Genomic DNA, 56,975 nt, shown 5'->3' on the forward strand with positions numbered 1-56,975 from the left:
GCACGCTGGTCCGGGTGCTGGGCGCCTGGACCTTCACGTAGCCCTCGTCGTCGAGTTCCACCTGCCCCCGGAAGAGCTCGCTGCGCGGGTCGTGACCGATGGCCACGAAGACGCCGGTGACGTCGAGGACCTTGGACTCGCCGGTGTGCGTGTTGCGCACCCGCACCCCGCAGACCTTGCCGTCGTCGCCGAGGATCTCCTCGACCACGGTGTTCCACTCCACCTTGATCTTGTCGTTGCTCAGTGCCCGCTCGGCCATGATCTTGCTGGCCCGGAAGGAGTCCCGGCGGTGGATGATGGTGACCGAGTCGGCGAACCGGGTGAGGAAGCTGGCCTCCTCCATCGCCGAGTCACCGCCGCCCACCACCACGATGTGCTGGTTGCGGAAGAAGAAGCCGTCACAGGTCGCGCAGGACGAGACGCCGTGGCCCAGGTACTCCTGCTCGCCGGGCACGCCGAGCGGACGCCATGCGGAGCCGGTGGTGAGGATGACCGCCCTGGCCCGGTACGCGGTCTGGCCCACCCAGACGGTGCTGACGGCGTCGGAACCCAGGCTGCCGGTGTCCTTCAGCTCGACCCGCGTCACGTCGTCGGTGAGGAACTCCGCGCCGAACCGCTCGGCCTGCTTGCGCATGTTGTCCATCAGCTCGGGGCCGAGAATGCCGTCGGCGAAACCGGGGAAGTTCTCCACCTCGGTCGTCGTCATCAGCGCACCGCCGGACTGCACGCCCTCGATGATGAGCGGCTTGAGGTTGGCGCGCGCCGCGTAGACCGCCGCCGTGTAACCGGCCGGCCCGGAGCCGATGATGATCAGGTTGCGGACCTCGTCCACTGCCGTCTCCCGATTGTGTTGTTCGCCATCGGCGCGCACCGATGCCGATCCGATGCCGACGCCCCTCGGTGCCGGCACTTCGATGTGCAGAACGTCATCGTACGAACCGGGGATTCCCGAGCCGGTCATCCGGTGGGTCAGGTCACGTGGACGGTCAAACGCCCGGTGACCGCGAATTCACCCTACCCGCGTGCGGTAACGGCTGTCCGAGCCGGACCCGGGCACACCGCATTCCGGCCCGCTCGCCCAGGCCCAGTGCGCGCCCGTGGCGTCGGTGAAGCGCACGATCAGCGCCGGACGGCCCTGGAACCGGGCGTAGTCGACCACCTCGACCACCAGCGGGCCCCGGCCGTGCTCGGCCTTGATCTCGCCGATGCAGGCGCCGAGTGCGGCGGGGTCGGTGAGCCGGTCCAGCCCGGTGACGGAGCCGGGCAGCCGCCCGCCCTCCGCCTGGACGCCGGACTGCTCCACGGACGGACCGCCGGTGAACGGTCGTGACTTCGGCGACGGCGGAACGGCGGTCAGGGACTCCGGCGTGTAGTCCGTCCCGCTGCGCACCGACGGCTCGCCGGAGATCCGGAACGGCGTGGCGGCGGGGTCGGCGTCCTCACGGGGCACGGCCCCGGGCAACGCCGAGTCCGCGGCTCCGCCCGTCTGCTGGTCCCCGGTGAGCTGGCTGACGCCGAGGCCGACCGCCGCGATCGACACGGCGGCCAGCGCGACCGGCCCGGCCAGCCGGGTCCAGCGGCGCCGCCGTCGGCCCGGCCCGGTGGCCCCGCCGCGGCCCGGCTCCGATCGGGGTACGCCGGCAGGACGTCTCCCGGACCCGCCGAGCGGCTGTGTCGGCACCGCCCCGATGCCCGTCCTGACCGCCGGCTGTCCCTCGGGCCGCTCCTCGGCGGACGCCGCGTCGTCCTCCGCCCCACGGCCGCCCGGCTCGGACCGGCCCGGCTCGGACGGGTCCAAAGCGGCGGAATCCACGGTGCCGGGGTCGGACGCGGTGGCGTGGGCCAGGGCGGCGACGATCCGGTCGGCGACGTCGGCCGGCATCTCGGGCGCGGACGCGCCCCAGGCGGCCAGGTCCGCGCGGACGTCCGCCACGGCCGGGGCCAGCAGCGCGTGCGCCTGCGCCCAGTCGGCGTCCTCGTCGACCAGTCGGGCGACGAGATTCTCATCCGGGGTGCCGTCCAGCGCCCCGCCGAGGTAGTCGGCGAGCAGGTCGTGGTCGACCTCCCTGTACCCCCCGCCAGTCACGCGTCCTCCTGGTGGAGATCCCGCCGGGACCGTCCCGACCCCGATCGGACGCCCTCGGGCGACCGCGGGTTCCCTCGGGTGACGGCCGGCACGTTCGGATCCGTCGTCGGGGCCGGCTCCGCCCGCTGCGGGGTGGACCGCGGCTCCGTCTGCTGCGTCGTGGGCCGGGGGCGCAGGTGCCCGAGCTGCGTCGCCAGGCGGGCCCGGCCCCGGGCGCACCGGCTCTTGACCGTCCCCTCGGCCACGTTGAGGATCCGGGCCACCTCGGCGACGGGGTAGCCCTGCACGTCGACCAGGATCAGCGCCGCGCGCTGCTCGGGCGGCAGCTCGGCGAGCGCCTGCCGGACCACGAGCGCCGTGTCGTGGTCCTGGACGGGTGCCGCCGGCTCGACGCCACCGGTGCCGGACTCGGTGTCCCGGACCCCGTCCGGCAGCGGCACCGTCGGGTGCGCCTGGCGGCGGCGGATCCGGTCCAGGCACGCGTTCACCACGATCCGGTGCAGCCAGGTGGTGACCGCCGAGTCGCCCCGGAACCGGCCGGCGGCGCGGTGGGCGGACAGCAGGGCGTCCTGGAGGGCGTCGGCGGCCTCCTCGCGGTCGCCGAGCGTGCGCAGGGCCACCGCCCAGAGCCGGTCCCGGTGGCGGTGGAAGAGCTCGGCGAAGGCGTGCGGATCGCCGGCCACGTGGGCGTGCAGGAGGTCGAGGTCCGCCGTCCCGGGTGGCGGCGCCGACGACGAGACCGGCGGACCCGCTGGTCCACCGGTCACCCGTTCCCCGCGTGCGCCCATCACCACGTCCGGCGGATGCGGTGCCCGGAGCGCGGTGGCCGCCTCACGATCCCTGGACCGTGATCTCCTGGACGCCGAGCTTGAAGCCGCCGTCGCTCGAAGGCAGCTCGGTGATCCAGAACAGCAGGTAGCGGTACTTCACGTCGGCGTTGAAGCCGTTGAAGGTCATCTTGGTGCCTTCGTGCTCCTCGAACGGCTGGCCGATCGCCGTCTTCTTGTAGTCCGCGAAGAGTTGGGCGTCGCCGGAGGACGACGACGGCCGGTCGGTGGTGCCGGCGTAGAGCTGGGCGGAGGCGCCCCGGGCGGAGAGGAGGACCTGCACGGACTTGACCGTGTGCTCGCCGCCGAGGTCGATCCACACGCCCATGCCCTGCTTGAGGTTGCCGAAGTTGGCGCGCCCCCGGTAGGTCTGGGTCTCCCAGCCCTCGTCCTCGTTGCCGTCGAACACCTTGTCGGCGTTCCTGACCTCGGTCCGGTCGCCCTCCGGGTCGATGATCCGGGCGTTGCTGATCTTCAGCGGCCCGGCAGTGGCGGCGGCCGGGGTGGCGTCGCCGGCGGGCGCGTTCGACGAGGGCGCGGCGACCGGGTTGGGCTGTGGGCCGTCGTCACCGCCGCCCAAAGCGGTGATGCCGATCAGCAGACCGACCAGGGCGACGGCGAGCAGGCCGGCGATGCCGATCGCGACCTTGCGTCCGCCGGCGGCGGCGAGTGGCGACGGCTCCTCGCCCGTGTCGGCCGAGAAGCGCAGCGGGCCGCCGTTGTCGAGGAACTGCTCGTCGGCCGGCACGTCCAGCCGGGCCAGCTCGGCCGCGAGCACGTCCGACGAGGGCGGCTCGATCTCGGCGTCGAGCAGGTCCATGGTGAGGTCGTCGAGGTACGCGGGCACGCCCGCCCGCACCTGCCGGGGGGCGGCGAGGGCGCCGCCCGCGTCGCGTACGGCGTCGGGGATGGCGGCCCGGCCGTGGCCGGCGGTGGCGCCACGCAGCGGGGCCTCGGCGTGCGGCCAGTGCCCGGTCAGGGCGAAGTAGAGGACCCCGCCGATCGCGCGGACGTCGCTCTGCTGGCTGTCGGCGCCGTCGGTGCGCGCGTCGGCCAGCACCACCCGGCCGTCGTCACTGACCATCACCGTGCCGGGGTGGACGTTGCCGTGCACCATGCCGGTGGCGTGCACCGCGGCGAGGGCGCTGGCGACCGCGTTGCCGATGGTGGTGGCGCGCGCCGGGTCCAGCGGTCCGTCGGTGACCAGCTCGCGCAGCGACTGCCCGTCGACCCACTCCCGCACCACGTACGCCCGCTCGGCCTCGTCGATCGCGTCGTAGACGCCGACCAGGTTGGGGTGGATGACGCGGCTGGCCGCAACGGCGCCCTGGAGCATCTCGGTGGCCGAGTCGCCACCGGGGTAGCGCAGCACGACCGCGACGGGGCGGCGCAGGATGACGTCGACCCCGCGCCAGACCAGTCGACCCGCACTGTCGTTGTTGATGTGCTCGACCAGCTCGTAACGCTCGGCGAGGATCTCACCGGCCGTGGGAGCACCGAAGGTCATGACCTGAGGAGCGCTCTCCTCCGCCTCCTGACCTTCGCCGACCTGGGTCACCCGTCCTCCCTCGGTGATCGTGTCGATCGATGGACCCGCGCTGCTGGGCATGTGGCTTCCCGCTCTGCCTTCGAAGGAACCGGCCGACCGGTGTCGACGCGGAGCGCCGGCGCCTGCCGTACCCGTCGAGAGCGACCTTACCCGGGTTGGCCGTCTCCCCGACATGTCATCTTCGCGCCGCTCCCGGGCCGAGCTGCCGGCAGGCGGCCGACTTGTCCGGTTGCTACCGTTGTCAGCCACGTTGCTGGCACATGTACTGGCCAATCTAGAGGTTGACCGCAAGCACCCACAGAGAGGGGGCCGGCCAACACGGCGATCGCGCCGACGCTGCCGGGTTCCCCCCGACCGGGCCACCATGCTCAGCCGTACGGCTGGTTATCCACAGGCCTTTTTGGTGCCTGAGCGGTGAATCGCGGAGTTATCCACAGGCGCATCCCCAGGCTGGTGATCCTCGTTCACAGAGAGTGGAGTCCGCCCGCAGGACGGCCGCCAGCCGGGCAGTCGGGCATCGGTCAGCGGCCCAACCGGCGCCGGACCATGCCCACGACCTCGGTGATCTCGCCGATCCGCAGGACCATCGCCAGCCCCAGGTACGTCCCGCCGATCACCGCCCCACCGACCACGAGCTGGACGACGGCCTCCAGGCGGCTCGGCGTGGCGTCGCCGGGCAGCAGCTTGACCACGATCAGGCCGACCACCGCCGCGCCGAGCGCCGCGACCGCGACCCGCGCGCTGGTGCGCATGATCTCGCCGAGGCCGATCCGACCCACCCGGGGACGTAGCAGCCAGGCGGAGGCGATCGCGGCGGCCAGGTAGGAGACGGCGTTGCCGATCATCATGCCGGCGCCAGCGAAGCTTGCCGAGAAGACCGCGAAGAGCACGATCTGCACCCCGATGCGCAGCGCCACCACCGGAATGTTGATCAGCGCCGGGGTGCGGGTGTCCGGCAGGGCGTAGAAGGCGAACGTGAAGAGCTGGCTGACCGCGAACGGCACCAGGGCGAGCGCGGCGGCGAGCAGCACCACCGAGGTGGCGGTGGCGTTGTTCGCGGTGAAGGCGCCGTGTCGGAACAGGGTGAACGCGATCGGGGTGGCGAGGACGGCGTAGCAGACCGCGATCGGGGCGAGCACCGCGGTGACCGTCCGGGTGCCCCGGGACAGGTCGGCGGCCACGTCCGCGTACCGGCCGTCGGCGGCGGCCGCGCTCATCCGGGGCATCAGCGCGGTGATGATCGAGACGGCGATGATGCCGTGCGCCGTCATCAGCAGCAGGAACACGTTGTTGTAGATCAGCGGGCCGGCGGCGTTCTCCCTGCCCGCCCGGTTCAGCAGGTTGAACAGCACGATCAGGCCGATCTGGCTGACCGCGACGTAGCAGAACATCCACGCCCCGAGCCGGCCCAGCTCGCGCAGGCCGAGCGCCCGGAAGTCGAAGCGGAGCTTCCAGCGGAAGCCGACCTTGCGCAGCGCCGGCAGCAGGCCGGCGGCCTGGATCGCGACACCGAGCAGGGTGCCGCCGCCGATCAGCAGGATCCGCCCGGTCGTCATCTCGTCCGGCTTGATGATGTCCGCACCGAAGATCGCGATGTAGAGACCGGCGGTGGCGATCACCACCAGGTTGTTCAGGATCGGCGCCCACATGGGGGCGGCGAAGTGCCCCCGGGTGTTGAGCACCGCGCTGATCAGCGCGCTGAGTCCCGAGAAGAAGATCATCGGCAGCATCAGGCGTGCCAGCGCCGTGACCAGCTTCGAATATTCGCCGGCCGACTCACCGCTGCCGTAGAGCATGGTCAACCACGATGCCGACAGCACTGCCAACAACGCGGCCACGCCGAGGGCGAGGACCGCCAGGGTGAGTAGTCGCTGGGCGTACGCCTGGCCGCCGTCCGCGTCCGACTTGCGCCGTCGCACCAGCACCGGAATCAGCACGCTGGTGAGTACGCCGCCGAGCAGGAACTCGTAGACCATTCCGGGCAGGATCTGCGCGGTGGTGTACGCGTCACCGACCAGCGCGCCGCCGAGCGCCGCCGCGATCACCAGGTTGCGCAGGAAGCCCGTACCGCGGCTGACCAGGCTGCCCATGGCCATCACCGCGCTGTTGGCCGCGGCGCTGGCCTCGCCCACCTGCTCCTGGGGCGGCGCCGTCGACTCCATGGCCGGCTGGTTGAGCGGCTCGGCGGAGATGAACGTGGCGCCGTCCGACGGCCGGCCGGGCGCGGCGCCGCCCTGGGCGGCGTTCGCGCTGCGGTAGAGACCGCCGCTCATCTTGTCGCCTCCAAGGCAGAGAGGTACGTCGGAGCCGGGGCACGGCCCGCACGTCACAGACGATAGTCAACGGCCACCCGTTACCCGCGCCCGGCGGACCGCATCCCCGCCGGGACCGATAGTCTGGCGCTCCCATGTCCGAAGCCTCCGCTCCCCACGCCGCCGACCGCCGCGAACTCACCGCCGCACAGCGCAACGCCGTCGCCGAACTGCTCCGGGTCTCCCCGGTCGCCGACGAGTTGGGCCGCCGGTTCGTGCGGGCCGGCCACGAGCTGCACCTGGTGGGCGGTTCGGTACGTGACGCCCTGCTCGGCCGCCTCGGCGACGACCTCGACTTCTGCACCGACGCGCACCCCGACGAGACCCTGCGCATCGTGCGCGGCTGGGCCGAGTCGATCTGGGAGACCGGCCGGGAGTTCGGCACCATCGGGTGCCAGCGCGACGGGCTGCGGCTGGAGATCACCACCTTCCGCGCCGAGTCCTACGACCAGGTCAGCCGCAACCCCGTCGTCGAGTACGGCACCGACCTCGCCGAGGACCTGCGGCGGCGCGACTTCACCATCAACGCGATGGCGGTCAGCCTGCCCGAGCACCGGTTCACCGACCCGCACGGCGGGCTCGACGACCTGGCCGCCAAGGTGATCCGCACCCCGGGCACCCCGGCGGAGTCGTTCGGCGACGACCCGCTGCGGATGCTGCGCGCGGCCCGGTTCGCCGCCCAGCTGCGCTTCGCGGTGCATCCCGACGCGTACGCGGCGATGACCCGGATGGCCGGCGACCTGGACCGGATCACGGCCGAGCGGATCCGCGACGAGTTCACCAAGCTGCTCTGCGGCGCGGACCCGATCACCGGGCTGCGGCTGCTGGTCGACACCGGGCTCGCCGAGCGCTTCCTGCCGGAGCTGACCGGGCTCAAGCTGGAGATCGACGAGCACGCCCAGCACAAGGACGTCTACGAGCACACCCTGACCGTGGTGAGCAACGCCGTCTCGTACGAGACCGAGGGGCCGGACTTCGTCCTGCGGATGGCCGCGCTCATGCACGACGTCGGCAAGCCGGCGACGAAGGCGGTGGGCTCGGACGGCCGGGTCAGCTTCCACCACCACGAGGTGGTCGGCGCCCGGCTCACCAAGGCCCGGATGAAGGCGCTGCGCTACCCGAAGGAGATCACCTCCAAGGTCACCGCGCTGGTGGCGCTGCACCTGCGCTTCTACGGCTACGGCCGGGGCGAGTGGACCGACTCGGCGGTGCGCCGCTACGTCGCCGACGCCGGTGACCTGCTGCCGCGCCTGCACAAGCTGACCCGGTCGGACTGCACCACCCGCAACCGGCGCAAGGCGGCCCAGCTCGCCGCCGACTACGACGCGCTGGAGGAGCGGATCGCCCGGATCGCCGCCGAGGAGGACCTGGCGCGGGTCCGGCCCGACCTGGACGGCAACGCCATCATGGAGCTGCTGGGCGTACCGCCGGGACCCGTCGTCGGGCAGGCCTGGAAACACCTCAAGGAGCTGCGCCTGGAGCGCGGCCCGCTGGACCGCGACGAGGCCGAGGCGGAGCTGCTGCGCTGGGCCCGCGACGAGGGCATCGTCGAGTAGCCCCGCCAGGCGCCACGGGACCCGGCACCTACCAAGTCGACCTCCACCAGCTGGTCCGACGCGGGCCTCGCCCGACGAGACGAGAAGGGCGCCGCCCCCGGCCGGGGACGGCGCCCTGTCGCACTCAGCGGATACGACCGCCGCCGGGTCGCGTCAGCGGGTCTCGACCGCCGTGCCGTCGACCGGCGGCTTGCCGTTGCCGGGGGTCGCCGCCGCCGAGCCGAGCTTCGCCAGCAGGCCGGCGAGGTCGATGCCGGTCAGGTCGCTGCCGAGCTGGAGCCCCTGGGCCACGTTGCCCGCCACCGACTTGGTCAGCGACGAGGCGCCGTCGGTGGAGATGACCGTCATCTTGTCGATCGCGCCGATCGGGGCGCTGGCCGCCTCGACCACCTGCGGCAGCACCTTGACCAGCAGGTCCAGCACGGCGGCCTCGCCGTACGCCGCGAAGGCCTCGGCCTTGCGGGCCATCGCGTCGGCCTCGGCCTGCCCCTTGGCCAGGATGGCCGCGGCCTCGGCCGCACCCTCCCGCTCGACCGCCTCGGCGATGGCGGAGCGGCGGCGCTGCTCGGCCTCACCCTCCTTGGCGCCCTCGATCGCGTTGGCCTCGGCCAGCGCGGCCCGGCGGGCCCGCTCGCCCTCACCGGTGAGCCGGGCCTGCTCGGCGGCGGCCTGGGCGGCGGCGATGACGGCCTGGCGCTGCGCGTCGGCGTTCAGCACGGCCGCGTTGCGGGACGCCTCGGCCTCCTGCTCCACCTTGTACCGGGCCGCGTCGGCCGGCTTGCGCACCTCGGTGTCGAGCTGACGCTGCTTGAGCTCGGCGTTGCGCTCGGCGACCTTCTGCTGCTCGGAGAGGATCGCCTGGTCCCGCTCGGCCTGGGCCAGCGGCCCGGCGGCGGCGGACTTCGCCTTGGCCGCGTCGATCTCCGCCTGGATGGCGGCCTGCTTCAGCGACAGGTTCCGGTTGGCCTCGGCGATGGCCTCCTCGGCGAGCAGCCGCTCCTGCTCGGCCTGCTGCCGGGCCCGCGCCTCGGCGATGGCCGCGTCCTTGAGCACCCGGGCCGCCTCCGGCCGGCCCAGGTCCTGGAGGTAGGAACCCTCGGCCAGGATGTCCTGGAGCTGGAAGGTGTCCAGCACCAGGCCCTGGTTGGTCATCGAGTGCTCGGCCTCCTCGGCGACCGCGCTGGCGAACGCCGCCCGGTCCCGGATGACCTCCTCGACGGTGAGCCGGCCGACGATCGAGCGCAGCGCGCCGGCCAGCACCTCCCGGGTGAAGTCCTCGATCTCGTCCTGCTGGTGCAGGAAGCGCTGCGCGGCGGCGCGGATGGCGTCCTCGGTGCCGCCGACCTTGACGATCGCGACGCCGTGCAGGTCGGCGCGGATGCCCTGCTTGCTGACCGCGCCCTTGATGCCGACGTCGATCCGCCGGCTGGACAGGTCGAGCGACTGGAGCTTCTGCACCACGGGCAGGACGAACACGGACGCGCCGAGCACGACCTTCTGCCCGGAGTTGTCGGTCGACCGGCCGCCGTCGGCGGTCTGCGTGGTGCGGCCCTTGCGGCCGGTGACGATGAAGGCCTCGTTCGGCCCGGCGACCTTGATGCGGGAGAGCACGAAGAGCACGAGCACGAGGACGAGGAGGACCGCGCCGCCGATGGCGATGAGAAGGGGCATGTGACCGTCCTGTTTCTTTACGAGGGGTTCAGTAGGTCTCGACGTGCACGCTGGTCTCGCTGAGCGCCTCGACCACGAAGATCTGGGCGCCGACCGGGATCGGTCGGTCGGCGCGGGCGTTGAGCTTGACCGGCTGGCCCGCCACCCGGACCCGGACCTCGCCGTAGCCGTCGGCGGGCACCGGGGTGACCACCAGGCCGAGCGCGCCGACCAGGTGGTGGCGGGTGGGGGTGGGATCGGTGCGCATGTCGCGGGCCGCCCGGCTCAGCCGGGACGCGGCCCAGGCGGTGGGCACGGCCGCGACGACGCCGCCGGCCAGGGCCACCGCGATCATGCCGGGGGTACGCCCACCGATCAGCTCGTTGACGATCGCGGCGCCGAAGCCGAGCGCTCCGGTGAACCCGGCGACCGCCTCCACCGACACCGGACCGTCGAATTCCGGATTGCCGAGATGGAGCAGCTCGCCGCCGAGCAGGGCGAGCGCCAGAACCGCGACGCCCGCGCCGCCGATGATGAGGAAGATCAGCGTCCCCGTGGCCACGGCCTGCACGGTATCGGTGCCCCGCAACGTCGGCCGGGGCGTCGGCTCGGCCGACGTTGCGATCCGGGCCGCTCAGCGGGGCGCGACCGCCAAGGTCAGGTTGACCTCCAGCGTCGCGGGGAGGGCCTGCCGTGCCAGTTCCCGTCCGTCGAGGTCGACCAGCGCCATCTCGGCCGTCCAGCCGACGCGGTGCAGCAGCCGGTCGTCGGCCACCCACGCGGCGTCCTGGGCGGGAGCCGGGCCGATCACCCGTCCGGTCGCCACCTCCGCCACCTCCGGGCCGTCCTGGCCCTTGATCACCACGAGCCGGCCGTCCGGCGACCACGACCAGGGGCCGGCGGGGTCGCCGGGGACGGGCACGAACCGGGTCGGCCGGCCGTCGGTGGCGGAGAAGAACTGCACGCCCCGCCGCGCGTGCGGCCGGGACTCCGAGCGGGGGGTGTCCGGGTCGGTCTGCTGGAGCGCGACCTCCCGGCCGTCCCGGGCCCAGGTGAAGAAGCACTGGTCGGTGCAGAAGTACCGGTCCGTGTCCACCGGGAAGGTGCGGTAGGCGCCGGTGGCCGCGTCGAGCACGCCGAGGGAGAACCGGGCGCTCTCCTTGTCGAGCAGGGTCAGTGCGAGCCGCCGCCCGTCGGGCGACCAGTGCGGGGTCATGATGTGGCTGCCGGTGCGGACCCACCGGACCGTCCCGTCGCCCAGGTCGAGCAGGCCGATCTGGCCGGCGCGTTCGTAGTCGACGACGGCGGCGGTCCCGCCCCGGGGCGCGGCCCAGGTCTCCTCGTACCGGCGGTCGGTGGCGACGTACCGGCCGCGTTCGCGGTCCAGGGCGTACCCACGCTCGGCGGGGGTGCCGGTGGAGGTGGCGCCGGTGAGCACCCAGCCGCCGGGCAGCGTCACGACCGCGCGCGTCCAGTCGCCGGCCGGCGCGGGGACGACGGGCATCGTGCGCGGGGCGGCCGACACCGTCGCCGCCAAGGTGACGACCGGCGCCCCGGCGGCGGTGCCCTGGGTCGCTCCGGGGCGCAGCCAGACGTACGGCCCGACGAGGGCGACCAGTGCCGCGACGGCGACGCCGGCCGCGGCCGTGCGGCGACGGCGACGCAGCCGTCGGCCCCGGCGCAGGGCCCGGTCGGCGAGGTCGGGCACCGCCCGGGCCTCGGTCGCGATCTCCCGTACGGCGGAACGCAGGACGTCCTCCCCGGAGCCGTTCATGGGACCTCCTCCGTGACGCTGTCGTCGAGGGCGGGCACCAGTTGTCGCAGTCTGGCCAGCGCCTTCGAGGTCTGGCTGGCGACCGTGCCGGCCCGGCAGCCGAGCAGCGCGGCGGTCTGCTCGACGCTGAGGTCCTCCAGGTAGCGCAGGGTCAGCACGGCGCGCTGCCGGGGTGGCAGCGACAGCAGCGCGTCGCGCAGCAGCATCCGCAGGTCGGCGTCCTGCCCGCTGTCCCGGCTTCCGACCCGCTCAGGCAGCACCGCGACCGGCACCTCCGGCCGCCGGGACCGGCGCCGCCATCCGGAGACCTGGTCGTGGTAGAGGATCCGTCGCACGTACGGCTCGGCGTCGCCGCGGATCCGGGGCCACCGGGCGTACGCCTTGGCCAGCGCGTTCTGCAGCAGGTCCTCGGCGCCGTGCTGGTCGCCGGCCAGGGCGTACGCGATGCGCAGCAGGACGTTGCCCCGTTCGTTGACGAACGCGGTGAACTCCCCGTCGGTCCCTTCGGTCACCGCCCACCTCCGGTAGCTCTGACGCCCACCGGCGTCCGAACTTTGCCCTCGCCAGCAATCTAGCTGTTGACAAGATTCGGGCGGAGCGCCAATCTTGACACCGACAAGAAGGAGGTGCCCCGTGTCCTCGGCAACCCTGACCACCGCCGGCATCCTGCTGATCACCGTCGTCACGATCGCGTACGGCGGGCTGACCCTGCTCATGCACCTCACCCGGCGCAAGGCCGGCTACCTGGACAATCCGGTGCGCCGGGGGCTCTGGACGGCCGGGCACGCGCACGCCGGGGTGCTGGTCCTCTTCGCGCTGGCCGTGCTGCCCTACGTGGACCGGGCCGACGCGTCCGACGGCACGCGCACGCTCATCCGCGCCCTGCTCGTGGCCGCGCCCGTCCTGATGCCGCTCGGCTTCTTCCTCTCGGTGGCCCGGCCGCGGGACACGAAGCCGAACAAGCTGATCTGGCTGACCGTGGCCGGCGGTGCCAGCCTCAGCGCCGGTGCTCTGCTGCTCGGCTTCACTCTGCTCTGACCGGCCGGACGTCTCCCGTCGGCAGCCCGGATGCACGGTGGCCCGCCCGGCGGCTCGGGCGGGAGGCCCTGTCGGGGCACCGGGGGACAATGGGGGATGCGCTGGACCGTGCTCGACTCCCCGATCGGCGAGTTCTCCGTCGCCACCGACGGGACCCATGTGCGCCGGGCCCACTTCGGCCGGGTCGACGGAGCCACCGATGAACCGGGCGACGAGGCGGCCCGACAGGCGCTGGCGGAGCTGCGGGCGTACTTCGCGGGCGAGCTGACCGGCTTCGCGGTGCCGCTGGCGGCGCCGGGCGGGTCCGACTTCGAACGCGGCGTCTGGCGGGAGATGACGTGCATCCCGTACGGGGAGACGCTCACCTACGGCGAGGTGGCCCGCCGGCTCGGCGACCCGGGTGCCGCCCGCGCGGTCGGAGTGGCCTGCAACCGCAATCCGATCCCGGTGCTCGTGCCGTGCCACCGGATTGTCGGCGCCGGCGGCAAGCTGGTCGGTTTCGGCGGCGGCCTCGACCGCAAGGTGAAGCTGCTGGAGTTGGAGGCCGGGGTCGCCCTGCGACGCGCCTGGTCCTGAGGCGGCGCGACGCGGTCCTGCCCGCACCCCGCCCGGGTCAGCCCGGGGCGGATCTCTTCGGATTCCGCGCGGTCGGCCCGGGGCGGGTCCCTGCGCACCCCGGCCGGGATCGACGGGAGGCGGACTTTTCCCGCACCCCCGCCGGGTCAGCCCGGGGCGGGCAGGCAGCCGCCGTCGGCGATGCGCGCGCCGATCTCCACCGTGACGTCGCCCGCCCGGATGCTGCCGAAGACACATGCCCGGCCGGTCCAGCCCGCGAAGACCAGCCCGTCGGCGGGGCCGAGGTCGAGTCGACCCGGTGGCCGCACGGTGACCTCGGTCAGCCCTGTCGCCACGATCGCCCGCCGGACGGCCTCCTGCCCGGGCTCGTCCCGGCCGCCGGCGGTCAGCAGGTTGAGGCTCCTCGTGACATCCGCCGCGCAGGCCCGGGCACCGCTGGCCGCCTCCTCGGCGAGCGTGCCGCGCTGCCGGAAGGCGTCGTTGGCCGCCTGCTGGCGGCGGAACTCCTCCGCGCGGTAGGTCGCCGACTGCTCGACCCTGTGTGACGGCGAGGTCGTCGCGCGTACGGCTGCGGGGGCCGGACGCGGCGAGGGCCGGGTCCGCACGGACCCGGCCCTCGATGGTGCTGGTGTCGGCGCGTCAGCGCTCGACGTCACCGGCGATGAACGCCTCGACGGCGGCGTGCGCGTCGTGGTCGGCGTACTGCACCGGCGGGGACTTCATGAAGTACGACGAGGCCGACAGGATCGGGCCGCCGATCTTCCGGTCCAGCGCGATCTTCGCGGCGCGGACGGCGTCGATGATGACACCGGCCGAGTTCGGCGAGTCCCACACCTCGAGCTTGAGCTCGGCGTTGAGCGGGGTGTCGCCGAAGGAGCGACCCTCCAGGCGGATGTACGCCCACTTGCGGTCGTCCAGCCACGGCACGTGGTCCGACGGGCCGATGTGCACGTCGCTCTTGCTCATCTCGTGCGGGATCTGCGAGGTGACCGACTGGGTCTTCGAGATCTTCTTCGAGACCAGGCGGTTGCGCTCCAGCATGTTCATGAAGTCCATGTTGCCGCCGAAGTTGAGCTGGTACGTGCGCAGCAGCTCGACGCCCCGGTCCTCGAACAGCTTCGCCAGCGCCCGGTGCACGATGGTGGCGCCGACCTGGCTCTTGATGTCGTCACCGACGATCGGCAGGCCCGCGTCCTCGAACTTCTTGGCCCACTCCGGGTCGGAGGCGATGAAGACCGGAAGCGCGTTGACGAACGCGCAGCCGGCGTCGATCGCGGCCTGGGCGTAGAACTTGTCGGCCTGCTCGGAGCCGACCGGCAGGTACGAGACCACCACGTCGACCTGCGCGTCGCGCAGCGCCTGGGCGACGTCGACGGGCTTGGCGTCGGACTCCTCGACGATCTCGCGGTAGTACTGGCCCAGACCGTCGAAGGTCGGACCGCGCTGCACGGTGACGCCGGTCGGCGGCACGTCGCAGAGCTTGATGGTGTTGTTCTCGCTGGCGACGATCGCCTCGGCGAGGTCCATGCCCACCTTCTTGGCGTCCACGTCGAACGCCGCGACGAACTGCACGTCCGAAACGTGGTAGTCGCCGAAGGTGACGTGCATGAGACCCGGGACGCGGTCGTTCGGGTCGGCGTTGCGGTAGTACTCCACGCCCTGCACGAGGGACGAGGCGCAGTTACCCACACCGACGATGGCGACGCGGACGGAGCCCATAGCGTCTGCCTCCTTCTTCTTCATCACGGCCGCTCTTTCCTGGACTCTCCAGGCGGAGGCGGGCTGTTGTCTTCTCGTCGGCCGCCGGCCGTCCCGGTTGACGGGACCGTCGGGGCACGGCCGGAGCGCTCGTTGGCGATGAGCTCCTCCAGCCAGCGGACCTCGCGCTCACAGGCGTCCAGGCCGTGGCGCTGCAGTTCCAGCGTGTAGGCGTCGAGCCGCTCGGCCGCCCGGCCGAGCACGTCGCGAAGCCCCTCGCGGCGTTCCTCGATCTTTCGCCGGCGACCCTCCAGGATGCGGAGTCGGGTCGCCTGGTCGGTCCGGGCGAAGAACGCGAAGTGCACGCCGAAACCCGTGTCGTCGTACGTCTCCGGCCCGGTCTGTGCGATCAGTTGAGCGAAGCGTTCCTTGCCCTCCGCGGTGATTTCGTAGACCACCCGACCCCGTCGGCTGGTCAGCGCGGGAACCTCCTCGACAGTGGCGGGTGCCTCCGCGGCCTCGGTGATCCAGCCCGCCGCCTGCAACCTGCGCAGCGTGGGATAGAGCGAGCCGTAGCTGATCGCCGCCCTGATCGCGCCGAGCTTGGCGGTCAGCTCCTTGCGCAGCTCGTAGCCGTGCATCGGAGACTCCTGCAGGAGGCCGAGGATGGCGAGCTCGAGCACGGGCCATCCTCTCTGTACCCTCTACGCGGAGCGGTAACCGCCGCGATGTATCGGACCGATACATCGCACGCTAGCGGATCGTCGTGATCAGGGCAAACCCCCGCTCCGAGGTTCTCCGGTCACGCATCGTCACCGTGGTCGCCCCGTCCGACGAGACCGCGTACCCTTCTCCGCATGCGTACGCAGCGCCAGGTGGTCGACTACTCGCTCCGGAAGCGAGCGGTGCTGCGTGAGCTCCTCGCGGGCCGGGTCGGCACGTACGACGTCTGCGACGCCTCGCCCTACCTGAAGAACGCCGCCCGCTTCCACGGCGAGCCGACCGACGAGCGGTGTCCGATCTGCCGAAGCGAGAACCTGACCCACGTCCACTACATTTACGGCGACGAACTCAAGCAGTCCGCCGGGCAGGCCCGGACACTGGCCGAGTTGCCGGTGCTGGCGATGACGGTGCGTGAGTTCCAGGTCTTCGTGGTGGAGGTGTGCCTCGGCTGCGACTGGAACCATCTCGTCGAGCAGTACCTGCTCGGCCGGGACGGGCTGACCGGGACCCCGGAGGGCGGGCAGGATCAGGACGCGGTGGGCGGCGCGGCCGCCTCGGGCAACGGTACGGGCAGTCGACGGAGGCGAGAGGCGCAACGGTGATCTTCGCTCGATCGGCCGACCCCGGCCAGCGCAGGCACGCCCGGGGAGACCGACGGATCGTTGGTCTGATTGGCCCGATTGATTCGCAAGTGGCACCGGTCGACCGGCACGCGCGTGCCGCCCTCGACGGGTGTCCCATCTCACGGCAAACCGGTGGCGGCGCAGTCGCGTCCCACCGCGACGGCAGGGTGTGAGGAATGAACTCGTACGGCGATTCCAGTTCCCCGCGCGGGCGGGCCCAGATTCCGGGCCAGCACGGCGACCCGGGCGGTGACGCCTCCGGGGGCGGCTGGTCGGCTGCACAGGAGGGTACGGCACCCGCGGGGCGCGCCTCGGTCGCGCCCCGGGCCGGCACCGGCGGACGGGCCTCGGTCGGCGGCTCGGCCGCCGTTCCGCCGCGCGGCAGTTCCGGTTCGGCGTCGGCGGCCGTTCCACCGCGTGCCGGCTCGGCCCCGGTGGGCTCCGCCTCGGTGGGTTCGGCCTCCGTCGGTCGGGCGGTGCCGGGCCGGGCCTCCGTGCCGGTCTCTCCGGCGCCCGGCGCGGGCCGGGCGGCGGGCGCCGGTCGCGCGTCGGTGCCGGTCTCCCCGGCGGCCGGCGGGCCGGCCGGTCGTGCCTCGGTGGGCTCCGCCGCCGTCGGCGCCGCACCGGCCGGACGAGCCAGCCTCGGGTCGGCGGCCGTCGGCGGCGTCAGCGGCCGGGCCTCGGCCCGGGCGAGCGTCTCCCCGGCCGCAGGCGGCCCTGGTGGGCCCGGCGGGCCGACCGGCCCCGGCCGGCGTGCGCGCGGGGCGGGTGATCCGGCCGGCGCGTCGCGGGCGAAGAAGCGCAAGCGGGTCAACATGCTGATCGCCGCCTTCGCCGTGTTCATCATGCTCGCCGGGCTCGGCGTCGTCGGCTTCACCTACTACTCGACCAACGTCGTCCTCCCGGAGGACACCACGCCGCCGCAGGCGACCACCCTCTACGCGGCCGACAACAAGACGATCATCGCCAAGGTCGGCACGCAGAACCGGACGCTGGTCACCATCGACCAGATTCCGACGCACGTGCAGGACGCGGTCGCGGCGGCCGAGGACCGGAACTTCTACCAACACTCGGGTGTGGACTACAAGGGCATCGTCCGGGCCGCGTGGAACAACGTCACCGGCGGCAGCAAGCAGGGCGCCTCGACGATCACCCAGCAGTACGCCCGCAACGCCTTCGACAGCCTCAACGAGGACACCTACGCCCGGAAGGTCAAGGAGGCGATCTTCGCCTCCAAGCTGAACGACGAGTACACCAAGCCGCAGATCATGCAGCACTACCTGAACATCATCTACTTCGGGCGGGGCGCGCACGGCATCGAGGCGGCGGCGCAGACGTACTACGGCAAGCCGGCGAACAAGCTGAGCGTGGCCGAGGGCGCGGTCCTCGCGGCGCTGATCAAGCAGCCGGAGGCCAGCGCGGGCCACAAGGGCTACGACCCGGCGGTCAACCTCACCGACGCAAAGTCCCGCTGGGAGTACGTGATCAGCGGCATGGTCGCCGAGGGCTGGCTGAACGCACCCGGCAAGCCGCCGGCGCCCACCCTGGCCGACTACCCGATGCCCAAGAAGCCGAACCAGGGCGGCGCCGGCATCGACTACGGCGTCAACACCCCGTACGGCAACGTGATCAACTACGTCAAGCAGGAGATGCGGGACCAAGGGCTCTGCGTCGACGACGAGTCGAAGGTCACCGACCAGAAGAAGCTCTGTTCGCAGGCCCTGATGTCCGGCGGCTACCGGATCCGGACGACGATCGACACGAAGATCCAGAAGGCGGCGGTCGAGACGGCCCAGCGCAAGACCAAGGGCTCCGAGCTGAACGGCCAGCCGAAGAACCTGATGGCGGCGGTGGTGGCGATCGACCCGGACACCGGCCGGGTGCTTGCCTACTACGGCGGTGACAACGGCACCGGCACCGACTACGCCGGCAAGAACACCGACTCCAACGGCAACCTCTCCGGCGGGCACTCGCCCGGCTCCAGCTTCAAGATCTACACGCTGGCGGCGGCCCTCAAGGAGGGCAAGGCCCTCGAGTCGCGCTGGAAGGGCAAGGCGTTCACCCCGGAGGGCACCAAGTTCAAGGTGAGCAACGCCGGCGTCGACAATCCCGAGTGCGGCAACTCCTGCACGCTCAAGGTCTCCACGCTCAAGTCGCTCAACGTGCCGTTCTACCACGTGACGCAGGAGATCGGTCCGGACAAGGTGATCAAGATGGCCGCCGATGCCGGCGTCACCACCATGTGGCGGACGGACACCAACCCGGCGAAGGCCTACGACCTCACCAAGGAAGACCCGAAGGACATCGCCCCGAACCCGTTCTTCCACGTCGTCGGCTACGGCCAGTATCCGGTAACCGTCCTGGACCACGCCAACGGTGTCGCCACCTTCGCAAATGAGGGCGTCTACAACAAGGCCCACTTCCTCTACTCGGTCGAGGCTCGGGACGAGACCACCGGAAAGTGGAGAAAGGTCGGCAGCGAGAAGCTCACCCCGAAGCAGCGCATCGACAAGGATGTCGTCGCCGACGTGACGTCGGTGCTTGAGCAGTATCCAGCGCAGGTCAACCACCGGTTGGAGGACAGTCGAAAGGCTGCCTCCAAGACCGGCACCTGGGAGCAGAAGCCGGACAGCCCGGAAAACGGCGATGCCTGGATGATCGGCTATACCCCGCAGATCGCCGCCGCCGTTTGGGTCGGCAATCTGCAGAACCGGCTGCCGCTGAAGCTCAAGGACGGCCGCCGCGTCAGCGGTGCCAACCTCCCGGGCGATATCTGGGAGCGGTTCATGGAAGAGGCACACAAGACTGGGAGCGACTACCGGGAGAAGAAGGACTTCCCGCCCGCGGCGAACGTCGGCGACCCGAACAGCGGCAACGGCGAGGCGCCCCCGCCCCCGCCGCCTCCGCCGGGCCCGCCGAACTGTGGTCCGCTGGACCTGCTCTGCCCGCCCGGCGGCAACAACGGCGGTGGGAACAACGGCGGCGGCAACCCTCCGGGCGGGCCCGGCGGGCCGGGTGGCCCCACCGCGCCCACCAACCCGACCGATCCGCGACCCGGCCGGGACGGCGGCGGCGGCGGGCTGCTACCGAGCCTGACGCCCAGACCGGACAACGACTGATCGACGAACGCCGCCGGCGGCCGGAGCACCTCTCCGGCCGCCGGCGGCGTTTTGCGTATCGACGTGTCGTGAGAGGGAGGGGACGCGGAGGCCCGATGTACGGCAGGATGCACCTTCATGAGCACGCAGTCGACGCGAGGCATCGACGACGCCGGTGCCCCTGACCACCCGTCCCGCTCCGACGGCTTCGTCCGGGGCCTCTCCGGCGCCATCGGCGGCCCGCTGGGCGACCACGCCGTCGCCCTGGACCGGCCCGCCGGGCGGGAGAGCCGGTTCTGGACGGCGACCCGCATCGTCCTGGCCCTGGTCTGCCTGACCCTGGCGTTGCACTGGGTGCAGAAGTCGCCCTGCCAGGACGGCGCCTGGCAGAACAACGTGCAGTACACCCGGTTCTGCTACACCGACGTGCTGGCGCTCTACTACGCCGAGCGGCTCAACGAGGGTGCGGTGCCCTACCAGGACCACCCCGTCGAGTATCCGGTGCTCACCGGCTACTTCATGGGCGCCCTCGGCCTGCCTGTGCACGCCCTCGGCCAGAACGACCCGGGGCTCAACCAGGGCATGTGGTTCTACAACCTGAACGCGCTGGTGCTCGGCGCGCTGGCGGTCGCCACGGTGGCGGTGCTCCTCGCCCTGCGCCGCCGCCGACCATGGGACGCCGCGCTCTTCGCGCTCGCCCCCGCGCTGATGCTCACCGCCACGGTCAACTGGGACCTGCTCGCCATCGGCCTGGCCGCGTTCGGCCTGTTCGCCTGGGCCCGCAGCCGACCGCTGGCGGCCGGCGTCCTGCTCGGTCTCGCCGGGGCGGCCAAGATGTGGCCGCTGTTCATCCTCGGCCCGATCCTGGTGCTGGCGCTGCGCGCCGGGCGGCTCCGCGCCGCCCTCACCGCTCTCGGCGCGGCCCTCGTCTCCCTGGTCCTCGTGAACCTTCCGGTCGCCATTCCCTACCGGGAGAACTGGGACCGCTTCTTCGAGCTGAACTCGACCCGGCCCATCGACTGGGGCACCCTCTGGTACATCGGTCGCTACCTGGACGGAAAGTTCGGCAACGCCAACCCCGCCGATCTCGGGCCGTTCGAGTGGCTGAACGTCAACATCCCGACGCTGAACACCCTGTCGTACGCCCTCTTCGGGCTGGCCTGCCTCGGGGTGGCCGCGCTGGGGCTGCTGGCCCCGCGCCGGCCCCGGCTCGCCCAGCTCGCGTTCCTGGTGGTCGCCGCCTTCCTGATCTTCAGCAAGGTGTGGTCGCAGCAGTTCGTGCTCTGGCTGCTGCCGCTGGTGGTGCTCGCCCGCCCGAAGTGGGGCGCCTTCCTCGCCTGGCAGGTGGCCGAGGTCTGCTACTTCGTGGCCTTCTACGGCGAGCTGCTCGGCGCGGCGACCAGCAAGCCGGTCTTCCCGGAGGGCGTCTTCGTGCTGGCGTCGACCCTGCGCCTGACCACCGTGGTGGTGCTCTGCGTGCTGGTCGTCCGGGAGATCCTGCGGCCGGAACTCGACCCGGTGCGGCGGACCTACGCCGACGACCCGGACGGCGGGCTGCTCGACGGCGCCCCGGACGCGCCCTGGCTCGACCGCTGGCGACGCCGCTCCGAGGTATCGGCCGAGCCGACGCCCGCCGCCGTCTGACCGCTCCCGGCCGTCGGAGGCGACCCCGACGGCCGGGAGGACGCCGGTCAGAGGCGGTAGACGACCACGTCGCCGATCTCCTCGCGGGTGATGCCGAGCCCGTCGACCGGTGCGTCGACGGTGACCTCCCACGGCGTGCCGGCGATCTGGTCGCGCATCAGCAGCACGTTGCGGACCCCGAGGACGCGCAGGTAGTCGACGCTGACCTGGTCGGGGAAGGAGAGCGTCACCCGGCGTACGTCGTCGAGCTGCCGCGGCGTGAAGCCGCTGCCTCCGTTCACCACGTCCTGGAACCGGGTCGTGGACCAGAGCATCACCGGCTGGTCGAGGCTCTGGTTGCTCGGCAGCACCAGCAGCGGCCCGCCCACGGTCCGCATCGCCGCCGGCTGGGGCGGCACGACCGGGTGCGGCGTGGAGTTCAACCCCTCGCCGATCACCAGCACCAGCGGCAGCAGGGTGGCCAGCCGCAGCCACGGGCTCGGCCAGGAGGGGATCCGCTCGGCGTAGACCTCCCGGACCCGGGCGGCGAACGCGCTGACCGCGCCCGCCGCGAGTAGTCCGAGCAGCAGCGTGGTCCAGAGCATCAGCCGGCCGGGAGTGCGGATGCCGTTCCACCCGGGCAGGTGCTCGAACAACGGCACGTAGGTGAAGGTGCCGTCGAAGAACCAGGTGCCCATGGCGAGCACCATGGTCACCACCACCCCGGCGAACAGCAGCAGCCGGTGGCGCAGTTTCCACACCGAGAAGAAGAGCCCGCCGGCGGCGAGCGCGTAGAGCGCGAAGCCAGGCAGCAGGGTCATCTCCGGATGCCAGGGGAGCATTGCTCGCGCCCCCTCGTGCAGCCCGCCCCAGACCCGCGACTCGGCGGGCGCCGTGAAGAAGCCGGCCGCCGGCGGCGAGTAGACGCCGATGTCGCCGATGGAACGCTCCGCATGCGGGTGCAGCTCCGCCACCTTGAAGTACGGAATGGCCAGCAGCGCGCCGACGCCGGCGAACAACAGACCGCCGACCAGGTCCGCGATGAACAGCCGGCGGCCGAACGGGCGCTTGACCGGCCGGATCACCCACCGCCGCAGGAACCAGGTGACGGCCGCGACGAGCACGGTCCCGGCGAGGAAGTACGCGAACGGCAGCCCGATGCCGAAGCCGAGACTGAGTTGCCAGGCCGCGACCAACCAGCCGGTGTAGACCCAGCCGTCGTGCCGGCGCTCGGGGCGGTACCCGTACCGCAACGACCAGCCGTGCCCCCGGGCGAGCATCGCCAACGCCAGCGGGATGCCGCCGTTGGAGATCACGTGCAGGTGCCCGGCCTGGGCCAGCAGCCACGGCGCGTACGCGAAGCTCGCCCCGGCCACCGCGGAACCGATGCGGCCCGCGCCGAGCTGCCGGGCCAGCGCGTACGCCCCGAGCGTGGCGAGCGCGTGGGCCAGCACGAACATGATGTTGTAGCGGAGTACGGCGGCTTCGGGACCGGTGCCGATCATGCCCGCCGGGGCGTACCCGAGCAGGGTGTCGGAGAAGGCGAAGCTCCAGGACTCCGGGAAGAAGGTGTTCGACTGCCACAGCTGCGCCGGGTTGGTCAGCAGGATGTGCCCCGACCAGGCCATCTGCCACGCCTGGAGGCTGGGGTCCCAGTAGTCCTGCGGCAACGTGTGTCGCGGGTAGCGCAGCGTGGGCCAGGTCATCAGCACGGCCAACGCCAGCGAGGCGAACGCCGCGAGCGTCCACTCGTGGATCAGCACGCGGCCGACCGCCCGCGCGGCGCGCCCGATCCGGGAAGGCACCGGTTCGGGGGCGGACGCGAAGGCCTCCCACCGGTCCGGCTTGCCCTCCTTGTCGCCCCCGTCCTCGTTCTTGCCGGCAGCCTTGTCGCTGCCCTTGCCCGCGCCCTCGCCGCCCGCCCCGGCCGCACCGGCTGCGCCCGCCTTGCCCGCCGCGCCCTGGGCTCCGTCCTTGCCGGCTGCGCCTGCCCTCGCGTCCGCCTTGTCGGCCGTGCCGTTGGCGCCGTCCTTGCCGGCGGGGCCCGCCTTGGCGTCCGCCTTGTCGGCCGTGCCGTTGGCGCCGTCCTTGCCGGCGGGGCCGGCCTTGGCGTCCGCCTTGCCGGCCGCGCCCTGGGCGCCGTTCTTGCCGGCTGAGCCCGCCTTGGCGTCCGCCTTGCCCGTCTTGGTGGCGACCTCGTCGGCTCCGCTCGCCGTAGTGCCGGCCTTGCCGTTCCCCGTCTCGGTCGCGCCGACTCTGTCGGCCCCGACCGCCTTGGCTTCCGCCCCGGCCGTGGCCTGGGCCGTGTCAGCACCGGATCGGGTTCCACCGGTGCCGGATTCGGCCGCCTCCGCCTTGGGCTTGGCCGCCCCCGCCAAGGGTTCGGCCGCCTCCGCCTGGGGCTCGGCCGCCCCGTCCTTGGGTTCGGTCCCGCCGGTTCTGGCGGCCGAGCCGGGCGTGGCACCGGCCGTGCCGGTCTTCCCGGCGGCTTCCGTCTTCTCGGCCGTGTCGGCCTTCCCGGCGGCGGTGTCGGGACGGGGGCTGCCGGCGGCGGACTGCTCGGTCGTCATGCCGCCGGGCTCCCCGTGCCCAGCCGGTCGCGAAGGAAGGCGATGTCGGCGCCCTGACCGTCGACCCCGCCCGGGGTCTCGACGATGACCGGTGCGCCGGCCGCGCGGATCACCGCCACCACCAGCTCCGGGTCGATCGTGCCGCCGCCGAGGTTGTCGTGCCGGTCCTGACCGGAGTTGAACGCGCCCTTGGAGTTGTTGGCGTGCACCAGGTCGATCCGCCCGGTGATCGCCTTTACCCGGTCGACGAGCCCGAGCAGCTCCTCGCCGCCGGCGTGGGCGTGGCACGTGTCCAGACAGAAGCCCACCTCGTGGTCGCCCACGGCGTCCCAGAGCCGGGCGAGCGCGTCGAGCCGCCGGGCGCACGCGTTGTCGCCGCCGGCGGTGTTCTCGATCAGGACCGGCACGTCGAAGCCGCCGGAGTCCGCCGCGTACGCGAAGGTCTTGCGCCAGTTGTCGAAGCCGACGGCCAGGTCGTCGCCGGCGTTGACGTGCCCGCCGTGCACGATCAGCCCCTTGGCGCCGACGGCGGCGGCCGCCTGGGCGTGCCCGAGCAGCAGCTTGCGGCTGGGGATCCGGATCCGGTTGTTCAGGGTCGCGACGTTGATGACGTACGGCGCGTGCACGTAGAGGTCGACGCCCGCGGCCCGCAGCCGGTCCGCGTCCTCCCGCGGCTTCGGTGCCTTCCACCCCTGTGGGTCGGAGAGGAAGAACTGCACGGCCTCGGCCCCTCGGGCGGTCGCCTCCGCCACCGGGTCGGTCGAATCGACGTGGGCTCCGATACGCATGCACGGGAGCCTACGTCGCGTCGCCGACAGCCGGGATGACGGCGGTGGTGGACTCGCCGGTCCCACGCGTCACCTGCCGGCGCCGGCGGTCGTTGATGCGAGTGGGATCCACGGTTGCCGCAACCGGCCCGCAACGGCCGCAGGTCGGCCTGCCGGGAGCACGTCGAACCGCCCGAGAGCGGGGGCACCCCCGCCGCGCGGCCCGGCGCGGCGGGGGCCCGCCCTGACGGAACCGGGGTCATCGGGAAATTTGTCGGAGAATTCCGCCATTTCCCCCGACAAGGGGCAAGTGCCGTTGTAACGTCAGGTAACAACACGATAAAGCTCCGCGGGGCGTCCCCGGTCCAACCTCATCGGTGTGGTCGTTCCTCCCCAGGTCCCACCCAAGGAATGCGGACGGGACGCCCCGCGGCCTCGTATACGGGGGCCCGCATCGACAGCGACGTCGACGCGGGCCCCCGTCGCCTCGCCCGGCGGAAGGGGCCCCGCCGACCACCCCGGGCATGATCGTCGGGACCGGGTATCCTGGTCCGGTTGTCCGCGTCCGGCCGGGTTCCCCCGGAACCGGCGCGGGCCACGACGCACGACCTCCTGCCACGGAAGGACCGTGGCCGCTTAGCCCACAGGAGGTGAGCACGTCTTGCGTCATTACGAAGTCATGGTGATCCTCGACCCCAGCCTCGAGGAGCGCACCGTCGCCCCGTCGCTCGACACGTACCTGAACGTGATCCGCACCGCGGGTGGCTCGGTCGAGAAGACCGACGTGTGGGGCCGCCGGCGCCTCGCGTACGAGATCAACAAGAAGGCCGAAGGCATCTACGCCGTCATCGACCTGCAGGCGACGCCCGCAGCGGTGGCCGAGCTGGACCGCCAGCTGCGGCTCAACGAGTCCGTGCTGCGCACCAAGGTCATCCGGCCGGAGATGCGCTAAAGCATTCAACCCGGTTCACCCGGATCAGCCTCATCGGCACTGTCGGAGGGCTCTGAGAGCCTGTACGGCAGAACTGATGAGTGCGCGAGGAGATGGTCATGGCAGGAGACACCACCATCACGGTCATCGGCAACCTGACCGATGACCCCGAGTTGCGGTTCACCCCCTCCGGTGCGGCGGTCGCCAAGTTCCGGGTCGCTTCGACGCCCCGGTTCATGGACAAGGCCTCCGGCGAGTGGAAGGACGGCGAGCCGCTCTTCCTGGCGTGCACCGTGTGGCGGCAGGCGGCGGAGCACGTCGCCGAGTCGCTCCAGCGGGGCGCCCGCGTGATCGTCTCGGGCCGGCTGCGTCAGCGGTCGTACGAGACGCGCGAGGGCGAGAAGCGCACCGTCATCGAGCTCGAGGTCGACGAGATCGGCCCGTCGCTGCGCTACGCCACGGCGAAGGTGCAGAAGATGTCCCGCTCCGGCGGCGGTGGCGGCGGCTTCGGCGGCGGTGGTGGTGGAGGTGGCCAGGGCGGCGGCGGAGGCAACTTCGACGACCCCTGGGCCTCGGCTGCACCGGCACCCTCGCGCGGTGGTTCGGGTGGCGGCAACTTCGACGAGGAGCCCCCGTTCTAATGGCGCCGAGCGCCCGCGATCGCAAACCAGGAGCACGAGCAATGGCCAAGGCCGCTGCACTTCGAAAGCCGAAGAAGAAGGTGAACCCGCTCGACAAGGACGGGATCACCTACATCGATTACAAGGACACCGCGCTGCTGCGCAAGTTCATCTCCGACCGCGGCAAGATCCGCGCTCGGCGGGTGACCGGCGTGACCTCGCAGCAGCAGCGGCAGATCGCCCGTGCGGTCAAGAACGCCCGTGAGATGGCGCTCCTGCCGTACACGGCCACGGCCCGCTGAGAGGAGGCACCGATATGAAGATCATCCTGACTCAGGAGGTGTCCGGCCTCGGTGCCCCGGGCGACATCGTCGAGGTCAAGAACGGCTACGGCCGTAACTACCTGCTGCCGCAGGGCTTCGCGATCGCCTGGACCAAGGGTGCGGAGAAGCAGGTCACGGTCATCAAGCGGGCCCGTTCGGCCCGGGAGATCCGCGACCTCGGCCACGCCAACGAGGTCAAGGGCCAGCTCGAGGGCCTCAAGGTCAGCCTGAAGGCCCGCGCCGGCGACGGCGGTCGGCTCTTCGGCTCGGTCACCCCGGCCGAGATCGTCGACGCCGTCAAGGCCGCCGGTGGTCCGGTCCTCGACCGGCGTCGGCTGGAGTTGTCCGGTCCCATCAAGTCGACCGGCTCCTACCCGGTGCAGATCAAGCTGCACCCCGAGGTGACCGCCAAGTTCGACCTCAACGTCGTCCAGGGCTGACACCTCACCCCAGCACCACGACAGGGCCCGCACCGACCGGTGCGGGCCCTGTTTCGCCGTACGGCCGCCCGTCGCACTTCCCGCCGTACGCCTCCTGCGGCACGCCCCCGCCGCACGGTCGTCGGCGTGTCGGTCGACAGGCTGGCCGGTCACCGCGCTGATCGTCAGCCGATCGGCTGGCCCGTCACCGCGCTGATCATCACCGTCGAGAGACCACCGCCGACCACGGCCGCCGCCAGCGCGACGCTGGCCGAACGCCACGTCGTCCCGACCCGGCGCAGCAGCAGCGCCACGACCAGGCTGCTGGCCAGCGCCAACCCGAAGCGCGGCAGGCCCGCCGCCAGCGAGCCCAGCGCCCGCGTCCGGGGCGAGTCGCACCCCCCTCCGGTGATGTCCGTTACACACCCCGCCGGCACCTGTCCGTCCAGGGTCAGCAACCAGACGAAGATCAGCGCCGCCGGCACCAGATAGCACGCGACCGTGTAGAGCAGCGACCGCCCCGGCCCACCCGGATCGGGATCGAGCAGGTCTTCCTCGATACGACGGCCCCACGCGCCCGCCCCGGCTGTCCCGGCCCGACGGCGTACGGCCGACGCCGTCGCGGCACCGACCGGCTCGGCCACGCGCCGACGCGGCGCCGGACGCGGTCGCGGCGCGGAGTATGGCACCACCGGTGACCGGGGCGGCGACACCTGCGGGTCCACCCAGCGGGGATCGTCGCCCGCCAGCCGGGTACCCGACCAGAAGCCCTCGCTCCGGTCGTCCTGCCCCGGCCGGGACCACCCCTGGACGGCACCCCCGCCGGAACCCGGCGCGGTCCTGTCCCACCCACCGTCGTCGGAATACCGCTCCCACTGGCCGGTGTCGTCGGACCGGTACCACTCACCGGTGCCGTCGGTCAGGTCCCACTGACCCGTGTCGTCGCTGCGGTCCGAGCGGCCGGTGCGGGCGTGGTCCCAGCGGTCGACCTCACCGGCCGGATGCCACGCGTGCACACCCGACGCGTCCCACGCGTCCACGGAAGGAGGACGGGAGGGCGGGATCTCGGACGCGGCGAGGTGCGACTCCCGGTCCCACGGATCGACGGCGGGTCGCTCCTCCGCTGCCCGCCGGCCCCGGTGGGCCGGCAGCTCGGCCTCCCGATCCGGTACGGGCCCGGAGGCGTCCGCCTCCGCCAGGCCGGACCAGACGACCTGCGGGCGGTGCGACGACGAACGCCTCGGCCGGCTCGGCGGCGGCGATCCCGAGACGGGGTCGTCCTCGGCCCGCCGCCGCCCGGAGTATCCCCGCTCCTGCGGACGGTCGAACGTCCACTCCCCGGTGTGCGCCGACTCCGGGGCAGCGCCGATCGCCGGGGCCTCGCGCCAGCTCGTCTCGCCGACCCGGCGCCAACCGCTCGTGGTCTCCGTGCTCCGCCAGGCATCGGAATGCGGCCGGTCGGCCTCGATCCGAGCCTCGTCGTCGGGCGCGGCGTGCCGGCCACCGCCGTCCGCGCTGCGGACCCCCGACTCCAGTGCCCAACGCGGCAGGTAGCTGTCGACCGGTTCCCGCTGGCCACGCTCGACGGCCCGGCGCCGGCTCGGCGTGCGGTGCCGGGCGGGAGCGCGCTCGTGGGGATCGACCGGTGCCGGGTCGGCGGGATCCTCCCAGGGGGCGACCGGCTCGCGCGGACCACCCTCTCCGCGTCCCCAGTCCCGGTTACTCACGGCCGGAGCGTGACCCTTCTCAACCGATGGCGCAATCCGCTGTGCAGGTGTAGCCGTTCGCTGGAGATAGTACGGGACGTTCGATCGCGCAGTTCGACCGAAAACTTGCCGTCCACAGGCTGGGGATTACGTTTTAGCAGCTCAGAGGCGTGCGCTGGGGAATTCCCCAGCCGTTGTCCACAGGCTGTGCACAGCCTGCGCACATGCTCGTCCACCGGCGTCCACAGGTTGTCCCGAGGCTCGTCCACCGACGTGGTTGAGTGGCTGACCTCGGGTTCCGTATGGTTGGCCCCCGACCGGCCGTGCGATGACCCCCGATCGACCGGCAGGTCGAGGTTGTCGTACCTCGGCGGTAGGGCTGAATCCGGATCCGACGCAGTGGAGGGGGAACCCGTGTCGGTCACCGACGACATGCGGGCGGACTCGCGATCGGGCGGGGGGCAGGCGTCCGCGCCGCCGCAGCGCGACGGCCAGTTCGACAAGACCCCGCCGCAGGACGTCGCCGCCGAGCAGTGCGTCCTCGGCGGCATGCTGCTGTCCAAGGACGCCATCGCCGACGTCGTCGAGATCCTCAAGACCAACGACTTCTACCGGCCGGTGCACGCCACCATCTTCGACACCATCCTGGAGATCTACGGCCGGGGCGAGCCGGCCGACTCCATCACCGTGGCGGCGGCCCTGGCGGACTCCGGCGACCTCGTCCGCATCGGCGGCGCCCCCTACCTGCACACGCTGATCGCCAGCGTGCCGACCGCCGCGAACGCGGCGTACTACGCCCGCATCGTCAGCGAGCGGGCCGTCCTGCGGCGCCTGGTCGAGGCCGGCACCAAGATCGTGCAGCTGGGCTACGGCACGGGCCAGGGCGGCAGCCGCGACGTCGACGACATCGTCGACCTCGCGCAGCAGGCGGTCTACGACGTCACGGAGCGCCGCGTCAGCGAGGACTTCGCCGTGCTCGCCGACATGCTTCAGCCCACGCTGGACGAGATCGAGGCGGTGGGCGCCCAGGGCGGCGTGATGACCGGCGTGCCCACCGGCTTCACCGACCTCGACCGCCTGCTCAACGGCCTGCACGCGGGGCAGCTCGTGATCGTTGCCGGACGCCCTGGGTTGGGAAAATCGACCGCAAGCATGGATTTCGCCCGAAACGCCGCGATTCGGGCAAACCAGGCCTCGGCCATCTTCTCGCTGGAAATGAGCAAGGTCGAGATCGTCATGCGGTTGCTCTCGGCCGAGGCGCGGGTGCCGCTGCACGTCCTGCGCAGCGGCCAGCTCTCCGACGACGACTGGACCAAGCTCGCCCGCTGCATGGGCGAGATCAGCGAGGCGCCGCTCTTTGTCGACGACACGCCGAGCATGAACCTGATGGAGATCCGGGCCAAGGCGCGCCGACTCAAGCAGCGGCACGACCTCAAGCTGATCGTGGTCGACTACCTCCAGCTGATGACCTCCCCGAAGCGCACCGAGAGCCGGCAGCAGGAGGTCGCGGACCTCTCCCGTGGCCTGAAGCTGCTCGCCAAGGAGGTCGAGTGCCCGGTGATCGCGGTGAGCCAGCTGAACCGTGGCCCGGAGCAGCGCACCGACAAGCGACCGCAGTTGTCCGACCTGCGTGAATCTGGCTCGATCGAGCAGGATGCCGACGTCGTCATCCTGCTGCACCGCGACGACTACTACGACAAGGAGTCGCCGCGCGCCGGGGAAGCGGATTTCATTGTTGCCAAGCACAGAAATGGTCCGACCGACACCGTGACGGTGGCCGCTCAGCTCCACCTGTCGCGCTTCGTCGACATGGCCATCGTCTGAGGACGGCTGCGCCGCTCAGCCCAGGAGGGGGAACCAGCCGGCGACCTCGCCGAGTTCGAGCTGGTCGCGGTCGGTGAGCGGCATTCGTCCGGTTGCCTTGAGCAGGTACTCCGCGTCGCTCCACGCGGCCGGTCGGACGGCGTCGTCGCTGAGCAGGCCGTCCATGGTGGCCACCGCGACGCCCGTCGCGAGCGTTCCGGGCAGGGGCGCGTCGGGCAGGTCGAGCACCAGGTCCAGGTGGTGCACGACGGCCTCGGTGGTCAGGGTGGCGATCAGGTCCGGCACCCGCAGCACGTGCCCCTGGGTCGTGACGCAGCCGTCGGGATCGGCCGCGCCCGCGGCGCGTACGGCGGCGGGTGCGGTGTCGGTCCAGAGCCGGACTATCCCGCCGGGACGGTCGAAGGCGGCTGCCGAGCGGCGGGCCCACCAGGCGTGCCGTGCGCCGTTCCCGTCCCCCTCGGACGGGAACGTGCGCCAGTAGCTCACGTCGTCCACGTCGGGCGGGCCCTCGGCGGGGCTGGCCAGCGCGACCAGCGCCCGCTGGGCGTCGCAGAGCACGTGGAAGAGCAGGTCCGCGACGAGCCAGCCCCGGCACCGGGTGGGCCGTTGCAGGCCGGCGTCGTCGAGGTCGGCGACGACCCGGGTGATCCCGTCGTACGCCTGCGCCAGCGGGTGGTGCAGCGTGTGCGGCGTCATGGGGTGCAGCGTCGCACGGCCGCCGCCGGCCGGCACGGCGAACGGCGGTGGCGCAGGGCGTGGCACCACGGGTGACCGGGCCGGTCGAGGCGCCGGCCCGGTCGACGGAGTGGCTCAGCCGAACATGTCGTCCAGGAAGCTCTTGTGCTTCTTGCGCTTGTAGTGCCCGTGGTAGCCGTGGTGCTGCTGACCATGGCCGTAGGCGGGGGCCGGCGGGTAGCCGTGCACCGGCGGGGGCGGCGGCGGGACGGCGCCGTAGCCCGGCTGGTGCGGGGCGGGCGGCGGGGGCGGCGGAGGCGGGTAACCGCCCTGCTGGTGGCTCGGCTGGCCGGGGTAGCCGCCCTGCTGCTGGGCGGGCTGTGGCGCCGCCCCGCCCTGCTGGCGGTTCCAGTTGGCCTCCGCCTCGAACAGCTTCTCCAGCTCGCCGCGGTCGAGGAAGATACCCCGGCACTCGCCACACTGGTCGATGACGACGCCGCTGCGCTCGTACTGGCGCATTTCTCCGTGACACTTGGGACAGGTCATGCTCATCCTCCGACCGTACCCGGTCAGGTCACGCAGTCGCTGTCAGCGCTTCCGTGACTTCGGAGTCGGCGACCTCGTGGAAGTCCTCGTAGTAGGCGCTCACCGCCATGAACTCCGGCGGGTGCTGGGCGCAGACGACCTGGTCGGCCTCGGCGGCAAGCATCTCGTACGCCTCCTGCGAGCCGACCGGGACGGCGACCACGACCCGGCGGGCGCCGAGGTGGCGGGCGACCTGGACGGCGGCGCGGGCGGTGGCGCCGGTGGCCAGGCCGTCGTCGACGATCACGGCGGTGCGCCCGGTCAGGTCGAGCGGCGGTCGACCGGCGCGGTAGAGCCGTTCCCGCCGGTCCAGTTCGGCCTCCTCGCGGCGGACGACCTCGGCGACGTCGCCCTCCGTGAGCCGGCTGGCCACGACGTCGTTGAGGACCCGTACGCCGCCGGGGCCGAGTGCGCCGAAGGCCACCTCGGGTGCCCACGGCATGCCGAGTTTCCGGACGACCAGCACGTCCAGGGGTGCGCCGAGACGCTCGGCGACCACCCGGGCCACGGGCACGCCGCCGCGTACCAGTCCGAGGACGATGACGTCCGGTGCACCGATGAGTGCGGTGAGCCGTTCGGCGAGCGTCCGGCCCGCCTCTTCGCGGTCGCGGTAGGTGGTCATGCCTCAGGTCTACGCCGTGTCGCCGGCCTTCGCCCGCCGGTTCGCGGAAACCGGGGGGTGCAGGGCGGGAGCCCACGCGAGGAGGGCGAGCGGGTAGAGCAGGTAGCCGAAGCGGGTCGTGGGCATCAGCAGGATCGCGGCGAGCAGGCCGTACCCGCAGATCAGGGCGGCGGCGACGGCGGTGCGGGGCGGGCGGCGGGCGAGCCGGACGGCGATGGCCAGCCCGGCGGCTAGCAGGAGGGCCGCGGCGACGGCGCGGCCGGCGGGCAGCGCGGTGGCGATCAGGTGGCCGGGGAACGGCGACTGTGCGGGGCTGGTCACCAGGCCGTGCCCGAGCGGGAAGCGGAGCACGTTCTCGACCAGCGCGTCGCGGTCGACGAGCAGGGCCGGCAGCAGCGCGGCGGCGGGCAGGCCGATGGCGCCCGCGGCGACCCGTAGGCCGGCCCGCCGGGTCAGCCCCCAGATGATCAGCACGAGGGCGACCGGCCAGGCGAAGAGCTTCAGCGCCCCGGCCAGGCCGACCGCGAGCCCGGCCCGGCCCGGGCGGCCGGTGGCGGCGAGGGCGAGGGCGAGCAGGCAGAGCGCGAGTACGGGCAGGTCGTCGCCGCCGGTGGCGAGGGTGAGCGCGCAGATCGGGAGGACGGTGGCGGCCTGTACGCCGCGGAGGAGGGCGGCGCCGGTGTGGTCGTTCGCGGTCCGGTGCACGTCGCGGGTGAGGGCGCGGACGGCCAGGGCGAGCGCCAGCGCGGTCCCGACGGCGAACCAGACGCGGGCGTCGGTCCACCAGGCGTCGACGGCCGCCCGGGGCAGCCCGAACAGTGCCATTCCCGGCTGGTACGGGGTGTAGCCGAGCAGTTGTTCGCCGGGTGGCAGGGCGGCGATCGCGTCGTGCCCGAGGTACGGCGTGCCGGTGTCGACCAGCCGCCGACCGGACTCCTCGACGACCAGCACCTCCTCCTGCGCCCGGTCGGTGCGTCCGCCGGCCCGTTGGATGCTCTGCCAGGCCAGCGGCAGCAGGGCGGTGGCGAACCAGGCGAACCCGGTGACCGCCCAGCGGGCCCGCAGCCCGGCCGGCGGCGATCCGGGGTCGCGTCGGCGCAGCAGGAGCTGGCCGGTCGCGGCGAGGGCGGCGAGGAGGTACCCGACGGCGGCGACGGCGCCCCAGGCCCGGTGCGGGACGAGGGTGGACGTGGCGGCGGTGACCGCGGCGAAGGCCGCCGACGCGGCGTACAGGCCGAGGTCGAGGGCGAGGCCGCCGGCGGCGGAGTCGAGGGGCTGCCAGCCACGGCGGCGGGCGGTCGGGGCGGCGGTCACGCGGGCCAGTCTGGCAGCAGGTGCGCGTCGCCGCGTCAGGCGGGCAGGTGGCGGTCGGTGCGGCCGCGCCCGCCCGGCCGGCGGCCCGGGGCGAGCCGGATCACGGCTCCGGCGTCGTGCAGCGGAGGCGCGAGGGTGCCGGGGCTGCCGCCGGAGCCGCGCCGGAACGCCGCGAGGAGCGTGCCGGCTGGCATCGGCCGGGCGAAGAGGTGCCCCTGGCCGGCGGTGCAGCCCAGCTCCCAGAGGGCCCGGCGCTGTGGCTCGCTCTCCACGCCCTCGGCCACCACGTCGAGCCCGAGGCTGCGGCCCAGGTCGAGGGTGGAGCGGATGACGGCGGCGGCCTCGGCGGAGGTCTGCATGGCGGTCACGAAGCTGCGGTCGATCTTCAGCTCGTGCACGGGGATGCGGGAGAGCAGCGACAGGGAGGAGTAGCCGGTGCCGAAGTCGTCGAGCGCCAGCCGGACCCCCTCGTCGCGCAGCCGGTTGAGCACCCGGTCGACCACGTCGAGCTGGCTGAGGGTGAGCGTCTCGGTCAGCTCCAGCACCAGCCGGTCGGGGGGCAGGTCGTGGGCCCGCAGCCGGGCCAGCACGGAGCCCGGGAAGCGGGCGTCGAGGAGGCTGCGCGGCGACACGTTGACCGCCACCGGCACGTCGAAGCCGGCGTCGCGCCAGCTGACCGCCGCGATCAGTGCCTGGTCGAGGATCGCCTCGGCGAAGGCGGGGAGCAGGCCGGAGCGTTCCACCGCCTCCAGGAAGCGCAGCGGGTCGATCATCCCGTGGGTGGGGTGGTGCCAGCGGGCGAGGGCCTCGGCGCCGGTGACCCGGCCGGTGCCCAGGTCGACGATGGGCTGGAAGTTGACGGTGAACTCGTGGTCGGCGACGGCGCGCGGCAGTTCGCCGCCGAGGGTGAGCCGGCCGAGGTCGGCGGTGTCGCGGGTCGGGGCGTACGTCGAGGTCCGCTGTCCGGCCCGTTTGGCCTGGTACATCGCCACGTCCGCGCGGCGCAGCAGCTCCGGCATGCCGCCGGTGGCGGGTGCGGCGGCGATCCCGCCGCTGGCCTCGACGCTGATCCGCATGCCGTCGAGGTCGAACGGCTCGTGCAGCGTGGCGAGCAGGGTCTCCGCGCGGTGGGCGGCCACCGCCGGGGCCGGCAGACCCCGCAGGAGTACGGCGAACTCGTCGCCGCCGAGCCGGGCCACCAGGTCCCCCTCCTGGGCGGCGTCGCGCAGCCGCTCGGCGACCTGCACCAGGACGTGGTCCCCGGCGGCGTGCCCGAGGGTGTCGTTGACCTCCTTGAAGTGGTTGAGGTCGATCAGCACCAGCGCGGTCACCCCGTCGGCGTGCCGGGTGTTGAGATGTTCGGTGCCCTGGTCGAGCAGGTGCCGGCGGTTGGCCAGCCCGGTCAGCGCGTCGTGGGTGGCGGCGTACGCGTGCTCGTCGGCGACCCGGGCCAGTTCGGCGTACGCCTGCGCGTTGCGTACCGCCGTGCACAGCGCCGAGGCGAAGGTGCGCAGCGTGTACTGCTCCCGCTCGGAGAGCTGCACGGGCCCCCGGAACCGCAGTCGCAGTACGCCCACGTCGACCGTGCGGTCGTGCCCCTCCAGGGCGGCGGGGACCACGGTGCCGTCCACGGAGGTCGGCTCGCCGGCCGGCCCGTCGTACGTGGTGCCGGGCGCGCCGCCGCGGACGGTCCGGCCGCCGTCGCGCAGCTCGATCTCCACCTCGTCGGCGGAGAACAGCTCGGCGGCCTGGGTGACGGCGGTGGTGAGGACCTTGTCCAGGTCGACCACGTTGAGCGCGTCGGTGGTGCGGGCCAGCCGCTGCCACGCCTGCTGCTCGGTGCGGGCCTTGACCCGGTTGGAGTAGAGCAGGTGGAGGCTGAGTACGAGGGGCGGCACCGCCAGCAGGAGCCGGGGATCCCCATGGAGGATGAACAGCGTGGTGACGATGAGGACGAAGCGCGCCAGCGCGCTCGTCAGGCGCAGCCCGAGATCCTCGCGGAAGAGCTGCCTGAGCCGGGTGCCGGTGGCGAGTGCGATGACCGGGAGGGTCAGCACTTCGTCGAGGACCACCGTGACGGCGTAGGCGACCCCGATCGGGCCGAGGGCCGGCCACAGGTCGGTGATCGGTGGTGCCCCTCCGGCCGCGTGGAGGGCGGCCCCGCCGCCCACCGCCAGCAGCATGGTCTTGGCCACCCCGAAGGCGGCCTTCAGCGGCGGGAGCTTGGCGAGGTACTGGGCTATCGCCACCCCGATCCCGGTGGTCAGGATCACCAGCGGAGTCGGCGCGACCGCCAGGCTCAGGATGATCGCTGTCTCGCTCCAGGAGATCGCGTGGACCGTCGCGCGGATCCGGATCCGCCACTTGATCGTCATGGCGAGGAGGGCCAGACAGATCAGAGTGAGCGAGAGCGTCAGGTGGTTACGGGACCAGTCCAGTTTCGTCAGCTCGCGCAGACACAGGGCGGCCGCGATGGCGGCCACAACGCAGACGAGGCCGACGTGCAGCGTCAGCCGCCGCTCGGCCTCTGTCTTGCCCACGTTCAGTCGTGTCACGGCATCCCGACTGCCTCCGCCTGCTAAGCACGCCAAGATTACCCGCGGTCACGCGCCAGCCACAATCCTCAGTTCCACTCGTGTGCCGACATCGCTATCCCTCCCCGGTATCGCCCTTGGCCCTTGCGCCGCTGTGTTCCGCGACGCCGACAGCCTAAGTGCGGTTCGGCCAATTATGGAGGGATATATGTGACTATGGGCAATGGATGAGAACCGCGCCCTACGGCGTGACTTTGTGCTTACGGGCGGGAACTCAGTGCTGTGTTTCCGTCGACTTCCGGTTAACGCTAGATAATGAACCGGTGGCGGCGTCGGCGGCATCGGACACGACGGTGCAGTTTGCAGCGGCCGAGGTCCCGGACGCCGGCTCGTGGAGCGGACCCCGGGCACGCCGCGTGGTCGAGGCCACCGCTTCCGTGCCGGTACGCCCCCATCCGCCCGGTGATTCCGTCAGCGCCGACCCTCTGCTGCCGCCCTCGACGACGGCACGGAACGACCGGAGCAAGATGCACTCCGCACGTTGCCCGTCGCCGACCCGATCGACTCGCGACCGGGCAATTCTCTCGGTGGTGATGATCGCTTCCGTGGCGTTGCGGAGTCAATGACGTGACATCGTTCCGCCGATGGCATCCGAGTCACCGCCCACCGGGGAGGACGCCTATCGGGCCGGTCCGTGAAGCGGGGTGGAAACGATCGCTGAGCAACGGGCCGGAAACGCGTTCCCAATTCGCGACAGGGGTGGTGCCCAGTCACCCGAAGTCGCGGCCGACGCGCGATCGAAAGGGACGGCGGTGCGGCATGCGGCCCGGCGACGCCCTGCGCCCGACGCCGCGTGCCCGTACCGGTGACCCCGGGCATCCGTACCGGAAAGATAGGCTCGCGAGCGTGACCGATCCCGCGCAGCTCACCCACGTCGACCCGGCGGGCGCGGCCCGCATGGTCGATGTCTCCGCGAAGGCGGTCACCGGCCGCCTGGCCGTCGCCGCCGGCCGGCTCCGCACCACGACGGAGGTCGTCGAGCTGCTGCGCCGCGACGGGTTGCCCAAGGGCGACGCGCTGGCGGTCGGCCGCCTCGCCGGCATCATGGGCGCGAAGCGCACCCCCGACCTGATCCCGCTCTGCCATCCCATCGCCCTGCACGGCGTCACGGTCGACCTGACGCTCACCGACGACACCGTCGAGATCACCGCCACCGCGCGCACGGCGGGCCGCACCGGCGTGGAGATGGAGGCGCTGACCGCGGTGGCCGTCGCCGGGCTGGCGCTGGTCGACATGGTCAAGGCGGTCGACCCGGCGGCCAGCGTGGAGGCGGTCCGGGTGCTGCGCAAGGAGGGCGGCAAGACCGGCCTGTGGGTCCGCCCGGAGCAGCGGCCGTGATCAGGGCGCGGGTGGTCGTGGCGTCCAACCGGGCCGCGGCCGGGGTGTACGCGGACACCAGCGGTCCCCTGCTCGTGGCCGGCCTGCGCGACCTCGGCTGCGAGGTGGACGGGCCGGTGGTGGTGCCCGACGGCGAGCCCGTGGGCGAGGCGCTGCGCGCCGCCCTGGCCGACGGGATCGACGTGGTGCTGACCAGCGGCGGTACGGGGATCAACCCCTCCGACCGCACCCCCGAGGTGACCCGGGCGCTGCTCGATCACGAGATCCCCGGCATCGCCGAGGCGATCCGGGCGCACAGCCGCGACAAGGTCCCCGCCGCCGCGCTCTCCCGGGGGCTCGCCGGCGTCGTCGGCCGGATGCTGGTGGTCAACCTGCCCGGATCGACCGGCGGCGCCAGGGACGGCCTCGCCGTGCTCGGGCCGATCCTCCGCCACGCCGTCGACCAGCTCCGCGGCGGCGACCACTGACGAGGCGGGAGGGCCGCGACCAAGCGGTGGGCGTAGGACCGCTGACGGCGCGACCGGCGTGCCGCACCGTTAGGCTCGGCCGGTGAGCACGGAAACCGCCCCGGCCGCCGAGCCGGCCACCGCGCCCCCGCCCGCCGGCTGGGAGGAGGCCCGCTCCCGGGCCTACGCGGTCGGCCTGGCCGCCGCGCTCCCCGCCGTCAGCCGGCCGCTCGCCGAGATCGACGGGCACACCCTCGCCGAGCCGCTGACCACCCGTACGGACCTGCCCGCCTTCCCCACCTCCAGCGTCGACGGCTGGGCCGTGCGCGGCGCCGGGCCGTGGCGGCCGGTCGGGCGGGTGCTGGCGGGCGGCACCCCGGCCCCGCTGACCGACGACGGGACGACCGTCGAGATCGCCACCGGCGCGATGGTGCCGGAGGGCACCACGGCCGTGCTGCGGGTGGAGGAGTCCCGTCGTACGCCGGAGGGGCTCGTCGACGGCACGCCACGGCCGGCGCCGGAGTGGCGCGAGCCGGGCGAGGAGGCGTACGCCGGGGAGGAACTGGTCCCCGCCGGCACGCCGGTGGACCCGGCGCTGATCGGCCTGGCCGCCTCCTGCGGGCACGACAGCCTGCTGGTGCGGCGGCAGCCCCGCGCCGCGCTGCTGGTCTTCGGCGACGAGCTGCTGACCGCCGGCCCGCCCGGCGCCGGCCGGGTGCGGGACGCGCTCGGGCCGGCGGTGCCGGCCTGGCTGCGCCGGTACGGCTGCCTGGTCCGCCCGTCGGACGTGGTCGGACCGGTGGCGGACACGCTCCCGGCGCACGTGGCGGCGCTGCGCGCCGCGCTGGCCACCGCCGACCTCGTGTGCACCACCGGCGGCACGATGCACGGGCCGGTCGACCACCTGCATCCCACGCTGGAGGCGCTCGGCGCCGACTACGTGGTCAACACGGTGGCCGTGCGGCCCGGGTTCCCGATGCTGCTGGCGCGGCTGGTCGACGCCGACGGCCGGGTCCGGTTCGTCGCCGGGCTGCCCGGCAACCCGCAGTCCGCCATCGTCGCCCTGGTCTCGCTGGTCGCCCCGCTGCTGGCCGGCCTGGCGGGCCGCCCGATGCCGGTGCTGCCGCACGTCACGCTCGCCGAGCCGGTGCGCGGCCGGGGCGGGTACACCCACCTGGCGCTGGTCCGGTTGGACCGGACCGCCGGCACCGCGCACCCGGTGCGGCACGTCGGCTCGGCGATGCTGCGCGGCCTGGCCGGCGCCGACGGGTTCGCCGTCATCCGCCCCGGCACCTCCGGCGAGCCGGGGGACCGGGTGCCGGTCGTACCGCTGCCGCTGCTGCCCGGGGAGCGTGCGTGGTGACCGCGCCGACGGCCGACGCATCGGCCTACCAGCCCGCGACGTTCGGCGAGGTCACCGACCGGCCGCTCGACCTCGCCGCGCACGAGGCGGCGGTCGCGGACCGCCGGGCCGGCGCGGTGGTCTCGTTCCAGGGGGTGGTCCGCGACCACGACCACGGCCGCGCGGTGACCAGCCTGGAGTACGAGGGCCACCCGAGCGCCGAACGGATCCTGCGCGAGGTCGCGGCCGAGATAGCCGCCGACCCGGACGTGTACGCGGTCGCGGTGTCGCACCGGGTCGGCCCGCTCGCCATCGGCGACGCGGCCCTGGTGGCGGCGGTCAGCACCGCCCACCGGGCCGCCGCGTTCGCGGCCTGCGCCCGACTGGTCGACGAGGTCAAGGCGCGGCTGCCGATCTGGAAGCGGCAGGTCTTCGCCGACGGCACCGAGGAGTGGGTGAACTGCCCCTGAGGGGCGGTCCACCCGGTCAGCGGCGGAGGCTCGGCGCGGCCTGGCGGCCGAACCGGTCGGCGTAGAAGGCCGGCTCGGCGCCGGGGCGCCACGGCAGGGCGGCGACCAGCAGGATCAGGGCCAGCGCCAGCGAGTTCTCCATCAGGGCGCCGAAGAGGCCGTCCTGGTAGTGCGACACCTCGGGGAGCTGGTGCTCGTACGGCCAGATCGGGGAGACCAGGAAGAGCAGGTAGAGCCCGATCGCCGCGACGCCGTGCCGGAGCCCGGTCAGCGTCGGGTACCAGATCGGCGAGCGCAGCCCGGTCACCCCCGGCGGCCCGCCGTACCCGCCCTGACCGGCCCGCTGGGCCAGCCCGCGACTGGCTTCGCGGCGGCGTACGGCGGCGTCGGCCAGCACGATGATCGCCGGGATCACCCAGACCAGGTGGTGCGTCCAGGAGATCGGGCTGATCACGTTGGCGGTGAGGCCGACCAGGGTGAACGCGGTCAGCTCGTCGCCGTCGGCGCGGGCGTTGACGGCCCGGGAGAGGCCGACCGCCAGCATCAGCACCGAGAACGACAGCCAGAGCAGGCCGGGCGTCTCGATCGAGTCGTACAGCCGGGCCAGCAGCCCCGCCAGCGACTGGTTGGGCGTCATGTCGGCGGCCCCGACCCGCTCGGTCTGCCAGAGCACGCCGCCGAAGTAGGCCCGCGACTCGGTGCCGACGACCGCGAAGGAACCGACCGTCACCGCGATCACCGTGCCGATCGCGGTGGTCGCGGCACGCCACTGCCGCGTGATCATCAGGTAGGCGATGAACAGCGCCGGGGTCAGCTTGACGGCGGTGGCCAGGCCGATGCCCACGCCGGCCCAGGCGCCGCTGTAGACGAAGCGCAGCAGCGGGCCGTCGGTCGGGGGGATGTGGGTGCCCCGGCGGGCCCGCCAGCGCAGGCCGATCAGGTCGGCCATGATCAGTGCGAAGAGGAGCAGGTTCACCTGGCCGTAGCCGAGGGTCTCCCGGGCCGGCTCGACGGCGACCGCCAGCGGCGTCGCGATCCCCACGGTGAACCAGAGGGGCCAACCGAGCCGGTCGACGATCGGGCGGAGCAGCCCGGCCAGAACGACGGCCAGGGCGGCGATGCTGGCGAGCGCGTTGACCGTCCCGGCCAGCTCGACCGGCAGGTGCGCCATCGGCAGCATCACCAGACCACCGAACGGCGGGTAGGTGAAGCCCAGGGTGGTGCCGGGTGCGATGAACTCGTAGAGCTCGTGACCGCTCGCCCACCACACCACCGCGCCGTGGTAGATCTTCATGTCGAAGAAGTTGTACGGCCGCCCGAAAGCACCGATGGCGAGCCATGCGGCATAGGCGACGGCGGCCACGATGCCGGTCCGTACGACTGTCCTACGATCGATCCCACGCGTTACGCGACGGACTGGGGCGAGGCGGTCCACCCGTCTTCCGACGGTCGCCGGCATGGCGTGGCCACCCCCGTACCAAGGTCGTCCTACCCGTCCAGGTCCTGCACGGAGCCTAGAACGGCGCCTCACGTTAATGCCTCCCGCGTTATGCGACCGTGTCCGATCCCACACATGTTTTTGACATTTCAACCGCGTTAACGCCTGTCGGGTGGTTCAGGTGATTCGCGGCGTTGACACGTGAGGGGCCGGCCGGAGGGAGGTATCGACGCAGGTCAGCCAGGCAGTCGTCGGGCCGTCGCTGCCGATCGTACGGCGATCCGGGCCTCCCTGCGGGCGGTACGGACGGCTCGCTGCACGGAACGTCGGGAGTGGCCGATCCGGTGACCGGTCCGCCACCGCAGCCCGGGCTTGCCGCCGGTGTCGGCGGCGGCGAGCAGCAGTCCGCCGAGGAGGCCGAGGTTCTTCAGGAAGTGGATCTGGTTGTTGTGCCGCGCCGCCGGGTCGTCGTTGTTCCAGAAGGGATGCCCGGCGAGGGTCACCGGGACCAGCGTGCCGGCGAGGACCAGCGCAGCCGGCCGGGCGAACCGGCCGGTGGCGAGCATCAGCCCGGCGCCGACCTGCACCGCCGCGTTGACCCGGATCAGCGTCTCGGTGTCGGTGGGGATGCGGGGGTCGGCCTTCTCCAGCAGCGGGGTCACCCGGTCCGTCACGGGCTTCGCGGCCGGGACCAGCCGCCCGGGGTTGCGGAGGTTGGTGAACCCGCTGACCACGAAGATGCCGCTCAGCATGGCGCGGGCGAGGGAACGTACGGGTTTCATGGGTCAGTCATACCCCGTCGCCGGCCCGGCTACCCCCGCAACCGCCGATCCGGATCGGCGGGCGTGCACGTCGCGCCACGCCGATTCGAGCGACCGTCGCAGATGGACGGGCTGTGAGGGGTAACGTGCCCCGCGTGACGACGCTGCGGTTGCGACCCGAGGACCCGGCCGACACCGGCGCGGTCCGGCGGGTGCTGGCCGCCGCGTTCGCCCGCCCCGACGTGTCCACGCCGCCCGAGGTGGGGCTGGTCGAGGAGTTGCGCGACACCGACGCCTGGGTGCCGGAGCTGGCGATGGTCGCCGAGTACGGCGGCGAGGTCGTCGGCTACGCCCTGCTCACCCGGGTCCGGGTGAAGTCCGACGACCACACCGCGCCGGCGCTGGCGCTCGGTCCCGTGGCGGTCGCGCCGCACCGGCGGCGGATCGGGCTCGGCACGGCGGTGGTGCAGGCCGCCCTCGAGGCGGCCACCGAGCTGGGCGAGCGGCTGGTGGTGGTGCTCGGCGACCCCGGCTACTACCACCGGTTCGGGTTCGGCCGGGCGGACCGGATGGGCCTGACCAGCCCCTGGTCGGGTCTCGGCGACCCCTGGCAGGCGCTGGTGCTGCCGCCGGCCACGAGCGGTGAGGGCCCGCCGCCGCGCGGCGAGGTGCTGTTCCCGCCGCCCTGGTCCAATGTCTGAGGCCCGAGCCGCCCTGGTCGAAGGTCGGACGCCCGCGTCGCACGTCGACGGCCCCCGCCACATGCCCGTCGCGGCCGGTCAGGCCGGTTGGGTGCGCAGGTAGCGGCCGAAGTGGGGGACGGTGAAGGCGACCGTGCCGCGTTCACCGGAGTAGATCAGGCCCTTCTTGATCAGCGCGTCCCGGGCCGGGGAGAGGCTGGCCGGCTTGCGCCCGAGGGCCCGGGCGATCTCCGCCGTCGGCACGGCGGCGTCCATGTCGTCGCGGCCTCCGCCGTCGGCCTCGCCCTCCACCAGGGACAGCGTGGCCATGGCCCGCATGTACTCGCGTTCGGCCGGGGTGGCCCGTTCGAAGCGGGAGCCGAAGAAGCCCACGGCCAGCTCGGCCTCGGCCTCGGGCGCGGCGACCCGTACGTCGGCGGCGGTGATCGGCGAGCGGGGCGCGTGGTCCCACGTCGCCTTGCCGTACGCCTGGACGAAGTAGGGGTAGCCGCCGGACTTCTCGTAGAGCAGGTCGAGCGCCTTCTGCTCGTACTCCACCTCCTCGCGCTCGGCCGGCGCGCAGAGCGCCTGATCGGCGGCGATCCGGTCGAGCCGGTCGATGCGCTGGTAGCGGAAGAGCCGTTCGGAGTACGACTTGGCCGCGCTGAGCACGGCCGGCAGGTGCGGCAGCCCGGCGCCGACCACGATCAGCGGCGCGCCTAGCTGGGACAGCTCGTGGCAGGCGGCGCAGAGCGCGGAGACGTCCTCCGGGCCGAGATCCTGCATCTCGTCGATGAAGACCGCGATGCCGGTGCCGACGTCGGCGGCCACCGCCGCGGCGTCGGTGAGCAGCTCGACCAGGTCGATCTCGATGTCGCCGGAGTCGGCACGGCCGCTGGCGGCGGGCACGTCGATGCCGGGCTGCCACCGGTCGCGCAGCTTCGGGGCGGCGTTGCCACGACCGGTCGGCGCGGTCCGCTGGGCGAACGCCTTGAGCACGCCGAGGAAGGCGTCGATCCGGTCGGGTGCGCGGTGCCGGGGAGCCAGCTCCCGGACGGCCATGTGCAGCGCGGCGGCGATCGGGCGGCGCAGCGACTGGTCCGGCCGGGCCTCGATCTTGCCGCTGCCCCAGAGGTGGTTGATCGCCTGGGAGCGGAGGGTGTTGAGCAGCACCGTCTTGCCGACCCCGCGCAGGCCGGTGAGCATCAGGCTGCGTTCCGGCCGGCCCCGGGCGATGCGCTCCAGCACGACGTCGAAGACGTCCAGCTCGCGCCCCCGCCCGGCGAGCTCGGGGGGACGCTGGCCGGCGCCCGGGGCGTACGGGTTGCGGACCGGATCCACGCATCGCACAGTATCGGGCCGTCTAGCTGCGGGACTAGACATCCGTAGATGGGGCAACCGGCGTGTCGGGCCACCGGGACCGGTCTCGACACAAAACTAGGGCTGTCTAGCGTCCATGCTAGACAGCCCTAGTTTTGGTAATCAGCGCTTCTTCAGGCAGAGCACGTAGTCGAGGAAGTCCACCGAGTTGTCGTGCACGTAGTTCGCGGTCGCCTCCGGGGCCCGGGTCTTGCACCGGTCGCCGTCCGCCGTGCCCGGGATCCGCAGCAGCACCTCGTACGTGTTGGGACCGCAGGGCACCTTCCGCAGCTCGGCCTTGCTGGCCGTGCCGTCGTTGACCACGCAGTCGCCCTTGGCGAAGTCCCTCCTGCTCGGGCTCGGCCTGGCGGAGGTCGGCGCCGCGCTGGGCTCGTCGGTCGGCTCGGTCGTCGGGTCGTCCGTCGGCTCCGTCGTCGGCTGGCCCGTCGGGTCGGCGGAGGCGCTCACCGTCGGGGCAGCGATCGGGTCCTCGTCGTCGCCGCCCTGCCAGAACGCCCAGCCGGCCAGGCCGAGGCACGGGCAGAGCAGGAGCACCACCACCAGGCCGATGACCAGCGCGATCTTGCCGCCGCTCTTCTTCGCCGGCGGAGCGCCCAGCGGCATCCCGTACCCGCCGGGCACCGGCGGCGGGGCGCCCCACTGGTTGCCCGGCGCGGGCGCCGGACCGGCCGGCGGATACGGTCCCGCCGCCGGATAGCCCCCCTGGCCCGCGGGCGGCTGCGCGCCGGGCGGCGGCGGGTAACCCGCCCCGGAGGTCGATGGCGGGTACCCGGCCCCGGAGGTCGGCGGCGGGTAGCCCGCGCCGGAGGTGGGCGGCGGGGGGTAGCCCGGTTCCGGGGCCGGCGGCTGCGCGGGCTGGTGCCACGCAGGGTCCGGCTGGCCCCACTGCGGGTTGGCCGGCGGTTCACCGCCGGACGGCGGCTGTCCCCACTGCGGGCCGCTCCCGGGCTGCTGTTGGCCCCACTGCGGGTCACTTCCCGATTGCGGCTGTCCCCACTGCGGATCGCTCCCCGGCTGCTGTTGGCCCCACTCTCGGGCGGCGGGCGGCTGGCCCCACTCCGGCAGGGTCGGGTCGATGGGTGGCGGGCCGCCCGGGGTGCCGGTCGGGCGCTGGTAGGGGTCGTCCGGCTGCGCGGGTGATCCGTAGGTCGTCATCTCTTCCTCAGGGGTGGGCCGCTCAAGTGCGGTGGTTCGGGGGTCCGATGGATCGGGGGGTACGGTGGCTCAGCGCTGCTTCAGGCAGAGCACGAAGTCGAGGGTGTCCAGCTCGCTGTCGAAGAAGTACCAGTTGGTGTAGCCGTCAACCTTGGCGCACTTCGCCGCGGCGTCCTTCTCGCCGCTGGTCGCCCCGTCGATCCGGCGCAGCACCTCGTAGGACTGCGGCGCGCAGTCGCTGATCAGCAGCTTGGGCTTGCCGCCGGCCGGCCCGTCGTTGCGGACGCACTGGCCGGCCTTGACGAAGCGCGGGTCGGTGGAGGACTCGGGGGCGGGTGTGCTCGGCGCGGCGGCCGTCGCGCTCGCCGGGGCTTCCGGCGGGTCGGTCCTCGCCGCGGGCGCGGGCCCGCTCGGCGTGGCGACGGGCGTCCGGTCGTCCTGATCGAGCAGGTAGAGCACCGCGGCGCCGCCGACCAGTGCCAGCAACGCCACCGTGGCCAGCACCGCGACGACCGTGGCCGCCCGCCCGCGCCGACGCCGTGGCGGCGGGGCGGGACCTTCCGCGTACGGGGAGGGGACCCCGTCGCTCTGGGCGGCGTACGGCACCGGGCCGTGCTGCGGCGGGGTCGCGCCGTACGCGTCCTCCCAGCGGTCCTGCCCCGGGGGCCCGGCCGATGGACCGTACGACTCGTCGGGGCGCCGCCCGTGCCACGGGTCCGGGTTCCCGCGACCCGGTGCTCCGTAGTTCGCCATGCACGCCTCCCGTGCGAGTGGTGAGAGGCCGGCCACCAACGAGGGACGCCGACGCCGAGGCCACCGTAGCGTGTCCACCGATGAGCCCACCTCCACCGAGTGCGCAGCCGCCCGTCGACGCGGGTACCCGGCCCGGCCCGGACGCCGGGACGGGTCGTACGGCTGCCGCCACGCCGGCCCTGCTCTGGACCGCACTGCTGCTGGTCTACGTCCTGTGGGGCTCCACCTACCTGGGCATCCGGATCGCGGTGGAGTCCATGCCGCCGCTCGGCTCGGCGGCCGCCCGGTTCGCCGCCGCCGGCCTGGTGCTGGCGATCGTGCTGCGGGTGCGGCGGGGGCGGGGCGCGCTGCGGGTCGACCGGCGGCAGCTCGCCTCGGCCGCGTTGGTCGGGGTCCTCCTGCTGGCCTGCGGCAACGGGCTGGTGGTGCTCGCCGAGTCCGGTCCGGTGGGGGTGGCGGTGCCCTCCGGGATCGCCGCCCTGCTGGTGGCGACCGTGCCGCTGCTGGTGGTGCTGCTGCGTACGGTCACCGGCGACCGACCCCGGTCGTGGACGCTGGCCGGGGTGACGTTGGGCTTCGTCGGCCTGGTGCTGCTGGTGCTGCCGACCGGCGGGGCGGACGCCGTGCCGCTCACCGGGGCGCTGACCGTGGTCGCCGCGGCCACCTGCTGGTCGATCGGCTCCTTCCTCTCCGGCCGGATCCGGATGCCCGCCGATCCGTTCGTCGCCACCGTCTACGAGATGTTCGCCGGGGCGGCGGCGCTGGCCGTCCTCTCGGTGGGCCGTGGCGAGCTGCGCGGCTTCGACGTGGGCGAGGTGACCACCCGGTCATGGCTCGCGCTCGCGTACCTGACGGTGGCCGGCTCGCTGGTGGCCTTCACCGCGTACGTCTGGCTGCTGCACCACGCCCCGATCTCGCTGGCCTCCACCTACGCCTACGTCAACCCGGTGGTCGCGGTGGCGCTCGGCGCGTTGTTCGCCGCCGAGCCGGTCACCGCGCGGGTGGTGCTCGGTGGCGCGGTCATCGTCGCCGGGGTGGCCCTCGTGGTGAGCACCGAGAGACCGCGACGTCCCGCCCGGGGGACCGCGCCGGAGCCGTCGCGCCGGTAGCGTCCGCCCGGTGTCGACCGGGCTGCTGGCAGGCGTGGCGCTGCTCGGCGCCCTGGCCGGCCTCGCCGCGCCCCGGGCCGCCCGCCACTTCACCGCCCCGCTCGCACCGCACGTCGCCGGCGCCACGCCGAACGCGGCGCGGGACACCCGGTCCACGCCGCGCGTCGTCGAGGCCGCGCCGGGCGCGGTGCGGGACACCGGGGCCGCGCCGGGCGCCGGGTGGGGCGCGGCGGCGGGTGCGGTCGTGTTCACCGGGCTCGCGGCGGCCCTGGGGGCGGATCCCGTCCTGCCGGTTCTTCTCGTGCTGGCCGCCGTCGGGCTGGTGCTCGCCCTGGTCGACCTGTCCTGCCTGCGGCTGCCCGACCCGCTGGTCGGCGCCGCCGCGCTGGTCGCCGCCGTCGGCCTGACCGGCGCTGCGGCGGCGTCCGGCAGCCCCGGGCGCCTGCTCGGCGCGGTGGCCGGGGCGGCGCTCTGCTTCGCCTGCCACGTGGTGCTGGCGGTGCTGCCCGGCTCCCGGCTGGGCTTCGGCGACGTAAAGCTCGCCGCCGTTCTGGGCCTGCCGCTCGGCTGGCTCGGCGGGTCGTCCCTGGCGCTCGGGCTGCTCCTGCCGCACGTGCTGCACGGTGCGCTGGTGCTCGTCCTGCTGGTCGCCGGCAGGGTGCGCCGCGACACCCCGCTCCCGCTTGGCCCGGCCCTCCTCACCGGCGCCTGGCTGGCCGCCCTGACCGCCTGAGGGGAACGGCACCGCCGTGGCGGCCAGCATTGTCGTGCTGACGCGGCGACCGGAGCCGCGACGACCTGCCGACGCGCCGGTCAGATGAGGCGGAGCTGGCGGTCGCGGGGGCGGCGGGGTTCGGCCTCGCCGAAGCGCTCGAAGAGGCCCGGGTCGATGGCGTCGAGGAACGGCGACGGGGCGCACTCGCGTTCCGTGCCGTGCCGGCTGCGGCGGGCGGCGTGGGTGACGTACAGCCGGTCCTGGGCCCGAGTCAGCCCGACGAAGAAGAGCCGCCGCTCCTCGGCGATCGCGTCCTCGTCGGGTGTGCTGCCGGGCCAGCGCAGCGGGAGCAGCCCGTCCTCGGCGCCGACCAGGAAGACCACCGGGAACTCCAGCCCCTTGGCGGCGTGCAGGGTGAGCAGGGTGACCGCCTCGGCGCGGGGGTCGAGCGCGTCGACCTCCGCCCCGGTGGCGAGCTGGGACAGGAACAGCGGCAGGTCGTCGCCGCAGCGGCGGGCGAGCGGGGTGAGCAGGTCGACGGCCGACCGGACGTCCTCCGGGCGGACCGTGTTGGCGCCATCCAGCGTCGGCACGGCGAAGCGCTCCGCCAGCACCTGCCCGGCCAGCCGGACCCGCGCGGCCAGCGAGCCGTCGAGCCCGTCGGCGTGGCGCAGCTCGCGGGCGATGGCGGCCACGCCGGGGCGGTCGCGCAGCCGGTCGTGCGAGCGCTTCTGCACGGGGATGTTCGCCCGGGCCAGCGCGTCCACGATCGGTGCGGCCTGCGCGTCGGTGCGGTAGAGCACCGCGATCTCGGAGAAGGACAGCGAGGTCGACCGGCCGTCGATCCGCCCCGAGTCCAGCGACCGGTGGGAGAGGCCGCCGACCAGCTCGTCGATGGTGCGTACGACGAAGTCGGCCTCGTCGGAGACGGAGGCCGCCGGGTAGCGACCCACCAGCGGGGCCTCAGGGTCGAGCCGAGCCGGGTCGAGCCGGCGGCCCCGGACCAGCGACGACGGCGCGATGGCCTGCACGGCGGCGGCCAGGATGGGGGCGGACGAGCGGTAGTTGCGGTTCAGCCGGACCAGCCGGGCGTCGGTGAAGTCCTGCGAGAAACGCAGGAAGTAACCGACGTCGGCGCCCCGGAAGGAGTAGATCGCCTGGTCCGGGTCGCCGATCGCGCAGAGGTTGCCGTCGGCGGGGCTGAGGAGGCGCAGCAGCTCGTACTGCACCTCGTCGACGTCCTGGTACTCGTCGACGAAGATCCAGCGCCAGCGCTCCCGGTAGTGCCGGACCAGCTTCTTGTCGGCCTTCAGCAGCGCGACCGGCAGGGTCAGCAGCTCGTCCAGGTCCACCAGGTCCTGCTTGCGCAGCAGCGCCGCGTAGCCGGCCTCGTCGTTGCCCGCCTCGGCGCGGGCCTCCGCCCGCTGGGCGTCGTCGGCGATGCGGAAGTCCGCCGGCAGGCCGACGGCGTCGGCGTTCTCCCGCAGGATGGTCAGGCCCAGCGAGTGGAAGGTGCCGACGGTGACGTCCTCGGCGACCGGGCCGAGCAGGCCGTCGAGGCGGTGCCGCAGCTCCTCGGCGGCCCGCCGGGTGAACGTGATCGCCAGGCACTGCTCCGGGAAGACGTTCAGCTCCGCGCAGAGGTAGGCGATCCGGTGGGTCAGCGTCCGGGTCTTGCCGGTGCCCGGCCCGGCGACGATGAGCAGCGGACCGCCCGGCGCGGAGGCGGCCACCCGCTGCATGGCGTCCAGGCGGTCCAGCAGACCGGTGCCGACCTCCTCCATGCCGGCGAGCATCGGCTCGAACGGCTCGTGCGGCGAGGGCGTCGGCGCGATCGGAGGCGGGGGCGCGACCGGCGCGGCCTTGCGCTTCGGTTCGGGCTTGGCCGCCGCCGGGCGCTTGGCCCGGGGCTTCGGCGCCGGCTCCGTCGGGGTGCGCTGCGCCGGCACGGGTACGTCGAAGAGCGTCTCCTGGGCCCCGCCGGCGTTGCCGCCCAGCTCGGCCGGGTCGAAGAGGGTGATGACGCCGTACTCGCCGTCGTAGCCGGGGACCCGGCGGACGTCGCCCCGGCGCAGCCGGCCGATGCCCTCGGCGAGCAGTTCCCCGCCGACCCGGCCGATCTCGTCGAGCGGCGTGGTGGTGAGGATCTCAAGCTCCGGGCCGAGGGCGGCGACCAGCTCGTGGAGCTTCCCCTCGACCTTCTTGGACCGGGCGCCCACCTTGTTGACCTCGCCGAGGATCTCGGCCAGCGGCACCAGGTGGGTGACGTCGCGGGCGTGCGCGGGCCGGTGCCCCGACGGCCGGTCGGCCAGCTCCTCGACCCGGCTGAGTACGCCGACGGTCAGCGGCTTGCCGCACTCCGGGCAGCGGCCATCGGCGGCCCGGGTCTTCTCGGGCGACCAGTTGACCCCGCAGAGCCGGTGCCCGTCCGCGTGGTACTTGCCCTCCTCGGGGAAGAACTCGATGGTCCCGGCGAGCCCGTCGCCGGTACGCAGGGCGTCCCGGATCGCGAAGTAGTCGCGGGCGGTGGCGAAGACGGTGGCCTCCCGGGCCAGCGCCGGCGGCGAGTGCGCGTCGGAGTTCGACACCAGCCGGTAGCCGTCCAGGCTGCCGACGCGCCAGTTCATCTCGGGGTCGGAGGAGAGGCCGGTCTCCACCGCGAAGATGTGCCCGGCCAGGTCGGCGTAGCAGTCGGCGATCGCGTCGAAGCCCGACTTGGAGCCCAGCGCGGAGAACCACGGGGTCCAGATGTGCGCCGGCACCAGGTAGCCGTCGGCGCTGGCCTCCAGGGTGATCTCCAGCAGGTCCCGGGAGTCCAGACCGAGGATCGGCCGGCCGTCCGAGCCCAGGTTGCCGATCCGCCCGAGCGCGGTGTTGAACCGGGCCACCGCGTCCAGGTCGGGCAGGTAGATCAGGTGGTGCACCTTGCGGGTGCGGTCGTCCCGCTTGTAGATCGTGGAGATCTCCACGCTGAGCATGAACCGGACCGGGTCCGCCTCCGCCTCGCTCGCCAGCCGGGGCGGCAGCCGGCGGGCGATGTCCCGCTCCGCCTCCGGGCTGAGCCGGTGCAGGCCGGGCTCGGCCGGGTGCAGCGTCTCGCGGAGGTGGTCGTACCAGGCGGGGTGGGTGAAGTCGCCGGTGCCGAGCACCCCGATGCCCTTGCGCCGCGCCCACCAGCCGAGGTTGGGCAGGGTGAGGTCGCGGCTGCACGCGCGCGAGTACTTCGAGTGGATGTGCAGATCCGCGACGAACGGCGAGAGGCCGCCGGGGGGTGCGGGACTGAACGGAGGCACGCCGCATCCTGTCACGCCCGCGCCTTTACCCAACCGTCGCCACGCACACCCGTGACCCTGAGCATCCGGTGCTGGACAACGCCACCCGCCCGCGCTATGGGTCAGCGGGAGCGCAGCTCCACCAGGGTGATCTGCGGCTCGGCGCCGACGCGGACCGGCGGGCCCCAGAAGCCGGCGCCGTTCGTGACGTAGACCTTGGTGCCGTCGACCTCGCCCAGGCCGGAGACCACCGGCTGCTGGAGCTTCACCAGCAGGTTGAACGGGACCATCTGGCCGCCGTGGGTGTGCCCGGAGAGCTGGAGGTCGACGCCGAACTTCGCCGCCTCCACGGCGGCGACCGGCTGGTGGGCGAGCAGCACCACGGGCCGGTTCGGGTCGCGGTCGCCGAGCGCCGCCGCGTAGTCCGCCGGGGCGGCCAGGCCGGTGCCGGCGGCGGTGACGTCGTTTACTCCGGCCAGGTCGAGCACGCCGCCCCGGGCCTGGATCTCCGTCCGCTCGTTCTGCATGACCCGCAGGCCGAGCCGGTCCAGCTCCTGGACCCACTCCTCGACACCGGAGTAGTACTCGTGGTTGCCGGTGACGAAGTAGCTGCCGTGCCGGGAGCGCAGGCCGCGCAGCGGCTCGGCCGCCTCGCCCAGCTCGGCGACCGAGCCGTCGACCAGGTCGCCGACGACGGCGACGATGTCGGCGTCCAGGCGGTTGATCGCGGCGACGATCCGCTCGGTGTGCGCCCGTCCGCGCAGCGGACCGAGGTGGATGTCGGAAACCGTGGCGATCCGCAGGCCGTCCATGCTGCGGGGGAGCTTGGCCAGCGGGATCTGCACCCGGTCGAGCTGCGGCGGACCGAGGGCGGTGCGGATGCCGTACCCGGTGAGGCCGGTGGCGGTGAGCCCGGCGAAGATCGCCGCCCCACGGGCGAGCAGCAACCGGCGGGCCGGGTCGTGGTCGGGCTGCGCGACGGCGTCGGCGGCCGGCGGGTCGGCCGGGCCCGCCGCGCCCACCATGGCGGGCTCGGGCGCGGCGGCGGTGGGCTCCGCGGCGACGACCCGGCGGCGCAGCACGAGCTTCGTCACCGCCATCGGCACTTCCAGCGCCACGAGCAGGACCAGCAGGTAGAACATGACGGCGAGCCAGAGGTAGCCGGGCCACGCGAGCCAGTAGAGGCCCGCCTGGGTGCCGGCCATGGTCGCCGGTACGAGCAGCGCGAGCACCAGGGCGGTGATCCCGCCGATGCGGCGCCAGCGCCCCGGGGCGGTGGTGTCCCGGACCAGGCGCTTCCACAGGTAGAGGTGGATCAGGCCGGTGATCAGGGCCATGGTGGCGACGAACGCCAGTGCCGCCAGCATGTTGTGTGCCTCCCTCAGCCGCCCGCGAAGGGCGGCAGGACGTCGATCGTGGCCCCGGCCGTCAGCGGTGCCCGCCGATCATGACAGGTGACGCCGTCGACCAGGAAACTCGCCACCGTCAGGACGGCGGCGAGGCGCTCACCGTGCCGGTCGGTCAGCTCCACGACGAGTTCGTCCAGGGACCGCCCGGCGGATGCGGTCTCCTCGGTCCGGCCGGCGGCGGCCCGTGCCCCGGCGAAGTAGCGGACGGTCACCGGCGCCCCGGCGTCGGCCGTCCGGGCCGACGCCTCGGCGGATGCCGGGCGTGCCTGGGCCGGTGGCCCGGTGCGCGTGGGGCGTGCCTGGGCCGGTGGCCCGGTGTCGGCCGGGCGCGTCGGTTCTGCCACGGTCAGCCTCCGATCGCGGACATCGGCCGGGCGGGCTGGAGGAAGGCCGGGTCGTCGATGCCGTGCCCGGCCCGCTTGCCCCACATCGCGGCCCGCCAGCGCCGGGCCAGCTCGTCGTCGTCCGCCCCGGCCCGCAGCGCGCCCCGCAGGTCGGACTCCTCGGTGGCGAAGAGGCAGGCGCGCACCTGCCCGTCGGCGGTCAGTCGGGTGCGGTCGCAGTCACCGCAGAACGGCCGGGTGACGCTGGCGATCACGCCGACCCGGGCCGGGCCGCCGTCGACCAGCCACGTCTCGGCCGGCGCCGCGCCGCGTTCCGCCGGGTCGGGGGTCAGGTCGAACTCCCCGCGCAGAGCGGCCAGGATCCCGTCGGCGGTGACCATGGTCGCGCGGTCCCAGCCGTGCTGGGCGTCCAGCGGCATCTGCTCGATGAACCGCAGCTCGTAGCCGTGCGCGAGGGCGAAGCGGAGCAGCCGCGGCGCCTCGTCGTCGTTGACGCCGCGCATGAGCACCGAATTGATCTTGACGGGGATGAGCCCGGCGGCGGTCGCCCCGGCCAGCCCGGCCAGCACGTCCGCCAGGCGCGGGCGCCGGGTCAGCCGGGTGAACCGCTCCGGGTCCAGCGTGTCCAGCGAGACGTTCACCCGGTCCAGCCCGGCGGCGCGCAGCGTGGGGGCGAGCCGGTCCAGCCCGATGCCGTTGGTGGTCAGCGAGATGCGGGGGCGCGGCTCCAGCGCCGCCACGGCGGCCACGATGTCGACCAGGCCGGGCCGGATCAGCGGCTCCCCGCCGGTGAAGCGCACCTCGGTCACGCCGAGCAGGCGTACCGCGACCCCGACCAGCCGGACGATCTCGTCGTCGCCGAGCAGTTGCGGGCCGGGCAGCCAGGCCAGCCCCTCGGCCGGCATGCAGTAGGTGCAGCGCAGGTTGCACTTGTCGGTCAGAGAGACCCGCAGGTCCCGGGCGACGCGGCCGTACCGGTCGGCGAGGACGCCGGCGGTCGGCGGGGCGGCGGTCACCCGTCGACGGTAGCGCGCCCGAGCCCGGCCAGGGCCGCCCGGGCGGTACGGGCGACCGCATCCCGGTACGCCGCGCCGAACAGGGCGGTGTGCACCAGCATCAGGTGGAGCTGGTGCAGCGGCACCCGTTCCCGCCACCCGTCGGCCAGCGGCCACTCCTCCGCGTACGCCGCGAGGATCCGGTCGAGGTGCGGCGCGCCGCCGAAGAGGGCCAGCTGCGCCAGGTCGGTCTCGCGGTGCCCGCCGTGCGCCGCCGGGTCGACCAGCCAGACCCGGTCGTCCGCGCCCCAGAGCGCGTTACCCGGCCAGAGGTCGCCGTGGATCCGGGACGGCGGCTCGTCCCCGCCGAACTCGCCGATCCGCTCGACGACCTGCTCGACCAGGCCGGCCTCGGCGCCGGTGAGCGCGCCGCCGTCGACCGACATCCGGAGGTACGGAACGAGCCGGGCCGGCGCGAACCACCCCGACCAGGGGCCGTCGTCGGCGGTGTTGTCCGCCGGCAGCGCACCGATGAAGCCGTTCCACCCGGCGCCGAAGGCCGACGCCCCGGCGCGGTGCAGCCCGGCCAGCTCCCGGCCGAACCGCTCGGCCGCCCCGGGGGTCGGCTCGCCGGGGTCGACCCACTCCAGCGCGAGCAGCTCGGGCAGCGCCACCACCACCTCCGGTACGGCGACCGTCCCGGCCTCGCGGAGCCAGCGCAGGCCCGCCGCCTCGGCGGCGAAGAAGCCCTCCGGCGCGGGCCTGCCGGCGGTCTCCGGCCAGGTCTTGGCGAACACCGAGTGCCCGTCGTCCAGCGTCAGCCGGGACGCGGCGCAGATGTCGCCGCCAGCGACCGGCGTCTCGCGGATCCGCTGGTGGGTCAGGAAGGTCGGCAGGTGCTCCGGGTGCGCCCGCAGGTACGCCAGATCCATGACGGCAAGGTAGCCCCCTGACGGCGTCCAGTCCCGCCGGAAACGGCCTGCCGCCCGATCCCGCCTGCCGCCCGATCCCTGCCGGGAAGGGACAGTTGTGATTCTTGGCGAGTTTCGGCCTCTCGGGGGGCCTTTTCGCTCCAAGATCGCCGGAGGTGGTTCGGGCGGTGCCCGTGGGGGGGTGGCGTCAACGGGCGGGGGGTTGGCTTGAGCTGGGTAAATACTCTCCGTGCCTGTGGATGAACCGCGTGTCGTCCACAGGGGCCGCCGGCCGTCCCGCCCGCGTCGGAGGCTGCCAGACATGACCCCGACCGACCGCCCCCGGCTCGCCGTCCGTTCCCCCGCCGACCTCATCGCCGCCGTGCCCTACCTGCTCGGCTTCCACCCCGCCGACAGCGTCGTCGTGGTGGCGATGCGGGGCCGCCGGATCACCTTCGCCGCCCGCGCCGATCTGCCCGACCTCGCGGACCCGCGCGACCCCGCCGGCCACCTCGCCGGCGTCGTCGCCCGGCAGCACGCCGAGACCGCCACGGTCCTGGGCTACGGGCCCGCACCGCTGGTCACCCCGGCCGTCGACGCCGTGCGCGCCGCGCTGACCGCCGCCGGGATGTCCGTGCTCGACGCCCTGCGCGTCACCGAGGGCCGCTACTGGTCGTACCTCTGCACCGAGCCGGAGTGCTGCCCGCCCGACGGCACCCCCTACGACGTCGGTGCCAGCGAGGTCAGCGCGGCGGCCGTCTTCGCCGGCCAGGTCGCACTGCCCGACCGGGCCGCCCTGGTCGCGCAGGTCGCCCCGGCGACCGGTCCCGCTCGCTCGGCCGTACGCCGGGCCACCGCCCGCGCCGAGCGACGCCTGGCGGACCTGCTCGACCGGGCGCCCGCGACCGACCCGCGCGGCGAGCGGGCACTCCGCTCCGCGGGGGTGGCGGCGGTACGCACCACGCTGCGCCGGCACCGGCGGGGGCAGCGGCTCACCGACGACGAGGTCGCCTGGCTGAGCGTGCTGCTGACCCACGTGCCGGTTCGCGACCACGCCTGGGAACGCACCGACGGGCGGGACGAGGACATCGCGCTCTGGACCGACGTGCTGCGCCGGGCCGAGCCGGAGCTGATCGCCGCGCCGGCCGCGCTGCTGGCGTTCGCGGCGTGGCGGGCGGGGCAGGGGGCGCTGGCGGCGGTGGCCCTGGAACGGGCCCTGGCCGAGCACCCCGGCCATTCGATGGCGCTGCTCCTCGACGACCTGCTGCGCCGGGGCGTGCCACCCTCCGAGCTGGACGGCTGGCCGGCGGTCGGAGCGCCCGGCGTGCTACGCCGCAGACGCAGGCGGCGCGAACGCTGATCCGTGCGGCTACGTCATCGCTCAGCTGCTGGTCAGGCGGAAGGGATGCCCCGCCGGATCCTTGAAGACCCGCCACCGGTCGCCGCCCGGCTGGAACTCGGGCTGGTCGCGCCCAGGCCCAGCACCAGGCCTCGGCTCCGGGCAGTCGAGTGTGATCGCCGTCAGCCTCCAGTCTTGCGGGCATCAGCGCCTCCCTGGTGGCAACGACGTTGCGGCCGCGTGGCGTCGGGACAGCGGGGCCACTGTGACACCTAACGTGTCGCACGTGAAGAGTGAAGGCTGGTTGGCGGACACCCGGGACTCCTACGACACGGTTGCTGCCAGCTACGCGGAGCAGGTACGCGACCTCCTGGTCGACGCGCCCCACGAGCGAGCGGCCCTGGCGTTGTTCGCCGAACTGGTGTTGGCCGCAGGCGGAGGACCTGTCGCCGACGTCGGCTGCGGGCCCGGCCGCATCACCGCTCTTCTCCACCAGCACGGTCTGGACGCCTTCGGCATCGATCTCTCCCCGGCGATGATCGAGATCGCTCGGCGAGACCATCCCCACCTGCGGTTCGAGGTGGGCTCGATGACCGACCTGGCGCTCGCCGACGCTTCGGTCGCGGGCGTGGTGGCCTGGTACTCGCTCATCCACGTCCCGGACGAGGAGATCGGCCCGGTTTTCGCGCACTTCCGGCGGGTGCTGCGCCCCGGCGGCCCGCTGCTGCTCGGCTTCCACGTCGGCGACGGGTCACGGTTGAAGACCGAGGGCTACGGGGGCCACCCCATGAACGTCCATGTCCACCGCCGCCGACCCGAACGGGTGGCGGCATGGCTGGGCGCAGCCGGGTTCACCGTAGAAGCGCAAACGGTCGTCAGCTCGCCGGAGAGCAGTCTGGGCGGAATGATCTTCGCGCGCCGGGTCCCGTAGGGCGGGTGCCGCATTAGTTCCGAGCCGAGGTGGTGGTAGGTGGAGGAGTTCCGGCGGCATGTCCCGTCCTGCCCGCGAGGCCGCCCGCCTGGCGTGCGGCGCTT

General features: G+C 73.4%; 50 protein-coding genes and 1 pseudogene (2 of these 51 cut by a window edge). 21 read left to right on the plus strand and 30 right to left on the minus strand.

Annotation, left to right across the window (positions count from 1 at the left end):
* The 5 genes from trxB to murJ all read right to left on the minus strand — a co-directional run.
* Positions 1 to 832: the 5' portion of a thioredoxin-disulfide reductase gene (gene trxB, locus DER29_RS11930; protein WP_121397414.1), read on the minus strand. The gene continues 122 nt to the left of window position 1, outside the view; only the first 832 of its 954 coding nucleotides appear in the window; its start codon is at positions 830 to 832; its stop codon lies off the left edge, out of view.
* Between the two features lie 177 nt (positions 833 to 1,009).
* Positions 1,010 to 2,086, minus strand: coding sequence for a hypothetical protein (locus DER29_RS11935; protein WP_121397415.1), 1,077 nt, complete (start codon positions 2,084 to 2,086; stop codon positions 1,010 to 1,012).
* A complete protein-coding gene (sigM, locus tag DER29_RS11940) occupies positions 2,083 to 2,874 on the minus strand; it encodes an RNA polymerase sigma factor SigM (RefSeq protein WP_121397416.1) in 792 nt (263 codons plus the stop codon). Before sigM ends, DER29_RS11935 begins: the two co-directional genes overlap by 4 nt.
* Positions 2,875 to 2,917: 43 nt before the next feature.
* Positions 2,918 to 4,522: a protein kinase family protein gene (locus DER29_RS11945; RefSeq protein ID WP_121397417.1), complete on the minus strand. Its 1,605-nt coding sequence runs from the start codon at positions 4,520 to 4,522 to the stop codon at positions 2,918 to 2,920.
* 461 nt (positions 4,523 to 4,983) lie between these two features.
* Complete coding sequence (murJ, locus tag DER29_RS11950) at positions 4,984 to 6,735, minus strand: murein biosynthesis integral membrane protein MurJ (protein ID WP_121397418.1); 1,752 nt, start codon at positions 6,733 to 6,735, stop codon at positions 4,984 to 4,986.
* A gap of 134 nt (positions 6,736 to 6,869) precedes the next feature.
* Here murJ and DER29_RS11955 point away from each other — a divergent pair, with 134 nt between their 5' ends.
* A complete protein-coding gene (locus tag DER29_RS11955; RefSeq protein WP_121397419.1) occupies positions 6,870 to 8,330 on the plus strand; it encodes a CCA tRNA nucleotidyltransferase in 1,461 nt (486 codons plus the stop codon).
* Positions 8,331 to 8,483: 153 nt separating this feature from the next.
* Here the strand turns inward: DER29_RS11955 and DER29_RS11960 are convergent, their stop codons facing one another.
* From DER29_RS11960 to DER29_RS11975, 4 genes are all read right to left on the minus strand, one after another.
* Positions 8,484 to 10,001, minus strand: a complete 1,518-nt coding sequence (locus DER29_RS11960; RefSeq protein ID WP_121397420.1) for a flotillin family protein — start codon at positions 9,999 to 10,001, stop codon at positions 8,484 to 8,486.
* A gap of 28 nt (positions 10,002 to 10,029) precedes the next feature.
* Positions 10,030 to 10,551, minus strand: a complete 522-nt coding sequence (locus tag DER29_RS11965; RefSeq protein WP_233599726.1) for a hypothetical protein — start codon at positions 10,549 to 10,551, stop codon at positions 10,030 to 10,032.
* Between the two features lie 63 nt (positions 10,552 to 10,614).
* Positions 10,615 to 11,754 carry a PD40 domain-containing protein gene (locus DER29_RS11970; protein ID WP_121397422.1) on the minus strand — a complete coding sequence of 380 codons (1,140 nt, stop codon included), beginning with the start codon at positions 11,752 to 11,754 and terminating at the stop codon, positions 10,615 to 10,617.
* Positions 11,751 to 12,266, minus strand: coding sequence for a SigE family RNA polymerase sigma factor (locus tag DER29_RS11975; RefSeq protein WP_121397423.1), 516 nt, complete (start codon positions 12,264 to 12,266; stop codon positions 11,751 to 11,753). The genes DER29_RS11970 and DER29_RS11975 overlap by 4 nt, the downstream gene beginning before the upstream one ends.
* 121 nt (positions 12,267 to 12,387) lie before the next feature.
* On the opposite strand from DER29_RS11975, the gene DER29_RS11980 reads away from it, so the two are divergent.
* Together DER29_RS11980 and DER29_RS11985 are read left to right on the plus strand one after the other, a co-directional pair.
* The gene (locus DER29_RS11980; protein ID WP_121397424.1) at positions 12,388 to 12,792 is read left to right on the plus strand and encodes a hypothetical protein; all 405 of its coding nucleotides are present in this window, start codon (positions 12,388 to 12,390) and stop codon (positions 12,790 to 12,792) included.
* A gap of 96 nt (positions 12,793 to 12,888) precedes the next feature.
* Positions 12,889 to 13,368: a methylated-DNA--[protein]-cysteine S-methyltransferase gene (locus DER29_RS11985; RefSeq protein ID WP_121397425.1), complete on the plus strand. Its 480-nt coding sequence runs from the start codon at positions 12,889 to 12,891 to the stop codon at positions 13,366 to 13,368.
* A gap of 146 nt (positions 13,369 to 13,514) precedes the next feature.
* Here DER29_RS11985 and DER29_RS11990 read toward each other — a convergent pair whose 3' ends face one another.
* From DER29_RS11990 to DER29_RS12000, 3 genes are read right to left on the minus strand one after another with little or no spacing between them, the layout of a single operon-like run.
* Positions 13,515 to 13,973, minus strand: a complete 459-nt coding sequence (locus DER29_RS11990; RefSeq protein ID WP_121397426.1) for a hypothetical protein — start codon at positions 13,971 to 13,973, stop codon at positions 13,515 to 13,517.
* Positions 13,974 to 14,007: 34 nt separating this feature from the next.
* Positions 14,008 to 15,087 carry an inositol-3-phosphate synthase gene (locus DER29_RS11995; protein ID WP_121397427.1) on the minus strand — a complete coding sequence of 360 codons (1,080 nt, stop codon included), beginning with the start codon at positions 15,085 to 15,087 and terminating at the stop codon, positions 14,008 to 14,010.
* Positions 15,088 to 15,110: 23 nt separating this feature from the next.
* Positions 15,111 to 15,749 carry a PadR family transcriptional regulator gene (locus DER29_RS12000; RefSeq protein ID WP_121397428.1) on the minus strand — a complete coding sequence of 213 codons (639 nt, stop codon included), beginning with the start codon at positions 15,747 to 15,749 and terminating at the stop codon, positions 15,111 to 15,113.
* Positions 15,750 to 15,923: 174 nt separating this feature from the next.
* On the opposite strand from DER29_RS12000, the gene DER29_RS12005 reads away from it, so the two are divergent.
* From DER29_RS12005 to DER29_RS12015, 3 genes are all read left to right on the plus strand, one after another.
* A complete protein-coding gene (locus tag DER29_RS12005; RefSeq protein WP_121397429.1) occupies positions 15,924 to 16,391 on the plus strand; it encodes a DUF5318 domain-containing protein in 468 nt (155 codons plus the stop codon).
* 197 nt (positions 16,392 to 16,588) lie between these two features.
* Positions 16,589 to 19,531 carry a transglycosylase domain-containing protein gene (locus DER29_RS12010; RefSeq protein WP_121397430.1) on the plus strand — a complete coding sequence of 981 codons (2,943 nt, stop codon included), beginning with the start codon at positions 16,589 to 16,591 and terminating at the stop codon, positions 19,529 to 19,531.
* A 117-nt stretch (positions 19,532 to 19,648) separates the two neighbouring features.
* Complete coding sequence (locus DER29_RS12015) at positions 19,649 to 21,154, plus strand: glycosyltransferase family 87 protein (protein WP_121397431.1); 1,506 nt, start codon at positions 19,649 to 19,651, stop codon at positions 21,152 to 21,154.
* A gap of 47 nt (positions 21,155 to 21,201) precedes the next feature.
* Here DER29_RS12015 and DER29_RS12020 read toward each other — a convergent pair whose 3' ends face one another.
* Positions 21,202 to 23,703 (minus strand): hypothetical protein, encoded by a 2,502-nt coding sequence (locus DER29_RS12020; RefSeq protein ID WP_233599727.1) that lies wholly within the window; start codon positions 23,701 to 23,703, stop codon positions 21,202 to 21,204.
* Positions 23,700 to 24,491: a deoxyribonuclease IV gene (locus DER29_RS12030; protein ID WP_121397432.1), complete on the minus strand. Its 792-nt coding sequence runs from the start codon at positions 24,489 to 24,491 to the stop codon at positions 23,700 to 23,702. The genes DER29_RS12020 and DER29_RS12030 overlap by 4 nt, the downstream gene beginning before the upstream one ends.
* A gap of 640 nt (positions 24,492 to 25,131) precedes the next feature.
* Here DER29_RS12030 and rpsF point away from each other — a divergent pair.
* From rpsF to rplI, 4 genes are all read left to right on the plus strand, one after another.
* Entirely contained in the window at positions 25,132 to 25,422 is a 291-nt protein-coding gene (gene rpsF / locus DER29_RS12035) for a 30S ribosomal protein S6 (RefSeq protein ID WP_121397433.1), read from the plus strand.
* Positions 25,423 to 25,502: 80 nt separating this feature from the next.
* Positions 25,503 to 26,042, plus strand: a complete 540-nt coding sequence (locus tag DER29_RS12040) for a single-stranded DNA-binding protein (protein WP_199729229.1) — start codon at positions 25,503 to 25,505, stop codon at positions 26,040 to 26,042.
* Between the two features lie 41 nt (positions 26,043 to 26,083).
* Positions 26,084 to 26,323, plus strand: coding sequence for a 30S ribosomal protein S18 (gene rpsR / locus DER29_RS12045; RefSeq protein ID WP_007073789.1), 240 nt, complete (start codon positions 26,084 to 26,086; stop codon positions 26,321 to 26,323).
* A gap of 14 nt (positions 26,324 to 26,337) precedes the next feature.
* Positions 26,338 to 26,784, plus strand: a complete 447-nt coding sequence (rplI, locus tag DER29_RS12050) for a 50S ribosomal protein L9 (RefSeq protein WP_121397434.1) — start codon at positions 26,338 to 26,340, stop codon at positions 26,782 to 26,784.
* Between the two features lie 164 nt (positions 26,785 to 26,948).
* On the opposite strand, the gene DER29_RS12055 is transcribed toward rplI, so the two are convergent.
* The gene (locus DER29_RS12055; RefSeq protein ID WP_121397435.1) at positions 26,949 to 28,490 is read right to left on the minus strand and encodes a hypothetical protein; all 1,542 of its coding nucleotides are present in this window, start codon (positions 28,488 to 28,490) and stop codon (positions 26,949 to 26,951) included.
* Positions 28,491 to 28,901: 411 nt separating this feature from the next.
* Here DER29_RS12055 and dnaB point away from each other — a divergent pair, with 411 nt between their 5' ends.
* Entirely contained in the window at positions 28,902 to 30,293 is a 1,392-nt protein-coding gene (dnaB, locus tag DER29_RS12060) for a replicative DNA helicase (RefSeq protein ID WP_370040282.1), read from the plus strand.
* Positions 30,294 to 30,308: 15 nt separating this feature from the next.
* Here dnaB and DER29_RS12065 read toward each other — a convergent pair whose 3' ends face one another.
* The 5 genes and pseudogenes from DER29_RS12065 to DER29_RS12085 form a co-directional block, all read right to left on the minus strand.
* On the minus strand, positions 30,309 to 30,989 hold the full coding sequence (locus DER29_RS12065) for a maleylpyruvate isomerase N-terminal domain-containing protein (RefSeq protein WP_121399157.1): 681 nt from the start codon (positions 30,987 to 30,989) through the stop codon (positions 30,309 to 30,311).
* Between the two features lie 114 nt (positions 30,990 to 31,103).
* Complete coding sequence (locus DER29_RS12070) at positions 31,104 to 31,520, minus strand: zf-TFIIB domain-containing protein (RefSeq protein WP_121397437.1); 417 nt, start codon at positions 31,518 to 31,520, stop codon at positions 31,104 to 31,106.
* 22 nt (positions 31,521 to 31,542) lie between these two features.
* Entirely contained in the window at positions 31,543 to 32,175 is a 633-nt protein-coding gene (locus DER29_RS12075) for a phosphoribosyltransferase (RefSeq protein WP_121397438.1), read from the minus strand.
* Positions 32,165 to 33,489: pseudogene (locus DER29_RS12080) on the minus strand (glycosyltransferase 87 family protein); the annotation flags it as partial. The pseudogene DER29_RS12080 and the gene DER29_RS12075, both read right to left, overlap by 11 nt.
* Positions 33,490 to 33,524: 35 nt before the next feature.
* On the minus strand, positions 33,525 to 36,029 hold the full coding sequence (locus DER29_RS12085; RefSeq protein ID WP_370040062.1) for a putative bifunctional diguanylate cyclase/phosphodiesterase: 2,505 nt from the start codon (positions 36,027 to 36,029) through the stop codon (positions 33,525 to 33,527).
* Between the two features lie 900 nt (positions 36,030 to 36,929).
* Here DER29_RS12085 and moaC point away from each other — a divergent pair.
* The 4 genes from moaC (at position 36,930) to DER29_RS12105 (ending at position 39,679) form a co-directional block, all read left to right on the plus strand.
* Positions 36,930 to 37,421 carry a cyclic pyranopterin monophosphate synthase MoaC gene (gene moaC, locus DER29_RS12090; protein WP_121397440.1) on the plus strand — a complete coding sequence of 164 codons (492 nt, stop codon included), beginning with the start codon at positions 36,930 to 36,932 and terminating at the stop codon, positions 37,419 to 37,421.
* Positions 37,418 to 37,888: a molybdenum cofactor biosynthesis protein B gene (locus DER29_RS12095; protein WP_121399159.1), complete on the plus strand. Its 471-nt coding sequence runs from the start codon at positions 37,418 to 37,420 to the stop codon at positions 37,886 to 37,888. Before moaC ends, DER29_RS12095 begins: the two co-directional genes overlap by 4 nt.
* Before the next feature lie 82 nt (positions 37,889 to 37,970).
* On the plus strand, positions 37,971 to 39,230 hold the full coding sequence (locus tag DER29_RS12100) for a molybdopterin molybdotransferase MoeA (protein WP_121397441.1): 1,260 nt from the start codon (positions 37,971 to 37,973) through the stop codon (positions 39,228 to 39,230).
* Entirely contained in the window at positions 39,227 to 39,679 is a 453-nt protein-coding gene (locus DER29_RS12105) for a molybdenum cofactor biosynthesis protein MoaE (protein WP_121399160.1), read from the plus strand. Before DER29_RS12100 ends, DER29_RS12105 begins: the two co-directional genes overlap by 4 nt.
* A 16-nt stretch (positions 39,680 to 39,695) precedes the next feature.
* On the opposite strand, the gene DER29_RS12110 is transcribed toward DER29_RS12105, so the two are convergent.
* On the minus strand, positions 39,696 to 41,138 hold the full coding sequence (locus DER29_RS12110; protein WP_121397442.1) for a glycosyltransferase 87 family protein: 1,443 nt from the start codon (positions 41,136 to 41,138) through the stop codon (positions 39,696 to 39,698).
* A gap of 215 nt (positions 41,139 to 41,353) precedes the next feature.
* Positions 41,354 to 41,899, minus strand: a complete 546-nt coding sequence (locus DER29_RS12115) for a DoxX family protein (protein ID WP_121397443.1) — start codon at positions 41,897 to 41,899, stop codon at positions 41,354 to 41,356.
* A gap of 125 nt (positions 41,900 to 42,024) precedes the next feature.
* On the opposite strand from DER29_RS12115, the gene DER29_RS12120 reads away from it, so the two are divergent.
* Entirely contained in the window at positions 42,025 to 42,579 is a 555-nt protein-coding gene (locus DER29_RS12120; RefSeq protein WP_199729231.1) for a GNAT family N-acetyltransferase, read from the plus strand.
* Between the two features lie 78 nt (positions 42,580 to 42,657).
* Here DER29_RS12120 and DER29_RS12125 read toward each other — a convergent pair whose 3' ends face one another.
* The 3 genes from DER29_RS12125 to DER29_RS12135 all read right to left on the minus strand — a co-directional run bounded on the left by DER29_RS12125 (position 42,658) and on the right by DER29_RS12135 (position 45,699).
* On the minus strand, positions 42,658 to 43,899 hold the full coding sequence (locus DER29_RS12125) for an ATP-binding protein (protein ID WP_121397445.1): 1,242 nt from the start codon (positions 43,897 to 43,899) through the stop codon (positions 42,658 to 42,660).
* Between the two features lie 141 nt (positions 43,900 to 44,040).
* Positions 44,041 to 44,493, minus strand: a complete 453-nt coding sequence (locus tag DER29_RS36235) for a PT domain-containing protein (RefSeq protein WP_121399161.1) — start codon at positions 44,491 to 44,493, stop codon at positions 44,041 to 44,043.
* Between the two features lie 669 nt (positions 44,494 to 45,162).
* Positions 45,163 to 45,699 carry a hypothetical protein gene (locus tag DER29_RS12135; protein WP_199729432.1) on the minus strand — a complete coding sequence of 179 codons (537 nt, stop codon included), beginning with the start codon at positions 45,697 to 45,699 and terminating at the stop codon, positions 45,163 to 45,165.
* Between the two features lie 227 nt (positions 45,700 to 45,926).
* Here DER29_RS12135 and DER29_RS12140 point away from each other — a divergent pair, with 227 nt between their 5' ends.
* Both DER29_RS12140 and DER29_RS12145 read left to right on the plus strand, forming a co-directional pair.
* The gene (locus tag DER29_RS12140; protein WP_199729233.1) at positions 45,927 to 46,955 is read left to right on the plus strand and encodes an EamA family transporter; all 1,029 of its coding nucleotides are present in this window, start codon (positions 45,927 to 45,929) and stop codon (positions 46,953 to 46,955) included.
* A gap of 10 nt (positions 46,956 to 46,965) precedes the next feature.
* Positions 46,966 to 47,688 carry a prepilin peptidase gene (locus DER29_RS12145; protein ID WP_233599728.1) on the plus strand — a complete coding sequence of 241 codons (723 nt, stop codon included), beginning with the start codon at positions 46,966 to 46,968 and terminating at the stop codon, positions 47,686 to 47,688.
* An 80-nt stretch (positions 47,689 to 47,768) separates the two neighbouring features.
* Here DER29_RS12145 and DER29_RS12150 read toward each other — a convergent pair whose 3' ends face one another.
* From DER29_RS12150 to DER29_RS12170, 5 genes are all read right to left on the minus strand, one after another.
* Positions 47,769 to 50,963: a UvrD-helicase domain-containing protein gene (locus tag DER29_RS12150; protein ID WP_121397447.1), complete on the minus strand. Its 3,195-nt coding sequence runs from the start codon at positions 50,961 to 50,963 to the stop codon at positions 47,769 to 47,771.
* A gap of 101 nt (positions 50,964 to 51,064) precedes the next feature.
* Entirely contained in the window at positions 51,065 to 52,309 is a 1,245-nt protein-coding gene (locus DER29_RS12155) for a metallophosphoesterase (RefSeq protein WP_121397448.1), read from the minus strand.
* Between the two features lie 14 nt (positions 52,310 to 52,323).
* A complete protein-coding gene (locus DER29_RS12160; protein ID WP_121399164.1) occupies positions 52,324 to 52,563 on the minus strand; it encodes a MoaD/ThiS family protein in 240 nt (79 codons plus the stop codon).
* A gap of 134 nt (positions 52,564 to 52,697) precedes the next feature.
* On the minus strand, positions 52,698 to 53,711 hold the full coding sequence (moaA, locus tag DER29_RS12165) for a GTP 3',8-cyclase MoaA (RefSeq protein WP_121397449.1): 1,014 nt from the start codon (positions 53,709 to 53,711) through the stop codon (positions 52,698 to 52,700).
* Positions 53,708 to 54,622, minus strand: a complete 915-nt coding sequence (locus DER29_RS12170) for a fructosamine kinase family protein (protein ID WP_121397450.1) — start codon at positions 54,620 to 54,622, stop codon at positions 53,708 to 53,710. Before DER29_RS12170 ends, moaA begins: the two co-directional genes overlap by 4 nt.
* Positions 54,623 to 54,923: 301 nt before the next feature.
* On the opposite strand from DER29_RS12170, the gene DER29_RS12175 reads away from it, so the two are divergent.
* The 3 genes from DER29_RS12175 to DER29_RS12190 form a co-directional block, all read left to right on the plus strand.
* The gene (locus DER29_RS12175; RefSeq protein WP_121397451.1) at positions 54,924 to 55,961 is read left to right on the plus strand and encodes a DUF4192 domain-containing protein; all 1,038 of its coding nucleotides are present in this window, start codon (positions 54,924 to 54,926) and stop codon (positions 55,959 to 55,961) included.
* Between the two features lie 283 nt (positions 55,962 to 56,244).
* A complete protein-coding gene (locus tag DER29_RS12185) occupies positions 56,245 to 56,871 on the plus strand; it encodes a class I SAM-dependent methyltransferase (RefSeq protein ID WP_370040063.1) in 627 nt (208 codons plus the stop codon).
* 102 nt (positions 56,872 to 56,973) lie between these two features.
* Positions 56,974 to 56,975, plus strand: a 2-nt sliver of a protein-coding gene (locus DER29_RS12190; protein WP_148710010.1) for a hypothetical protein. It continues 334 nt past the right edge of the window; only 2 of the gene's 336 nt are visible here; its start codon straddles the right edge of the window (only 2 of its three bases are visible, at positions 56,974 to 56,975); its stop codon lies off the right edge, out of view.

The organism is Micromonospora sp. M71_S20 (genome assembly GCF_003664255.1).
GTDB lineage: Bacteria > Actinomycetota > Actinomycetes > Mycobacteriales > Micromonosporaceae > Micromonospora.

Coding starts and splice junctions, on each gene's coding strand:
- DER29_RS11970 (WP_121397422.1), bottom strand. CDS start 11,754: ATGAACGGCTCCGGGGAGGACGTCCTGCGTTCCGCCGTACGGGAGATC.
- DER29_RS12030 (WP_121397432.1), bottom strand. CDS start 24,491: ATGCGTATCGGAGCCCACGTCGATTCGACCGACCCGGTGGCGGAGGCG.
- DER29_RS12155 (WP_121397448.1), bottom strand. CDS start 52,309: ATGCTGGCGGCACTGGCGTTCGTCGCCACCATGGCCCTGATCACCGGC.
- DER29_RS11945 (WP_121397417.1), bottom strand. CDS start 4,522: ATGCCCAGCAGCGCGGGTCCATCGATCGACACGATCACCGAGGGAGGA.
- DER29_RS12075 (WP_121397438.1), bottom strand. CDS start 32,175: ATGACCACCTACCGCGACCGCGAAGAGGCGGGCCGGACGCTCGCCGAA.
- DER29_RS12115 (WP_121397443.1), bottom strand. CDS start 41,899: ATGAAACCCGTACGTTCCCTCGCCCGCGCCATGCTGAGCGGCATCTTC.
- DER29_RS12005 (WP_121397429.1), top strand. CDS start 15,924: ATGCGTACGCAGCGCCAGGTGGTCGACTACTCGCTCCGGAAGCGAGCG.
- DER29_RS12010 (WP_121397430.1), top strand. CDS start 16,589: ATGAACTCGTACGGCGATTCCAGTTCCCCGCGCGGGCGGGCCCAGATT.
- DER29_RS12110 (WP_121397442.1), bottom strand. CDS start 41,138: ATGCCGGCGACCGTCGGAAGACGGGTGGACCGCCTCGCCCCAGTCCGT.
- DER29_RS12140 (WP_199729233.1), top strand. CDS start 45,927: ATGAGCCCACCTCCACCGAGTGCGCAGCCGCCCGTCGACGCGGGTACC.
- DER29_RS12015 (WP_121397431.1), top strand. CDS start 19,649: ATGAGCACGCAGTCGACGCGAGGCATCGACGACGCCGGTGCCCCTGAC.
- rplI (WP_121397434.1), top strand. CDS start 26,338: ATGAAGATCATCCTGACTCAGGAGGTGTCCGGCCTCGGTGCCCCGGGC.
- rpsR (WP_007073789.1), top strand. CDS start 26,084: ATGGCCAAGGCCGCTGCACTTCGAAAGCCGAAGAAGAAGGTGAACCCG.
- dnaB (WP_370040282.1), top strand. CDS start 28,902: ATGCGGGCGGACTCGCGATCGGGCGGGGGGCAGGCGTCCGCGCCGCCG.
- sigM (WP_121397416.1), bottom strand. CDS start 2,874: ATGGGCGCACGCGGGGAACGGGTGACCGGTGGACCAGCGGGTCCGCCG.
- DER29_RS12170 (WP_121397450.1), bottom strand. CDS start 54,622: ATGGATCTGGCGTACCTGCGGGCGCACCCGGAGCACCTGCCGACCTTC.
- DER29_RS11995 (WP_121397427.1), bottom strand. CDS start 15,087: ATGGGCTCCGTCCGCGTCGCCATCGTCGGTGTGGGTAACTGCGCCTCG.
- DER29_RS11985 (WP_121397425.1), top strand. CDS start 12,889: ATGCGCTGGACCGTGCTCGACTCCCCGATCGGCGAGTTCTCCGTCGCC.
- DER29_RS12065 (WP_121399157.1), bottom strand. CDS start 30,989: ATGACGCCGCACACGCTGCACCACCCGCTGGCGCAGGCGTACGACGGG.
- DER29_RS12175 (WP_121397451.1), top strand. CDS start 54,924: ATGACCCCGACCGACCGCCCCCGGCTCGCCGTCCGTTCCCCCGCCGAC.
- DER29_RS11955 (WP_121397419.1), top strand. CDS start 6,870: ATGTCCGAAGCCTCCGCTCCCCACGCCGCCGACCGCCGCGAACTCACC.
- DER29_RS11960 (WP_121397420.1), bottom strand. CDS start 10,001: ATGCCCCTTCTCATCGCCATCGGCGGCGCGGTCCTCCTCGTCCTCGTG.
- murJ (WP_121397418.1), bottom strand. CDS start 6,735: ATGAGCGGCGGTCTCTACCGCAGCGCGAACGCCGCCCAGGGCGGCGCC.
- DER29_RS12020 (WP_233599727.1), bottom strand. CDS start 23,703: ATGACGACCGAGCAGTCCGCCGCCGGCAGCCCCCGTCCCGACACCGCC.
- DER29_RS12070 (WP_121397437.1), bottom strand. CDS start 31,520: ATGAGCATGACCTGTCCCAAGTGTCACGGAGAAATGCGCCAGTACGAG.